The sequence below is a fragment of the Gardnerella phocaeensis genome (assembly GCF_048545075.1).
Taxonomy (GTDB): Bacteria; Actinomycetota; Actinomycetes; order Actinomycetales; family Bifidobacteriaceae; genus Bifidobacterium; species Bifidobacterium vaginale_J.
In genome coordinates this window covers 1-57,671 of the sequence record NZ_JBKQXS010000003.1, presented here as the reverse complement: position 1 = coordinate 57,671, position 57,671 = coordinate 1, and the positions used below count along the sequence as shown (strand labels likewise).

Genomic DNA, 57,671 nt, shown 5'->3' with positions numbered 1-57,671 from the left:
CAAAATCGATACCTGATTTTGTTATAATTTTGCACCCTTACAATACCGCTTTTCGCAGGTCTTGCCTTAACAAAACGTAGGCATAACGAGTAGATTAGTTAAGTTTTGCATTTAACTTTGTTATTGTCTAATGCGTCTTGTGAAAATCAAACGAACATGACATAAAGAATCATGATTCGCATAAAAAACGTGGTTCTCGTGAAAACCACGAGAACCACGAAAACCATTAGCGCAATTATTTAGCACGATTTTGCAGCAAACCGACTAAATTGCCAGATACTGCAGATAAAAGCACTAATTAAAGGTTTTTATAATATCAAACAATGACCAGTTAATAGGTTCTTCAACCTTATAGTAAACATTGCTGTCATCCGGAGCTGGCGCGAAAGGCACTGGCTTGTTCTTTTTCGTCGGAACAAACGGGCTAGTCGGATAATCGGGTCCACCCTCACTATCATCAGGAATAGCTACTTGTGTTTTATCGTACAGCTTTGAATCCCTTCGCATAATGAATGGTCGGCTAAAATCAGGCTTATTTTTGCCTTTGCCTTTAAAGTATCCGCTTTTTTCAAGTTCATCAAATTTTGTATTTACAGGAACAAGCACAAAGAAATCATGCATTTTGTAGGTTAATCCTGTATTAGCATCTTTGTCAGAACCTTTATATACTCCTTGATCATCAAATTTTTCAGGATTACTCTCAATGTCTATTTCTTTACCATGTTCACAAATTCGTGAACCTGATGTTGGTGGGAATATATCGTTTCCGCAAGATGGCAAATCTAATCCTTTGTAGAATTCTACTGCGCCAGTATCGCCGGAAAGCAAATGATTTTTCATCATGTCATTCATAGGTAATTTTTTATCGTATAAAATAAATCCCGATATATCTTGCGAATAGTTATTCATACTAAGATCATTTTCATCACTTATCATCATAGGTGACGTTCCATCATGCATTAAATCGCCAATGCGTGTTCCTAATACAACTGTAGATTCACCTTCAACAAACGATGGTGCTTCATTGAAGTACAGACAATCGCCGCCTTTCTTGCACCAAACTCCTGCAATTGGTGAAAGGCCTTTTGTTACGCGAACATCGATTTTTTTATCGACTTCATTTAGTTTATATGGTTTAGTTAATACTTCTTTTGTTTTACTTGCATCAACACCGTAATACACTGTAATGTCGCCAGTGTTCATGGCATACAAGTCGCCTAAATTAGGGTAGGAGCCTGTAATCTTGCCAACGAAATCTTTCGAAGAGAATCTTGGTTCTAATTTATAGTTAGTTATGCCAGCTTTCTTAAGCATATTCTTTGCAGTATTCGTATCTTTTCCTAATATGTCTGCAGGCACAACTTTCCCATAGTCTTCACTAGCAATAGGGGTAGCAACAGCAATATGCATATTGTCACCTTCGTAAGCAGGAACAAAAGCATGTCCAGGAGTTGGGTAAGTTGCTACAACAGTACCAGGCTTTGAAGTTGCAGGAACTTTATGAACCTCTACTTTTAAGCCCATTTCTTTTACTTCGTCAGTAATTTCGTTTACAGTCTTTCCCATAACGTTTTTTGGCATACCTGGACCAAGAGATTCCACAACTGTTATTTTTGTGGAATTTTTAACCTTACTACCTGGCTTAATGCCCTTTAATGAAACAAAGGAACCTTTTTTGCGTTTATTAAGTTCCCTAACAATTTGTACTTTAAAACCTTTTGATCGTAAATTCGTTGCAGCAGCTTGAGCATTTGTATCTTTAATTGCTGGAACTGTAACCATACCTGAATTTGGCTGTACTTGCGTTATGTAATAAATTGTTCCAGCGGTCGCAACTATAGCTAGAACGATTATTGCGCAAATAATTGAAATGAATGCACCTTTTTTCTTATGATTTTTATTACTTTCATTAGTTTCTTCTTGCAACTCTTGCACGTGTGTCTGTTGCTCTACTTGATTTATTTCTTGTTCGTTAGCTTGCTCATTGACTTGTTCTTTAGCTTGCTCCTCAGATTGCTTTGTGTAATTTTCGTTAGGAGTACCGCATTGTTCGCAAAACTTTGCGTCGTCTAACATGCTACTGCCACAATTAGTGCAAAATAACATATTTTCCCTTTCTCTTTAAAAACTTATCTAGTTTTTAATAGCTTTAGTTTTATATTATCTATTTTCTTATCAATTACTAATTGTTAGTAATTTTCTAGAAATTGTTTGTAATCCTATCCAATATGTGCAATTGGTGAAACGAGTTCAGTTCCAGAAGCGTCCCTACGCATATCTGGCTTAGGTAACTCAACATTGCTTCCACCTTCCGTAACTGCTTGCAATGGATAGTATCCAACATACGCGTGTATCAACGTATCTTGACCTTTAAGGAATCTTTGCGAGCGCACACCGCCAGTTGCGCGACCTTTTGTTGGGTACATGTCAAATGGAGTAATCTTTGCAGAACCGTTTTCGGTTCCAGGAAGAGCTTCACTGTCTCCAGCAACGGTGAATACTACTGTTCCAGAAGCGGAGAATAATCCATTTTCACCTTCTTCATAATGCCACTCTATTGATTTTTCTGGCACCACTGCGAAGGTTGCAACTTTAGCGCCTTCTGATAAACGAATGCCTGCCATTCCGCCTGCTGTGCGCCCTTGAGGTCTAACTTGTTTAGCGTCAAAAGTAAGTAATGATGAATCATTACTAATGAACACAAGTCTGTCATTGTCTTTTGCTGGAGCTGCAGCAATAACGGTGTCGTCATCTTTCAAATCAATTATGCTCCATGAATCCATGGTAGTTGGAGCTTCAAAATTCCATCTTTTAACTACACCGTTTCGTGTTCCGATTGCAAGTGGAGTAGCGTCTTGTGAGGCATTAAATGCTATTGCTGAAACTACATGTTCTCCTCTTACTGGATCAGTGCTTTGTGTGGAAGTTAGCAGTTCTTGTGCTTTTACTCCGTGGCTCAGTAGTGCAGGTTTTCCTTCTTCGTAGTTAAGTTGTGGCAAATCTGCAACATGAGCTAGAACTAGTCGACCAGATGAAGTAACAAGAGCATAAGTTGAACGCGTTGTTGTTTCAAACATTGTTTTACAAGGAGTGTTAAATACGTTGTTATTGTGTGAATTCCAATGTTCTAACACTTCAGTGCTTGTTCTAGCAATTAGCCCGGAAGTGCTTAATGCTACTGCGCAAGGTTCGTCACTTAATTGCATTGCAACAGAAGATGCGTCAGCTTCTCCGGTTTTACGAGCTGCATTAGCTGCTGCAGCCAGATCTGCTTGAGTTGAAGTAATTTTATTTGCTGATTGCACAGCTTTAATCGCAATATCCTCACTGTTTTTATTTATGCTGGAGGCTACTGGAGTAAAACTACCATCTTCATTTTCGTCAAGCAAAATTGTTCTGCGCGGAGTATCCCATTGTTTAACTGCAGAATCCATATCTGCTATTACTACGTGGTCAAGCTTCGCTTCAGAACTTAATATTTGATTCAGTTCTTCAATTTTTTTGAGCAAATCGTCGCGTTCAGCTTCGAGCTCTATTCGGCTCATTTTAGTAAGTCTGCGAAGACGCAAGTCAAGAATGTACTGTGCTTGAATTTCGTCAAGATCAAATACTTTAATTAACTTAGTTTTTGCACTATCTGCATCCTCAGATGAACGAATAACCTGAATTACTTCATCAATATCAAGAAGTGCAAGAAGCAAGCCGTCAACCAAATGTAAGCGTTCTTGAGCTTTTTTGCGCCTAAATTCACTGCGTCTGCGTACTACTGTTCTGCGGTGAGAAATCCAAACGTCTAATAGCTCTCTCAAGCCCATTGTGTGAGGTCTGCCGTCAACAAGTGCAACATTGTTAATAGTAAAGCTCTCTTGCAAAGGAGTGTGCTTAAAAAGTTGAGCAAGCACAGCGTTAGGATCAAAGCCTGTCTTAATCTCAATAACAATGCGAGTTCCGTTATGTCGATCTGTTAAATCAATAGCACCTGAAATACCGTCTAATTTTCTTGATTTAACTCCTTGAGAAATTCTTTCCAAAACGCGCTCTGGGCCAACCATAAACGGAAGTTCTGTAACAATAATAGCTTTTTTGCGAGCAGTAATATTTTCTATATGTGTTGTAGATCTTGTAGTGAATGCTCCGCGACCTGTTGCGTAAGCTTCGCGAATGCCACTTCGACCAATGATAATTCCTCCGCTAGGCCAGTCAGGTCCTGGAACTAGTTTCATAAGATCATCTAGGGTTGCGTCAGGATGTTTCATAACATATTTTGCTGCAGCAACTACTTCGCCTAGATTATGCGTCGCCATATTTGTTGCCATGCCTACAGCAATTCCAGAAGCGCCATTTACTAAAAGATTTGGAATAGCTGCAGGAAGCACAGTAGGTTCTTTTAGTTTATTGTCGTAATTTGGCACGAAATCAACTGTGTCTTCGTTGATATCCGCGTTCATACCTAGTGATGCAGGAGCTAAACGCGCTTCGGTGTATCGAGAAGCTGCTGGACCGTCGTCAAGAGAGCCAAAATTACCGTGTCCGTCAACAAGTGGCAAGCGTAGTGAAAATGGTTGAGCTAGGCGAACCATTGCCTCATAGATTGCAGAATCACCGTGAGGATGAAGTTTACCCATTACTTCACCAACAACGCGCGCTGATTTCATATAAGCATGATCAGGACTCAAATTCATATTGCCCATTTGATACACAATGCGTCGCTGCACTGGTTTCATTCCGTCTCGTGCGTCCGGTAAAGCTCGAGCATAAATAACTGAATAAGCATATTCCAAGAAGGATTTGCTCATTTCTTCATTCAATGGTGTTTCAACAATATGCTCTTTAACTTTTCTTGGGTCGAAAGCTTGCTGTGTTGAGTGATGGCGTGAGGGCATATTTAGAACTCCTTGAATGACATTACGGCTATCAATCTTAGCAATTTATATGCACAAACAGCATGTTTTTGCTGAATTTTTCAGCAATTTGACTAGTTATTTATATAAATATTTGTTATTCGCGTTTTGTTCAATGCAATATAAGTGGTTCAATAGTAAGTATGAGTGCTGAAATACCGTCTGAAAATGATCTTTTACAATTCGTTGGAAATGTTAAGTACGGTGATTTTTCTAATTTCGCAGTTAATGAAGATTTTTCTTACGATTTTAATGAAAAAAATCTTGGGGGAGCGTTACATATATCTTCGGTTCTTCCAGCTTTAAGTGATGCAATAGATGCTCCTGTTAAAACAGCTATTCATAACGATCCACACGCTTTGCGAGAAAGTCTTGGTTTCCCTAAATCTAATTCTGCAATTGTAGTGCTAATAGATGGTTTAGGATACTGGAATATTCTTATGCGCAAAGGTCACGCTCCTTATTTACGATCCTTGCTTAACGAATCAATAAATCAACGACCAATTAGCACGTGCGTTCCAAGCACAACTGTTGCTGCAATGGCTACTTTTGGAACAGGCACATGTCCTGGTCTTACTTGCATGACTGGTTACACGCAAAAAAATTCTCAAAATGGTAAACTTGCGCAGCTTATCCAATTTAATGATGCACCTGATCCGCTAGTTTTGCAGCAAGAGCCAACTATATTTGAAAGTTTAGTTTCTAATGGAGTCCGTGCAGATAGCGTGGGATTAGCAAAGTTTGAAAATACACCTCTTACAAAAGCTGCTTTTCGTGGAGCAAATTATATTACTGCTGGAACTCCTAGAGCTCGCATTCTTAAGGCTGCTAATAGCAGTAAAACTCCAGGTTTAACTTATATGTATTTACGTGACGCTGATAAAACCGGTCATAATTATGGTTGGGATTCTCAGCAGTGGGTTTCTGTTTTTGAGCAAATTGACGAACAGTTGCGTCTTTTGCGAGCAAATTGTGCTCCTGGAACATTAATCGTTATTACTGCAGATCATGGGATGATTAAATCTGATCCAAGTAAGCGAGTTGATATTGCTAAGCATGATGAGCTGATGAAAGGCGTATCGATGGTTGGCGGTGAACCTCGTTCTGTAATGTTGTATGCTAACAGTGACGCAAATCCTGAAGATATTATTTACCGTTGGCGCGAATATTTTGGAACTAATGCAATTGTACGCAGTAAAAAACAAGCTATTGACGATGGTATTTTTGGTTTAGTAAACAACAGGGCAGAGGCTGTTATTGGTGATGTTATTGTGCAAGCTTGTGGAGCTTACACAATTGTTGATTCTCGCATTCAATCCGATAAAGCTATGAGTTTACCTAGCGTGCATGGATCGATGACTCACATGGAAATGGATATTCCGTGCCTCATAGATTTAGTGTAAGCGAGTTTTTGCTTCTAATATTGAAAAATATTTTTATAAATCGCAACTTAGCAAATAAAAATGTGTGGCACTTAAAATTTTACTAAAAGTGCCACACGTATTGTCAATAAGCGAAAAATTTATTTTTTAAACTTCTTATTTAGCTTTCGCCAAATAATATTTCATCCCAGCTTGGTACCGCTGCTCTTCCAGCTTTACGTTTATTGTGCTCAGAAGATGATTTTTCTTGACTATTAGTATTAATTTCTTGATTATTTTTAGCAGAATTTTGATTACTTTCAGAAGTATTTTCTTGCAAAGTTTTGCTAGCAATATCTGCTTTTTCAGCATTTTGAACTTTAGCAGCCAATGATTTTTGTGCTTTTTTAGACTCATTGGCGATTTTGCTATTCGTTTCGTTTCTATTATTAGATTCAACATCCGGTTGCATTAACGATGGCTGTTGAGGGTTATCTTCTTTAAATTGCGTATTTGTTTTAGTAGAACGCTCAGAATAGCCTTTTTCTAATACTTGCTGTATGTCAGAACTATTGTCCTGAATTTCGAGCGAAGATTGGACTTGCGCATCTGCAAGTTTGTCACTGTTTCTAAGTTCCCATTGAGAAACAGCTCGTTCAATTCTGGCAGAACGAATAGAATTTCCAGGAAGCTCTTCAGTGTTGAACGGGAAATTAATGCTCACAGTATCTCTATAAGCTCCACCATATGGAGACTGTTTAGAAGTATCAGCTGCATTGACATCTTCGCCAAGCAACAATCTAGACGAAGGGTTCGCGCACGTAACAGAGTTGTCATGCATGTTCCATGTCCACTCAGCTTTAATAGTGCGAGTAGCAGTTTTGAAAGTAGCACTAATTCGCCATGGCTCTAATCCTCGGCGTGTTGCTTTCCATTGCACTGTTTCCATGCCAATATGTGCTTTAGCTAACGTTCTCTCAATTAAATCTGCAATAGTGCGCATATTGCTTTGTTTAGGAGCAGGTACTAGAAGGAACTGCTCAATTGCATACTGCTTTTCTGTTTCAACGCCTGCAGAAAAACGCCTAACTTGTGTTTCGCTGACGTTGTATCTTTGCGCTACGTGTGAAGGTGTAACTCCTGCGCGAATCAATGCCTGAATTTGCGAAATAGGCAATGTTGCATTAGATTGCATAGAATTTGTGCCAGCATCTGCTGAGTTATGTTCATCGCTGTTTTTACTCGTAATTTTGTGTGAATCAGCGATGGCGCGTTCCAGCGTGTCGTCCACTTGAATACGTAACGGCGTGTTTTCACAAATGAAAATCAAATTGCCGTCTGCGTCAACATGGTCGAAACTCGCCTCTTTTGGCGGATTTTCAAGCATTATGCACCACTTTCTTCGCTTTTAACAATACTATTTATATACTTTAGTCCATACACTGCATTCTTTACCATTTTATTTAGAATAAAAAATGTGTAATATACGGGGTAGCATTCGTGTATGCTATGCGCGTAAGTAGCTTTAAAGACGAAAGGACCATAATGGCACAGGATTATGATTCTCCTCGTAGCAAAGATGAGGACGAAGAGTCGTTGGAAGCTTTGAGTAAAGGTTCTCAAAATTCAAGCAGCGACATTGACGATGATGAAAATGCTATTGCTGAAGACTACGAGTTACCAGGTGCTGATTTAAGTAACGAAGATGCATCTGTAACTGTTATCCCTATGCAAGGCGATGAATTTATTTGTTCTGAATGCTTCTTAGTTAAGCATCGCAGCCAGTTAGCTGAAACTAATGCTGATGGTCAGCCTGTTTGCAAGGAGTGCGCAGCTTAAATGGCATACGACGAGACCTATACTGGCCCCGAACAGGTTGAGGTATTAATTAAGTATCTCGATGATGAAACATCTACATTACAGCCGCTTTGCTACGCGCATGCAGGTGATGCAGGTGCCGATTTAAGAACTACCCAAGATTTTACTTTGCGTCCTTTCCAGAGAGCGCTTGTTCCTACTGGAGTTGCTATAGCTTTACCTGCAGGTTATGTTGCTTTAGTGCATCCTCGTTCTGGTTTAGCAGCAAAGCAGGGTGTGACTGTGCTAAATGCACCTGGAACAGTTGATGCCGGGTATCGTGGTGAAATTAAGGTTCCTCTTATTAATTTAGATCCTGAGAACACAGTGCAATTCCATAAAGGTGATCGTATCGCTCAAATGGTTGTACAACGTTATGTAGAAGCACAATTTATTCCCGCATCTAAATTACCTGAATCTGATCGCTCTGATAAAGGTTTTGGCTCCACTGGCGTACAATAATCTTTTTATAAATATCCGACCGGTTTTTAAAACTGAGTCGGATTTATTGTATGTATTTTTTGTTTTTGTAGTGTATTGAGCGAATTGCAGGTAGGATAGTAAAAGTACCAGGAGGTGCCAAATGGGTGAACTTCAAGAGGATGTAAAAGGATCCAATAGGCTCGGATGTGAAATCAGCGAAGATTCTCGAAATCCATTATTGCCAATATTGAGCATGTGCCAATGGCATCATCCTAATGAGGATATGAGCATTCTTCATAGAGCTTATGATCGTGCTGTAAAGCAGCATACAGGTCAAAGACGCAAATCTGGTGAGCCATACATTATTCATCCTCTTGCTGTAGCTCAAATTCTTGCAGATCTTGGAATGGGACCAATTGTTGTTGCTTCAGGATTATTACACGACACTGTAGAAGATACTGATTACACGCTAGAAGAATGTCGAGCTGAATTTGGCGATACTGTAGCAGGTCTTGTAGATGGTGTTACAAAAATATCCAACATGGAATATGGCGAAAGCGCTCAAGCAGAAACTATTCGTAAAATGGTTGTTGCAATGAGCCGCGATGTGCGAGTGCTTGTAGTAAAGCTTGCGGATCGTTTGCATAATGCTCGCACTTGGAGGTATGTTAAGCCATCAAGTTCACATAAAAAAGCAAGAGAAACTCTTGACGTATATGCGCCTCTTGCTAACCGTTTAGGCATGAATGCAATTAAAACTGAACTTGAAGAGCTGAGTTTTAAAGTACTGTATCCAAAAATTTATAATGAAATTGTTGTTTTAGTTGCTCGTAGAGCAGGTCAGCGCGAAGTTTATTTACGACAAATTCTTGAAGAAATTAATGCAGATCTTGCAGAACAACACGTTAAAGCATCAGTAAAAGGTCGACCAAAAGATTATTTCTCTATTTACCAAAAGATGATCGTTCGAGGTCATGATTTTGCTAATATTTACGATTTAGTTGGCGTGAGAATAATAGTCGATTCTATTCGTGACTGTTACGCAGCATTAGGTGCAGTGCATGCTCGATGGAGCCCTGTTCCAGGACGTTTTAAGGATTACATTGCAACTCCAAAGTTGAATATGTACCAAAGCTTACACACTACAGTTGTAGGTCCTGGTGGAAAGCCAGTAGAAATTCAAATACGTACATGGGATATGCATAGGCGTGCTGAATTCGGTATCGCAGCTCATTGGAAGTACAAAGCTAATGGTCAAGCTGGTCGTGCTTTAAGTAAGCCTGATAATGATGATTTAAAACGCGAAAATAGCATTGATGACAAAAAAGAGCTTAGCGAAGCAGATAATCTTAAGTGGATTCAACAGCTTGCTGATTGGACTAGTGAGACCCCAGATTCAGATGAATTCTTAGGTTCATTAAAGCAAGATCTTGGTGCTTCTGAAGTTTATGTTTTTACTCCAAAGGGGAGTATTGTTGCGCTTCCGCAAGATGCAACTCCTGTTGATTTCGCATATTCTGTGCATACTGAAGTTGGTCATCGCATGATGGGCGCTCGTGTAAATGGACGTTTAGTTCCTCTTGATACGAAGCTTTCAAACGGTGACACTGTAGAGGTGCTTACTTCAAAGTCGGATACAGCTGGACCATCTCGCGATTGGCTGAGTTTTGTAAAATCTCCTCGTGCTAGAAATAAAATACGCCAATGGTTTAGCAAGGAACGCCGCTCTGAGGCGATTGAAGAGGGCAAGGACGAGCTAACTCGCGCTATGCGTAAACGTAACTTGCCTTTAACTACTTTGATGACTCAGCAGGCATTAATTGGCGTTGCCGATGAATTGAATTTGCCTACTAACGTTGAGTCTTTGTATGCAGCTATTGGCGAAGGTCAAGTTTCTACACAGAATGTTATTTCGCGCTTAGTAAAAGATGCTGGTGCTGATGAAGTTGCAGAAGAAGTAGAACAAGAAGCATTGCCTTTACGCCATGTTGAGCGCAGCCATAAATCTAACGGCGCTTTGGGAGTATCAGTTAAGGGCGTTGGAGACGTTTGGGTAAAGCTTGCAAAATGTTGCATGCCAGTTCCAGGAGATACGATTATTGGTTTTATAACACGAAACCAAGGTGTATCTGTGCATAGGACTGACTGCCAGAACATGCTCGATTTGCAAAAAACTCAATCAGAGCGCGTTATTCCTGTTCAATGGACTAGCGATAAAGGCTTGTTCTTGGTTAAAGTTCAAGTTGAAGCATTGGATCGACAGCATCTTCTTTCGGATGTTACTCGCGTTCTTTCAGATCATGGAGTAAATATTCTTTCCGGAACTATTGCTACAGGCGATGACCGTGTTGCAACAAGTCAATTTACCTTTGAAATGGCAGATCCTCAGCACTTAGCAACTCTACTTGCTGCTATCCGTAAGATTGAAGGCGTTTTTGACGTTTACCGCATTACGGGAGCAAAAGATAGCGCAGAGCCGCGTTTGAGAAAAATGGAACGAGGAGATTTATAAAAGATGGGCACTCCAGCTTTGGAGTGCCCATCTTTGTTTTTGCGCAAATAGTATTTGTTTAATTTAATAAATACGAAAAACGCTTAATTTCAGGCGGTAACAGCCTTCTTCAACAAGGAGCCAGCAGAAATACGTACACCGTAAGAAGCTGGAATCTTGATGGTTTCACCGGTACGCGGGTTGCGGCCAGTGCGCTCAGCACGCTTTACGCGTTCTGCGGAGAACAGACCAGTAAGCTTCAAACCTTCACCGGACTGTAAAGCCTCAACGAACACATCCTGGAATGCGTTGACGGCGGCTTCGGCCTGTGCCTTGGTCAGGTTGGACTTCTGTGCGATCTTAGAAACGAGATCAGACTTGTTGTATGCCATGCAGCATCCTTTGTGTCAGGGGACCTTCTCTTCAAAGGTCACGTTCATACTAGATATTAGTACATTTTCCCTACAAATGTAGCCATTTTTGCATTTTTTTCTTAATATTTTTCATTATTTTTTGCTATTTTTTATTTAAAACGCACTTGCATCAAAACAGATACAATATTTGCTAATAAAAATACACAAATGTTTGTAAATCTCACTTATATAAGCTCATTATTGCTGAGCCACTTCATTGCAAACGCACCTAACGGAATTCTCAACCAGTAGAACATAAGCCTATAAAGAAGAGTGGCAGACAAAGCAACTGTTGGAGGAACGCCTACAGATGTAAATGCGAAAGTAAGAGAAGCTTCAACAGCACCCAAGCCGCCTGGTGTAGGTATTGCAGATCCAGCAGCATTAGCAAGTAAGAACAGTAAGATTGTTTCCCAAGGATTTGCGTAATATCCAAATGCAAGCAAAGAAATCCAATAACCCAATCCAATGCATGAAACAAGCACAATAGCACCAAAAGAGCCTGCAATAAGTTGCATAGGATGTGAAATAAGTTCCTTAATTTGATGGCCGTAATCAGATAATATTGGCAAATAATGTTTACGAATTACTTTACGAGCGGACGGAATAACCATTAAAACACAAACTATAAGTGTGATTATTCCAATGAAAGTAATGAGCATGTGAGTAGGAATCATTCCAGAAAGCACATTTTTACCAGTGAAAACGCCTATAGAAAGTAATACTAAAGTTGTCATTAATGCTTGAATAAGCCATACTGCACTAGTAATTGCTGTAGCTTGAGCTGAAGTGTACCCGTTTTTCTTTAATAATTGCATATTTACAAATGCAGGACCAACTCCAGCAGGCATAGAAACTGCTGTGAAACCAGAAGCTGCTTGAGATGCAAACAAAACATGTGCAGAAGGTTTTTGATCATCCATGAATGAGCCGAGCGTAATTGCAGATCCAACCCAAGCAAACATGCTGCAAGCAAAGCACATAAATACCATTACATTATCTGCGTGACGCAAGGCAGCAAATACTTCCTGAGGATGCCACTGTGTAGCAATAACAGCAACAGCAACAATCGAGAGAACCAAGCTAACAAAGAAACGTATATTGAAGCGCGCTAAACGCACAGTATCATAATCTTCTTCATCTGTGTGTAAAGCAACTGTTTGAGTTAGCTTATTGCAAAGATTTTGGAAAACTTTTTTATTCCACGATGGCAAAGATCTCGTAGAAGCAGGAATAGCTGCTTTTTGCATAAAAGGCAATAGTGCAGATAACTTTTCTGCACCCCATGTGTTAATAGCAGCTTTAAGAGCAGTGTCAATATCTGTGCAAGATGCAATAAGCGTTAAAAGCTGAACTTTATCAAGTGCAATATTTGTATCATCACTGGCAACATCGCCATTTTGCCAACCTGCAATAACTGGGGTTCCGTCTTCAAGCCTAGCAATAGTTTCAGGAGTGATGCGTCTATGCGTAATACCACGAGTATTAGCAGCATCTACATAACGCATTAATTTTGCTGCATCATCAATAGTTAAAGTATTCAAATTGCAAGGCAGTAGAGCGTTAGAAGCATGAAAAACCATTATTGAAGATTTATCACTGTCGCTTACTCCATAAACATTCGCTGTTGGCAAATGCATATTTCGCAAAACAAGAAGCATAGAAAGATGGTGATGAACAGAATGCCTAGCAGAACGATCTCTACGAGTCGGTATATCTACTAAACGCACCCACTGCCATAACTGATTTAAATAACCTGGTAAATGAACTTGATTATCTAATACTGAAATTACGTAACGTATGCCGTGAATATCTGTTGCATCATACAATCTTGAATTTTCAATTAAATCATCATCAAGACTCGAACGAAGTACTCCAGTATGATCAGCTTGCTGAGTTCTGCGAGTTAATTGAGTAAGATTATCTATGCCAATATTTTTTAAAGCAAGAACAATATCGTCACCCCAAGCACCCTTACTGCGCGTGCCTTTTGCGAAGCGAATAAGCGTACCAATTGCTCTTCCTAAGCAGTATGATACAAGAACAGCAGAGTAGGAGTCCCAAGATGAAAATAGAAGTATTGCTGTAACAATGAATAAAGCATTCCAGCCCCACATTACATGCTTATATTCGCGTCTAGGACCACTAACTGTAAGAAAAGCAACCAGAACAGCATACATGTCTGGAAGCAAATCAGCCCAAGTGTTATTAGACCGCATTTGTAAAGATTCAATCAAAGCTATATTGTGTGTAGAAAATATCGCAATAGATAACAGCCACACTGAACCATAACTTATAAACAGCGTAATAACAGAAATAGCGGTATCAATCCAACGCCTGTCAGAAACCATGTGTGCAATAACTTCTGCAACAACAATAAGAGTCAGACCTTGCTGTATCAGAACAAATGAAAGATTATTAAAAGATAATCCTATAATTTGAGTAGCATTTCGTGCATCAATCTTCATAGCATCAGCTGTTGCTGATAAACACATTGACGACAATAAAGTAAAAACGCCAATTACAACTGATGATATTGCATACAGCAAATCAGCCCAACTACGTACTAAGCTAGGCTGAGTATCTTCAATAACAAGATTTGGATTTATGCTAGATTGCATCGCTTTACCGTCTACTTAATCAATAAAGTCCACCAATCGTGAAGCAAATCCAGTGTAAGATTCTGGTGTCATTGCTTGCAAGCGAGCTGCAGTATTGGCATCAAAGCTACGAGATTTAATGAATTCTTCTACGTCACTTTGTGAAATATGGTGACCGCGCATTAATTCTTTTACTTGCTCATATGGTCGTTCCATACCAGGTACACCAGCAATTTCTTCAGCGCGCATTGCTGTTTGAATTGGCTCACCAAGAACTTCCCAATTTTCGTCTAATTCTTTTGCCATAAATTCTTTATTAGGATGAATAGAATTCAAACCACCTAAAAGATTATTCAAAGCAAGAAGAGCATAACCGAAAGCTGAGCCAACATTCCTTTGAGTAGTAGAATCTGTAAGATCACGCTGCCAACGGCTTTCAGTAAGAGTTGCACACAATGTGTCAAACAGTGAGCAAGAAATCTCAAGATTAGCTTCAGCGTTCTCAAAACGAATAGGATTAACCTTATGAGGCATAGTAGAAGATCCTGTAGCTCCCTTTACAGGAACTTGCACAAAAATGCCCCTAGAAATATACATCCACACGTCAACTGCAAGATTATGCAAAATATGGTTTATGTGACTTACAGTGCTATAAAGTTCAGCCTGCCAATCATGGCTTTCAATTTGAGTTGTTAATGGATTCCATTGAAGACCCATTCTATTTTCAACAAACTCTTGAGATACGCTAATCCAATCAACTTCTGGGAAAGCAGCTAAATGAGCTCCAAAAGTTCCTGTAGCGCCATTCAACTTTCCTAAATACTCTTGATTATCAAGATGACGAAGTTGACGACGTAAACGATAAGCAAACACTGCCAATTCCTTACCCAAAGTAGTTGGAGTAGCAGGCTGGCCATGAGTTAACGAAAGCATAGATAAATCTCTATATTCGTTAGCATTCTTAACTAAATAATCAACTATCGCTTCTAAATTCGGACGATAAACGTTTAAAACAGCTTGTTTTACGCAACGAGCAATAGAAAGATTATTAATATCTTCACTCGTGCATGAAAAATGTACTAGAGTTTTTAAATTTGAAAGTTCAGTAGCATGACCAAGCTTATTCTCTGCTTCGTCTAACGCATCGTCAATGTAGTATTCAACAGCTTTAACATCGTGATGAGTAATAGCCTCATGCGCAGCATGACGAGCGATTCCTTCAGCATCAAAATTTTCAGGAATAGAACGCAAATATGAGCATTCTTCATCAGTTAAAGGATTAACACCCTTAACAATTGGCTGGAATTGATTAGCTTCATAACCATTTGCGAGAAGAATCATCCACTCAACTTCTACACGCATGCGCTCGCGATTTAACGCAGGTTCGCTTAAATATTCAACGAGTGCGGATGTTTGATTATGATAACGCCCATCGAGAGGAGTCAGAGCTATTGCAGGAGAAATATCGGTAAGCTTCATAGTTTTAAGGTTACATCATGCTGCGAATTAGCTTAATTTTACTCAATAAGAATTAATTATTTTATTTTTTCATTACTCCTTGCCACAATGTAGTACTTTGCAATTTGCCATTAATAATATTGTTAAAATGCTGATCTTGCTCGCGCACACTTTTAGATCCGAGTTGAAGAGCATCTTCATAAGCTGCAGTATGGTAATGCAAATCATGAGTTAAAGTTCCTTCTTCTGGAACGTCATTAACAAATATTCCGTCATTTTCGAATTTTTTAGTCGAATATTGTTTGCCAGAAAAACGCGTGACTCCAGGAGGTAAAGAACGCTTAGATTCTTTAACATGAATTGCATGACCATGAATAGTCACCCAATTTTTTCCGCGAGGATTCTCTTTGCCGTCTAAAGAAGGCACAATCTCATCGTCCATCTCAATACTAGTAACCCAAGTTTTCTTAGGAATTGGATGATTTGCAATAGGAGATCCAGCAGTAACAACATGCTGTATGTTGTATTGCTTAGCGTAATCGCTTGCAATGCTTGCAGCAACAATACCTCCTTGAGAATGACCTACTAAAGCAACAGGTTCGTTAGGTTTAATGCCAGAACGTTTCATAGCTTCTACGACCATTCGAGTGCTATCAGCTTCTTTTCTAACTAAAGAACTATGACTCATTACTTCTGCGTTTTGTTCCCAACCAAAAGGAGAGTGTGCTTTACCGTCAGTTCCTGGAATTATCACTAACCATGACGAACTGCCATCGTTACGCTTAAACTGTTGAATTGCAATAGTAGCAGCATCTGGATTAACAAGTGGGGGCCTAACACCCAAATTTCCGCTTCCGAGTTCTGTTAAATTTTCTAAAGTTTCAAGCAAATTGCGTCCAGGTCTAGCAAGAACAGATCCAGGTTTTCTCCACGTCTCATTTACTTTAGTGAGAAGTAAATTATTACCTTGCTTTATGTTATTAATAGGCGCGCTTAGATAGCTAATAGCACTAGAGATAAATGGGACAGCTTCTAATAAATATTTTTTAGCATTATATAAAAAGTTTAATGAGGTTTCACGCTCTCCCTTACTTATACGGTCTTTAGCATTTCCAGCAATAAATATTTGCGATCCTGTAATAGGATTTAAAATAAAGTACTGCGACAAGCCACGAATAATTCCTTGTTGCAAACTATTAGTTGCATAGGACCATCTAGCAAGATTTTGGAAACCTGAATGATTTTTATTATCTTGATTAACGGCGAGACCTGCAGACAATAAAACAGGTAAAGCAAGAATAGGGCATGCAAGAACTGATAAAGAAATTTTGTTGTCTAAATCGTTTTTTGCACTAAATTCTGCATCTTCATACAAATTATTTGCTCTTGCAATAAGAAAAGCAAGATTTTCTAAATTTTGAGACATTAAATAACACTTATTAGCATATTCATTGCACATGCTTTCAGTTAAAAATGATTGCGAAGAATCATTAATATATGTTTCTGATTCTTTTTGCAAACTATAATTTTGACTGGCAATAACCATCGCTGCATTAAGCCATAAATTTTTTAGCGTAAGCAATTCTTTAGCAGTATCGTTTAGTTTTCTGGAAAAACTAATATACGCTTCTCTATCAGAAACGCTGAGCTTCATTCCGCCTACAACAGAGGACTTAACTTTCCAAGACATATTATATTCCTCCGCGAATGTTATATAACGCATACGCTTGTGCGGAAATATCTTTCATACTATGACGAAAATGTTCGGCTGCAAGCCCTTGCCAATCTTCTAATTCAGTCGCTGCAGATTCGGCCATAACGCAGCGAGCGCACTCTTGAGTGCGCTGTATAAGCCATTGCCATTCGTAATATGTGTGCATAATCGTTATTACACACGTTTATTAATGAAAAGTCACTAAAAAATATTCAATGTGGTTAAAAGGTTATTTAATGCTTATTGCTTCGCTTATAGATAATCGTTGAAGATTTAATTACCAAGGCCTATTGCTGCTTTCATCAGTTTTAGTACGTTTTTCTGTCTTTTCTGAACCTTGCTGGTCTTCTTGGTCCTGTGAATATTTAGAATCCACATGATCGTTCTGTTTTAGCAAGTTTTCAACTTTATTGCGCTGAGTATTGTCCAACTGAGGCTTAGACGAATCTGACTGCTTTTTATCTTTAGAAGAATTGTTAGAATTATCGTTTTTAAAATGATTGTTATGCTTTTTCGGTTTCTGCTGCTTATTAGTATTGTTTTGATTCTGCTTTAATTTTTCTGTTAACTTTCGTGATAATTCAGCATTTTTGTCAATACTATTTCGAAGTTGAGGAAGCAGTATCATTTCTTGAGATTTAGCATCATCAAATTGCGCATCAGTTTGCTGTTGCTGAGTTAAAAGCACATTCTTGTCGCTATCTATACTCTTGGAAGATTTTATGTTGGAAATAAGGCTATCAGTAGCAGCATTATATGCGTATTGTGCTCTCCAATTTACGATAGCAAAATACGTTACGAATATCGCAATAATCAAGAACAAGAATGTAACAATGCGAATAATTGTGCGACTAGACATGTGCTTCATACTAATTTCCTTGAAGTTATAAACCACGACATTAATTCCCAAATTAAAAGTATCGACGCAAATATTGCAAACGGCCAAATAATTGGTTCAGGTCTCAAACGAGGTTTTGCTGTCTCGTTCATTCTCCATTGGTGTGAAAGAATTGGTTTTGCTTCGTCACCAAATGTTACGTTTAAAGATGAGTGCATATACTTGCCGCTAAGCTCATCGGCAATATTTCGCAAATTCTTTTCATCAAGCTTTGAAATTCCAGGATTTCCTGTAGCAGGATCAATAACCCATTGATTAGAGGTATTGTCTTCGCTGTAGTCGTCAAGTTGCAGCTGTGTTTTTTCCAAAGGTATTTTTGCTCCTTTAGATGAGCCTATTCCAATAACAAATGCGTTAGTAATATAAGCTCTGAGCGATGAAAATGTGCGGCGCTTTCGTTGAGTTGTTTCCTCACCATCGCTTAAAACATACAAAACTGTTGTATCATCTGGATGAGCATCATGTATAGCTTTTGCAGTAAGCAAAGTTTGATCTATAGGAGCGTCAAGACTAGTTCCAGTAGCTACGCTAGTTGGCTCAGTTCGTAGAGTATTTATCCAATTGTCAACTGCTCTAGCATCAGGCGTTAATGGAACATCGACAGACGTAGAAGCACCAAAAGAAATAGCAGCAAAACTTGAGTTAGCATAGGATTTTGTTATTTGACGAATAATATTCCTTGCTGCATCAATACGCTCAATCTTACTATTTTTTGCATAATCAGCGTCTTTTGCTCTCATTGAACCTGTTATATCTAGAGCAATAATCACATTTGTTGCATTTACTGCCCTTTGTAAAGTTGAACGCATAATACTTGGAGATAGCACGCAAATTATTAGCATTATGCATATGCCAATACGTCTTAATCTCATGCAAAAAGTTTCATCACTTGATTCAGGTTTCCTACGTATAGGCACAATTTCAAAAAACATTGCTGCCAACAAAACTAATATTGCAATAATCGCAATAATCCAGCCATATGATGGAGAAAAAACCAACTGACCTGCTTGAGAAGTGTCAGAAGCTTCAGTTTTAGCGTGTGCAAACAGTAGGGTAGTAGCAGAAAATAGTGTTGTTGTCATCGCTTCATCCTCTTTGCAATAGCTAGCCAAATCACAACGCTAAACACAGTAAGCAAAACCCAAAGACCAGGATCGTCGCTAAATGCAGACTGAGCAGCGCCTTGAGGAATTGCAGTATGCCTTTTTTCAATTTCTTTTACTAAATTAATAACAGAATCAGAATTGCGTTGAGAAAGGAAAATTCCGCCATGAGATTCAATAAGCTGCTTCATTTCTAACGTAGCATCATCATTCTCATTCTGTTTTGCGCCAGAATATAACCCGTCGACAGTAATTTTAGCTTGTTTTGTTAAATCTAAAGCTTGCTTTAATGAGTAAGTTTGTTTTCCAGAGACAACATTATCTGTAGCAAGAACAATGGAAGAACTTCTATTAAAACGGCTTTGTATTTTATGGTTATTATGGGCAGAACCATAAATAAAACCTGGAAGCATTGCTGCGCAACTAACTAAACCGTCTCCAATAAGAGATGTTGCGTTTTTGCGATTTTGAGTTCCTTCAAGCCAGTCAGAAATTTCCTGATATTGGCGTTGTTGTAAACGATTAATACGACTTTGCGATTGAACTCCGCCAAGTAAATTTGCAGCATATTGCAATTGTTTTTTAGCTAGTCGATAATCGTCAGTAAGTGGAAAAACTGTTCTAGATGTGGAGTTAAAAATGCTCAATCCAATGCGTTCACCCTGAAAATGCTCAATAAAATTAAGATACGCTTGAATTACTTCGCGATCATATGGTAAAGCAGAACCTGAAACGTCTAAGCATAAAACAATGTCTCTAGAACTGACTTGCTCGTTCGCATTAAACACTCGGGCTGGCCTAGAAGCAACAGCAAGAGCACTGCACAAAGATAGTACCAATGCAGCCGTGGCAAACCTTCTAAACATTCGCCACATATACCATGAATGACTAGTAGTAGTTCCTTGTAAATCATTGTCAAAAGTAAAAGTATAGAATTTTCGAGTAATATTACTAGCTTGACTCTTATACTTCTTTTTTAAAATATTGCTACGAATGGAATCTAAAATTAGTAAGATAGCAAAAATTGCTACAGAAATAACAACGCCTGCAACAAAAAGCAAAGGCCATTGCCATCTCCATGGCCATATGTATTCCCAAACATTATTACTCATCAACGTTTGTCCTTCGTTTGCCAGCCTTCAAGCAATACTAAAACCCATTCAGCAGCCTGCTCAACAGTAGTATTTCGCGCTTGCTCGTTTGCTTTGCGATCAGCAAATTCTGGAGGATACAAAGCAGATATTGTTTGGCGTAACATATCAGCACCTTTTTTATTGCGCCATTTCAAACGCAAAGAAGTCAATTCTCCCAAAGTGTGAGTTTGAATATCTTCACCGCTAATCTTCGAAACATAAGATCTAGCAATAGACGCCAATTTTGCACAAGCCTGATCTTTAGTAAGTTCATTGTTATGATACTTCTCAACAATCTCATCAATATCTTTGCGCCAAGCTTGTTTGTTTACATTATGAACATGAACTGCTTCTGTAGAATTGCTACTTTCAGATAATTTCTTTGGCTTTTTAAAAGAAAAATATAAAACTGCACAAGCAATAAAGATAACAACAATCGATGCAGAAAGTAGTATTAAAAAAAGCGTTTCATCATGTAAAGGCTTTTGAATATCTTCCAGGCTCATTCTATTCAACCTCCTTGCTAAATGAGTCAGCAAGATAATTTGTACGGCTCACTTTTTGTGCAGAAATATGGAAAACTTCTTCACTTGAAGAACCATGAATTATTGAAGATTGAACACCAAGCAGCATATCGTATAAAGCGTTTATTCTAATATTTCTACGAGCTTCGACTTCATTTTTATTTGATTCTTTTTTCAAAAACGCTGGTACTTTACGTAAAGTAATTCCATCAAATATTTGCAAATCAATTGCAGAATCAAAAGGATTAATAGGAGAAATAACAATAACAACAAGCTTATGGTTTTGCGTAATTTTGCGCAAAGATTCAGCGTTATGAGCTTGTAATGCATACTCGTCAGTTATTAAAACTACCAGACCATTATTGTCAATATTTTTTAGTAGCGAAGTAAGCAACGCATCAATATCTCTAGTATTTTTACGAGTATTAAGCAACGTATAATCTAGATTTCGCTCAAAATCAGAAAAGTTGCTAGCAGCATGAACATTGATAACATTTTTTCCATCTGCACACAACAAAGAAACAGCATCATGACGTTTTAAACTCAAAGACGCAAAAAAGCATGCAGAATTAGACGCAACTTCATACAGTGATTCTCCAGAAACACAAGCTCCATTCATATTTATGCTTGTATCTAAAGCAATCCAAGTATGAGAAGACGAAGTACGCTCTCTAGAAGACACCATAGGCTGTCCAGTTCGAGCGCTCGCAGACCAATTCATCATGCGAGCTTCATCTCCTGGCTGCCATGCGTGTATGTCAATAACATCACCTGTGCCAAAACGCCTGTGCGAAGGATGATCACCCTCTAATAAGCCTAAAGCTTTACGCGCAATAGGCAAATCAATTCGCTGATCCAAAAGCTCAATTTTGCGACGTACGGCTTTAGCAGGTTCAGATAATACTAACCGCTTCGTACGAATCATGGCACAGGAACCGTCTTAACTAATGCGTCAATTACTTGATCTGTAGTAATAGAATCAGCTAAAGCTTCAAAAGTTAAAAGTATACGATGCCTTAACACTTCATGCGCAAACAATTTAATATCTTCTGGTATCACATAATCACGTCCAGAAAGTAAAGCGTGAGCTTGAGCAATACGGATAAGTGCAATTGATGCACGCGGGCTAGCTCCCATACGAACCAATGAATTAATTGTAGGAAGTGGATGCGTACCTTCACCGCGAGAAGTTGCAACAAGATCAACTACATATTTCATAACTGCTTCAGAAACGTGTATGCGACGCGCTGCAGTACGCATAAAAACAACATCTTGCAAACTTATGCGTTGAGTAGTTAGCTTTGAAGGATCAACGACATCCGATCCGCGTTGAGTAAGTAATTGCAGCATACGAACTTCCTCTTCAGGATTAGGGTAAGTCATAACTGCTTTTACCATAAAACGATCCATTTGTGCTTCTGGAAGATTAAATGTTCCTTCTTCTTCAATTGGATTTTGCGTAGCAATAACCATAAATGGTTGAGGCAGAGGGATTCTTTCGCCTCCAATAGTTGTTGCTCCTTCTGCCATAGCTTCAAGCATTGCAGATTGAGTTTTTGCATTTGAGCGATTAATCTCATCCAACAAAATAACATTTGCATGAATAGGACCAATTTGCGTAGTAAAACGTTGGGAAGCAAAATCAAAAACTTGAGTACCAACTAAATCTGCTGGCATTAAATCAGGAGTGCATTGCACACGACGGAAACTACCTGACATAGCTGTTGCAAGAGTTTGAGCAGCAGTAGTTTTTGCGAGACCTGGTACTGATTCAATAAGAATGTGTCCGCCTGCAATAAGAGTAAGAATAAGAGATTCTCGTAAAGCGTCTTGTCCGACTAAAGTTTGTGCAAAACGTGCGCGCAAAATATTTGCAATTTGCTGACAACGACGTATGTCATCACTCGAAATAACTGCATTAACTTGCGCACTTGCATTAGAAACAGCAGACGGTTGAGGTACAGCTGATCCAATGCCAAGCTTAGAAGCAATTGAAGTTTTATCGGTTAACGGTTTCTTCTGTGGTTGCGGTGGAAATAATGCCATAAGTGCTATTTTAGCTGATATGCAGTACTGACACGTTCAAAAATGGCATTTTTATTATCTTTATAAGATAATTTGCAGTATTTGGACAGTTAAATTTCTTGAGAATCTAGAGACCAATTAATTGGAGAAACTCCCATATTAACTAAGGCTTGATTAGCTCTTGAAAATGGATGCGATCCAAAGAATCCTCGCATTGCAGAAAGAGGGCTTGGGTGCGCTGAAGTAATAAGAGTTGCATTCGTTAGCAAAGGAGCCAAACTTTGCGCATTACGTCCCCATAAAATGGCTACAAGCGGCAACGGATTACCATTGCAATCAGTTCTATTGTTTAATGCTCGAATAGCTGCATCGGTTACAGGCTCCCAACCTTTTCCTTGATGACTATTTGCTTTTCCAGCCTCAACAGTTAAACATCTGTTAAGAAGCATTACACCTTGCTTGGTCCAGGGCGTCAGATCTCCACTCTTTGGAGTTTCTACGCCTAAATCGTTTACTAATTCTTTATAAATATTTATGAGACTTTTTGGCAGTGGGCGCACTTTTGCAGCTGTACAAAAACTTAAGCCCACTGGATGACCAGGCGTTGGATATGGATCCTGTCCAACAATTAAAACTTTAATGCTTTTTAGCGGAATAGAAAAAGCACGCAAAATGTTGTGACTAGCAGGAAGAATATGGTGTCCGCTTTCTATTTGCTCTCTCAAAAACACTCCCATTGCGCGTATTTGCGGCTCAACTGGCTTTAATGCTTCAGCCCAATCAGGATCCATTAGCTCATTTAAAGGTTTAATATTTTGAGGATTCATATTGCTACTGTATGTCAAGGCATAGTATAAAAGTGAATTAATCAAATTTTCTAAATTTGTGCTTTGTGCCAAGCATTAGATAGTATAGATTCATTATTGTTTAAATGATTTTTTATAAGGAGTGCAATTATGGCGCGAGATAATCAGAACGTGTCGTATACGCCTGATGCTTTTGATGAGCCACCAGAGGGACCAGTTGGAGTTCATCGTGGAAATCCTGCGTGGTATGCCGTAATACTTCCTTATTTTGTTACATTAATTGTTGCGGCGGTAGTTGGCATTTTAGTTTGGGCTATTGCTTCTGGAGAAATCTCGCATCTTCCGTTGCCTTGGAATCATCAGCAGCAATCATCTCAATCAGCATCTTCTACTAAGACTTCTGAAAACAAAAAATCTGCTAAAAGCGACGAAGATAAATCTTCTGAAGACGAAGATGATGATGACAACGACAATAAGTCTGAAGAAAATAAATCAGATAAGAAAGATGCTGATGACTCTAAAGATAATTCAGCAAATGATTCTAAAGCACAAACTTCACTAGACAAATCAGTTGCAGTGAAAGTTATTAACGCAACCAAGATAAGCGGTCATGCTGCTGCTGGCGCAGATAAGTTGAAGCAAGCAGGGTACGCAAATGTTACAGCTGGAAATCCAACTGGTAACGTCCCAAGCGAATCTGTTGTTTGGTATAAAGACGATTCCCAAAAGGCTGCAGCTGAAGATATTGCAAAGACTTTAGGCATTAGCGCTGTCGAAAACGAAAAAGAAATCGTTTCTCCGATTGTAGTTGTGCTTTGCAAGTGATATTTTTCGCATAAAAATAACCGGTTAGAATTATTTCTAACCGGTTTTTGTGTATAAACGCCAAAAAAGTTGGCACTCGGGTACATAGAGTGCTAATCTTCAAATTAGCACTCAAGCCTTGAGAGTGATAATAAGCAGCTGACGGCTTATTACTCAAGATTGCAGTGAAAAGTCCATAAATAACGTATGTGGAGGAATAATGGCAAAGATTATTGCCTATGAAGAGGACGCCCGTCAGGGTATGCTCGCAGGTCTTGATAAGCTTGCAGACACTGTTAAGGTTACACTTGGTCCAAAGGGTCGAAACGTTGTGCTTGACAAAGCCTACGGCGCTCCAACCATTACTAATGATGGTGTTTCTATTGCTAAGGAAATTGATCTTGAAGATCCATACGAGCGTATTGGCGCCGAACTTGTTAAAGAAGTAGCTAAGAAGACTGATGACGTTGCAGGCGACGGCACTACAACTGCTACTGTTTTGGCACAGTCTTTGGTGCATGAAGGTTTGAAGAACGTTGTTGCAGGAAGCAACCCAATCGCTCTTCGTCGCGGCATTGAAAAGGCTGCTGAAGCAATTGTCAAGGAATTGCTTGCTTCTGCAAAGGATGTTGAGACCAAGGAACAGATTGCTGCTACTGCTACGATTTCTGCAGCTGATCCTGAAGTTGGCGAAAAGATTGCTGAAGCTTTGGATAAGGTTGGCCAGGACGGTGTTGTTACTGTTGAAGACAACAACAAGTTCGGTCTTGATTTGGACTTCACTGAAGGCATGCGTTTTGATAAGGGCTATATTTCCCCTTACTTCGTCACTAATGCTGACGATCAAACTGCTGTTCTTGAAGATCCATACATTTTGCTCACTTCTGGCAAGGTTTCCAGCCAGCAGGACATTGTTCATATTGCTGAGCTTGTTATGAAGTCTGGTAAGCCATTGCTTATTATTGCTGAAGATGTTGATGGTGAAGCATTGCCAACGCTTGTGTTGAACAAGATTCGTGGCACTTTCAACACTGTAGCTGTAAAGGCTCCAGGATTCGGCGATCGTCGTAAGGCTATGCTCCAAGATATGGCTATTTTGACCGGTGCACAGGTTGTTTCTGACGATCTTGGTTTGAAGCTTGATTCAATCGATGCTTCTGTTTTCGGTCATGCAGCTAAGGTGATTGTTTCTAAGGATGAAACAACTATCGTTTCCGGTGCTGGCTCAAAGGAAGATGTTGATGCTCGCGTAGCTCAGATTCGCGCCGAAATTGAGAACACTGATTCTGATTACGATCGCGAAAAGTTGCAAGAGCGTCTTGCTAAGCTCGCTGGTGGCGTTGCTGTTATTAAGGTTGGCGCTGCTACTGAAGTTGAAGCTAAGGAACGCAAGCATCGCATTGAAGATGCAGTTCGTAACGCTAAGGCTGCTATCGAAGAAGGTTTGCTTCCAGGCGGTGGCGTAGCTTTGGTTCAAGCTGCTGCGAAGATTGAAAAGACACCAGCTATCACAGAGCTTAAGGGTGAAGAAGCTACAGGTGCTGCAATTGTGTTCCGCGCTGTAGAAGCTCCAATCAAGCAGATTGCTCAAAACTCTGGTGTTTCTGGAGACGTTGTTCTCAACAAGGTACGCGAACTTCCAGAAGGCGAAGGCTTCAATGCTGCAACCAACACTTATGAAGATTTGATGGCTGCAGGCGTTACTGACCCAGTTAAGGTAACTCGTTCTGCTCTACAGAATGCAGCTTCTATTGCTGGCTTGTTCTTAACTACTGAAGCTGTTGTTGCCAACAAGCCTGAAAAGGCAGCTGCTGCACCACAAGCTGGTGCAGAAATGGGCTACTAAATAAAAAATAAAAGTAGCTTAAAAATCTAAAACTAAATAGTTTAAGTAAATGGCGACATGCTCAAATAAAGCGTGTCGCCATTTACTTTTTCTCATATTAATCAGCCCATTCCAAATAGCGAAGCAGCTTGTGTTTCAGCATCAAGATACACTCCTGATGCATGTTGCATAGCTTGCTGAATTGCTTCTAGTGATTGTTCCATTTGTTGTTGCGCCGCTCGCCATTGCTGAGCGGTCGACGCAAATTGTGTAGCCGCAGATCCAGTCCACACGCTCTGCAATTGCTGTAAATTGGCATACATCCCGTTGACTGCATCTCTAATTGCACTAACCGAGGTTCCAACGGCTGCCGCAGCCTGCTGAATTTGCTCTGAATCAACTCGAAATTGTGCCATATTTCCCCTCCATTTGTTTTGCGTCTAAATAAACGCTTTTTATAAATTATTTTTGCGAAACATTTCAAATAAATTAAGCAAAGATTTTTATAATGCTACTTTTACTTGTGTGATGTCACGCTATTATGAATATATGCCATCAAAAAAGTACGAAAAAGATTTATGCACCAATGTGGTTAAAAGCTTAGCTTGCACGCGCGTTGCAAATTTTAACTACCAGCATTCTCACTCAAAACTATTTTTAGCTAAACGCGTATTGCTTTTATTAATGGCATTTTTATTTAGTTTTTCTTTTATTCTTCCAACTCTTCCAATAGATTCGCTCATATTTTCACCTTTAAATAAAGCAAATACAATTAATGCATATGCTGAAAGTAATGAGCAAAATTCTGGAATAGTTGCAACAGACTCAATAACAGACACAGAAAATTTGCTTGGAGATTCTGTCAGCAAAGTTGCTGACATGATTGATACAACAAAAAAGCGTACAGGAGTAAATGTTAGGCTCTTATATTTGTCTACTTTTGGGAATACAAAAGATCCATCAAAATGGGCTAGTGATTTGTTAATTAGTACGCTTCCAGCTAAAAATACTGTGCTGCTTGCAGTAGCAACTCATGATGGAAGATTAGTTGTAGCTGTTTCGCCTAATTCCGATGAATGGCTCAAAAATAAAAATACTGTAGACTCGTTATCCGATGCAGCTTATAAGCCTTTAGTGAGCACAACTGGAACGCATTGGGATCAATCTGCATTAATGATGATGAAACAAATAATGCGCGCAAAACGTACTTCAACAACTTCTTCTGCAAGTCTTATCTCTACAATTATTATGCTAGTAATCTTGTTGGCATTATTCTCGATAGTTGCAATTGTTCTGTTTAGAAAGAATCGTATACAACGTCAAATACTTGCTGGTGTTAGAAAAGCTCGTAGAAGGCATGCTCGTCACAGATAAAAAAATATTCTATAACTTGTTTTATTTTCAGCAATTATTCAGGAAACATTCAGCTTGATAAGTGATGCTAATCAATATGAGTAAGAACGTTGAAGCATCTATTGTTGTGGTCGATGACGAGCCATCAATCCGTGAACTTTTGGTAGCATCTTTGCATTTTGCTGGGTTTGAAGTAGAAACTGCTGCATCCGGCTCAGAAGCTGTTGAAGTAATTGAGCGAGTAAATCCAAATCTTATCGTTATGGATGTTATGCTCCCAGATATTGATGGTTTTACTGTTACGAGGCGTATTCGTCAAAATGGAATTAAAGTTCCTGTATTGTTCCTAACTGCAAGAGACGATACGCAAGATAAAATTATGGGTCTAACCGTAGGCGGAGACGACTACGTTACAAAGCCATTCAGTTTGGAAGAAGTAGTGGCAAGAATACGAGCAATTCTTCGCAGAACACAAGAACCTGATGAAGAAACTCATATTATAAAAGTTGCTGATCTTGAGATTAACGAAGATTCTCATGACGTAACTCGATGCGGTGTGCCAATCGAACTTAGCCCAACTGAATACAAGCTACTTCATTATCTTATGGACAATGAAGGTCGAGTTCTGTCAAAGAGCCAGATTTTGAATCACGTATGGCAGTACGACTGGGGCGGAGACGCAGCAATCGTTGAATCTTATATTTCTTATTTAAGAAAGAAGATTGATGGCATTGAAATTACTGACGATTCAGGAAAGCCACAAAAAGTAGTTCCTCTTATTGAAACTAAGCGTGGAATCGGTTATATGATTCGAGAACCTAAGGCAGGTCAAGCCTAATCATGCAATCTAGTAATAATAACAACGATAATACTGAATCAACTATTAGTAGCAGTACGAATAATAGCTCTATTAATAGCTCTAGAGATGATTCAGATGTTAGCACTGCTGAAAAAAGTGTTGCGATAACACAAAGCAAAAGCGACAAAAAAGACAAAAAAGACAAAAAGCCTCGTAAAACCTGCTGGTTGCGTCGTCGCATAAATGCAATACCACTGAGTACGCGTTTAGTCGCATGCACTCTTGCTATTTTAACTGTAGCCGCTTTTTGCATATCGCTTTCAATTCAGCAGCTCGTAGGAAATTATTTGCTAGAAAAAACTGATGCGCAATTAGCTGGTCAAGCGCAATTTGTTTATGACAATGTTGATTCATTGCGCATGAAGAACTCAAATCAATCTTCAATAGGTCCAAATAATTACTTTTTGCAAGTTAGGGATACGCATAATAAAGTTATTTCCACTCCATTAATACCAAAAATTAAAGGATCGCTTGTTTCGGTTCCTAAACTTCCACCAGACGGTTTTGATAGTAAAAAAATTGTTACACGCAAACCTTATACAGCACCTGCAATCGTTAAAGGAAACGCAAATAAAGTAGATGCAATCACTAAAAAAGCTGCAAAATCGCCGTGGAGAGTTTTAGTATTAACGTGGGGTAGAGGCAACGACTATAACTCAGAGTTAAAATTTAGCGGTTATGTCTATATTGCTTTATCTCTTAGCGATCAAATTGACACAGTTAGCACACTTACTCGTTACTGCATAATGGTGAGTATTGCAGTTATTTTGTTTGGAGCAGTATTTGCAGCAATTATTATTCAATCAGCTTTAAGACCGTTAAAAAGAATTGAAAAAACAGCTTCAAAAATTGCTTCTGGAGATTTAAGCAAACGAGTTCCATCTGCTCCTGAAAATACTGAGGTTGGATCTTTAGCAGCTTCTCTTAACTCTATGCTTGCTCGTATTGAAAGAGGATTTAATGAGCAAGAAGATATGACAGAAAAAATGAAGCGATTCGTCTCGGATGCAAGTCATGAATTACGCACTCCATTGGCTGCAATTCATGGATATGCTGAATTGTACACAATGTGGCGCAAAATGCCAGGGGAGCAGGAGAGAGCAGATGACTCTATTGCTCACATTAAAGCTTCTAGTGAAAGAATGACTGAGCTAGTAGAAGATTTGCTTTCTTTGGCGCGTTTTGATGAAGGTCGTGGAATTAATATTTCGCAGCAAGTCAGCTTGTCTCCAATACTTTCTGACGCAGCTAATGATTTACATGCTCTTGATCCTGCTAGATCCGTTCAGCAAGGCTATTTGACTATTTCGGATGAGTGGAAGCTTATGAATTGCACAAATTGCAATTTTGAGCGTAAGCTCCAATTCCATGCTGGAAAACTTCCAAGTGTTATGTTACTTGGCGATGGTGCTAGATTACGACAAGTAATGACAAATATTGTAGGAAATATCCATAGATACACTCCCGTTGATTCTCCTGTAGAAATTGCTGTAGGAGTTATGAAAGCATCTATAACTCCAGACGAATTATCTAAATTACCTTCCGTAAGAGAATCATTGAAGGAGTTTTTGGAAGCAGCGGAAGTTAGCCAATCTACTGATACGGGTCATAAGTATGCCGTAATTCGAGTTGTTGACCATGGTCCTGGAGTTCCAGAAGAATCTTTGTCTAGAATTTTCGAGCGTTTCTATATTGCTGACCCATCAAGAGCTAGAGAAAAAGGTGGAACTGGCTTAGGTATGGCAATTGCGCAATCTGTAGTAAAAGCACATCATGGTTTTATTTGCGCAACTATATCTTCTCCATCAGAAGCATCGACCAATTCTAAAACTAATCTTGATGACACTATGGACGGGTCTGAGCCGATAGATGTTAAACCTCATGGCTTAACTCTTACTGTAGTGCTGCCAGTTAATGAGATTGAAGATCCTTCTAAACTTGTTAGCGATTAAAATATTGGCATTAGTAACACTTGCGTAGGTTAAAAAAATTTTATTGCCCGCGTGTATGCGCTACAATGTAATAAGGAAACAAGTAATAATAATATTTGGTACACTATCTATAGACCTATCGCATATGCTGATGCTTTATGCCTTGTGCACTTCAGCATGCGAAATGAGAATTATTTGGAGTGAGGTGTGTTATGCCCAATGGGCGCGTGCGTTGGTACGATACGCAGAAGGGGTACGGCTTTATTGTTGGAGACGATGGTAAGGATGTTTTCTTGCCAGCAGCAGCATTGCCAGTTACTGTAAAGACTTTGCATAAGGGTACGAGAGTTGAGTTTTCTGTAATTGAAGGTCGCAAAGGACCACAGGCGATGGGTTTGAATGTTATTGCAACAGCGCCTTCGCTTGTCAAGGCTACTCGTCCTAAAGCCGAAGATATGGCAGCTATTGTAGAAGATCTTATTAAACTTCTTGATTCTGCTGGTAATGGTTTGCGTCGACGTCATTATCCATCAACTGCCGAAAGCAAAAAACTTGCTACATTGTTGCGTGCAGTGGCAGATAATTTTGACGTTCAGGAATAGTGTCTGGAATATTATTTATGACTGATGAAGTGATGGATCCACAAGAACTAGCTAGAAGTATAGCTGTGGAAACTTCAGAACGTACTGATGCAGTAGGTGATTTTGTATCTTCTACAGAGCTTGGTGACGGAGTTACAGACTTTCGTTTCGTAAGCAATTTAGTTGGGTATGAAGGCTGGCAGTGGTCAGTTACGTTGTATCATGATGAGGAAACGCAACGTTGGACTGTGAATGAATCAACGCTTGTTCCTACTGAAGATTCTTTGCTTCCACCACCATGGATTCCATGGAAAGACCGCTTGAAACCAAGTGATCTTTCTGTAATGGATTCTATTGGCACATCTGAAGACGATTCTCGACTAGAAGATGGCTTCCGTCAAGTAAATAATATTGATGATAATAATTCTGAAAAGAATATAGAATCAGCAAATTCAGATGATAATTCTGAGTCTAAAACTGAGGATGACGCTAAAGCTAATACTAGCGAAGAAGATGCAGACACAAACGCAAACGCAAACGCAGAAAAAGATATTAATCAAAATCAAGAATCTTGCGATGCAAATAATGATTTTGACGAAGATCTTGAAGAAGCTGTTTCAACGCTAAGACTGTCTCGCAGACGAGTAATGACTGCGGAAGCAATTTCGCAAACAGCTAAACGCTGGTACGCAGGTCAACATGGTCCAAAGTCGTTGTCTACAAAAATTGCCGATGGCAAAGCATGTTCATCATGCGGATTCCTCATTCCTCTAGCTGGAAGTTTAGGCTCTATGTTTGGCGTATGCGCAAACATGTGGAGCCCAGACGATGGGCGAGTTGTCTCGCTTGATCATGCTTGTGGTGAGCATTCTGACATTGAACCACCTGAGCCATCGCAGCTTTGGATTCAATCTGAGCCTGCATACGACGATTATCATATTGACATTTTGCAACAAGCTCCGCGAGATGAGCGAGCAGACGTTGAGCTTATTGAGGAAGCAATTGAAGACAGTAAGATGCATCGTCGTAAGCGCAGAAAACTAGATTCAAAATTGCGCAACAAAAAAGAAGCCTCAACAGATAAAGATGAACAAAATAATTTATCTGAACCTGATTTAATTGACAATTCAACTATTGACGAAAAATCATATGAAAATAATGATGACAAAAATCGTGAAATTGAAGTTGAAAATCAAACTGAAAAAATTGAAGAGACTGTAGCTAATGAATCTGAAAAATCTGAAAAATCCCAAAACGATACAGATTATCCTGATTCTTCAGAAGTAAACTTACTAAACGAAAATTCTGTTACAGAAGAAATACCGTTAACAGAAAAAGTTGAAGAGCCACAAGAATCTGAAGACACTTCAAAAACTACAGCATCCGCATCAATGCGATTATATAAAAGAAAATCTCGCAGACAGCATAAGTAATTATGCAGAAACGAAAACATGAATATTTAGGTTCATCATGCATGACTATTGTGATGCTATGGAATGCTGTACGAATGAGTAATATATACGACGCTTCGCGTCATGGCGACTCGTTACCATGGAATGAAAGAAAAGAACGGAAGGCAGTTATGTTTGAACGGTTCACTGATCGCGCACGACGCGTGATTGTGCTAGCTCAGGAAGAGGCTCGCTCACTTCAGCACAATTATATTGGTACTGAGCATATTTTGCTCGGGCTTATTCGCGAAGGTGAGGGTATTGCCGCGAAAGCGTTAAGCTCAAAAGGCGTAGACCTAGAAGGCACTCGCAAACAGGTTGAAGAAATGATCGGCAAAGGCACTGTTTCGCCTGCTGGTCATATTCCTTTTACGCCTCACGCTAAGCAAGTGCTCGAACTGAGTTTGCGCGAAGCTCTTCAGCTTGGCCACAGTTATATTGGTACTGAGCATATTTTGCTCGGGCTTATTCGCGAAGGCGAAGGAGTGGGCACGCAAGTACTTATAAAGATGGAAGTTGATCTTGGAGACTTGCGAAGCACTACTGTTGATTTAATTCGTGGAGATAATGCTCCTAATGGTAGCGAGAAGGGCGAGTTAGCTAATGCTGGAAGTGTGCAAGATAAGCGAAATCAATCCGGCTCTGCTCTTCTTGATCAATTTGGACGCAATTTAACATTTGAAGCTCAAGAAGGAAAGCTCGATCCTGTTATAGGTCGTTCTGAAGAAATTGAACGCGTTATGGTTGTCCTTAGCCGACGCACGAAGAATAATCCTGTGCTTATTGGAGAGCCTGGAGTTGGTAAGACTGCAGTTGTAGAAGGTCTCGCACAGAAAATCGTTGAAGGCGATGTGCCTGAAACGTTGAAAAATAAGCAAGTTTATTCTCTAGACTTAGGTTCAATGATTGCAGGATCTCGCTATCGTGGCGATTTCGAAGAGCGCTTGAAGAAAGTGCTTAAAGAAATTAAAACACGCGGCGATATTGTGCTTTTTATTGATGAAATTCACACTATTGTTGGAGCAGGTTCTGCTGATGGAGCTCTTGGCGCATCCGATATGCTTAAGCCAATGCTTGCGCGTGGAGAGCTACAAACAATTGGTGCTACTACTACTGACGAGTATCGCAAGTATATTGAAAAAGATGCTGCTTTGGAGCGTCGTTTCCAGCCGATTCAGGTTCCAGAACCTACAATTGCTGAAACTATCGAGATTCTTAAAGGATTGCGTTCTCGCTACGAAAATCACCATCATGTAACTATTACCGATGGGGCTTTACAGTCTTCTGCTGAGCTTTCTGATCGTTACATTCAAGATCGTCACCTTCCAGATAAGGCTATTGATCTTATTGATGAAGCTGGTGCGCGCTTGCGTATTAAGCGTTTGACTCAGCCACCTGAGCTCAAAGAATTAAACCATAAGATTGCTAAGATTTCCGAAAAGAAAGATGAAGCAATCAAGCAGCAAGATTTTGAAGAAGCTGCCAATCTTCGCGACGATCAAGAAAAGCTTGAGAATGAAGCTGCAGAGAAGGAAAAGGCTTGGCGTGAAGGCGAGTCCAACGTCAAGATGGTTGTTGACGAAGACATGATCGCTTCCGTTGTTTCAAGCACTACAGGCATTCCTGTAGTAAAGCTTACTCAAGCGGAATCGCAGAAGCTTCTTCAAATGGAATCTGAACTTCACAAGCGTATTGTTGGTCAAGATGAAGCTGTGTCTGCTTTAGCTCGCTCGATTCGTCGTGCTCGAGTTGGTTTGAAGGATCCTAAACGTCCTTCTGGCTCGTTTATTTTTGCTGGTCCTACTGGAGTTGGTAAAACTGAGCTTGCCAAGGCACTCGCAAACTTCTTGTTTGATGACGATAATGCCTTAATTAGAGTTGACATGTCAGAGTTTGCAGAAAAGTATGCTGCATCTAGGCTTTTCGGTGCTCCTCCTGGATATGTTGGATATGAAGAAGGTGGCGAGCTTACTGAAAAAGTTCGCAGGAAGCCATTCTCCGTTGTGCTTTTCGACGAGATTGAAAAAGCTCACCCAGATATTTTCAACACGCTTTTGCAAGTGCTTGATGACGGTCACTTAACAGACGGTCAGGGTAGAAAAGTGGACTTTAAGAATACGATTATTATTCTTACCACCAATCTTGGTACTCGCGATATTGCGAAGGCTGCAAACACTGGCTTTACGCTTGGAAATAACGCTGATTCCACGTATCAGCGCATGAAAGATCAGGTTAATTCTGAGCTTAAGCGTCATTTCCGTCCAGAGTTCTTAAACCGTTTGGACGACACTATTGTGTTCCGTCAGCTTACGGAGCCAGAAGTTCGTCAAATTGTTGATATGGACGTGAAGTTGCTGAACGACAGGCTGTTTGACCGTCACATGTCTCTAGAAATTACGGATGCCGCTAAGAATTTGCTTGCACAGAAAGGCTTCGATCCTTTGCTTGGTGCGCGCCCGTTGCGTCGCGTAATCCAGCGAGATATTGAGGATACTATTTCTGAAAAGATTTTGCTTGGTGAACTTTCTGACGGCGAACACATTAAGGTGGATGCTGAAGGCGAAGGATTGCTTGGTGAGTTCACAATTAAAGGCGAAAAGTTTGAGACAATAGACACAACTGCTGTTGTTGCTACTGAAGATAGCAAGTCTGAAGATAGCGAAAAAGAAAGTAGCGCAGCTAAAGAAGATAGCAACAAAAAGTAAGTAAAGCTACGCAATAACTAACTGAATACATTAAAAGCCCGGCGAGTAAATCTCGTCGGGCTTTTTCTATTGGTTTTTCTACTGTATTTTTCTACTGTATTTTTATATCTCAATTTTAGTCATATCTAACTCGTCGCGAGCTCCTCGTGAGCTTTGCGCAAATCTTAAGGCATGTATGTTGGATCATACAAGTCTGCTAAGGATTGTCCTAGGTGATTCTCGCTTTTGCCCTTAATTTAGCGTTGTTCAACGAAGGTTATCGTTAAAAGTTTTAGCGCGCTGCGACTTTAAGCTGGGTTCCTATAGTACTTGAGTGTAATTATTGACGACTAGTAAAATACATATTATATAAATAACACTTAGGAGGGCATGAATATGAAAAAAGTAATTTGTAAATTCTCATCCTCTGCTTTAATTATGATGCTATTGCTGAGTTTTTGCGTTTCATTAGCAGGTTGTGGTAGTTCATCTAAAGTTGCAGGAACTTGGTATGAATATAATCCAGATCACGACTATGCACATCCTGAGCGTATTTTAAAAATAAAAGATGACGGTACATACATATATACGAACAATGATGGCACATTTTCTGGAACTTGGAAGCTCAATGATTCTGTAATTACATTTACTGAGGATTCTTCTAAATTTACTTCTTCTGGTGTTTTCTCAAATACACACGAAAACAAAAGAGGGAACTTCATAACAGTATGCATAATTCCAGGTAAAGGGGATACTGTCGGCGAATACGTTTTTGAACGACAATGATTTTATCCTTCGTATTTTTATTCTCCTATAGAATATATAATTCTTACAAATATTGAGCAATTTGCAGATTTTCCATGCTTTTTCCATGCTTTTTCCATGGTGGGTGAAACTATATGCGTACTCAGCAGTAGCGCACTGCATTAGTACGCTATGTTATATTATGTTTGAGTTTCTGATGTAAATCCGCCCACTAGTTTTGTCATAGTTATGCCTGCTTACGTTCTTCAAATAAGTGAATCTGAGGGTATCGCAGAATCAATCGTAGTAGGGCAGATTGGTTGTATGCCAGAATTTAAGACTATCGGAAGATTGCTGGATAATAGTGTCTATAGTTGTGTGCTCTAGTTGCTTATGTTTTGGGGAACAAATCGGTGTAAAAATCGTAAAAAAGTTCCCTACATTATTTGATTATTGGGGAACAAAACAGTATATTATTTAAGTAAATGTTCCCCAATTTATGGGAGAAAGGAGTGTGAAAATGTCTGCAAAATATGATGATGTGCAAGAATTGCTTAGAAAAAAGGCTGATATTAATGCTCGCTTGAGTTTGCTTGCGTATGATGGTACTCCTGAAATCAAAAATCGTGGAGATGGTAAATATTTATACACCAGAAAGCGTGTTTCGGGAAAGTTGACGTCTACGTATGTTGGTGTGTATTCGGATGATTTATATAATCTTCTTCTTCGCAATGCAAGTGAATCTAGGCAATTGCGTAAGGAACTTCGCGTTGTAGTAAGGCAGCTCGCGAATGCTGGATATTCTAATAGTGAGTTATCTGCTGATTTGGTGAACAATATTGCCTTTGCAAGGGCTAACTTAAAGTCAAATATTTACGATCAGGCGGTTTTGGAAGGCGTTGCTACTACTTTTCCTCAAACTGAAGAGATTATAGATAACGGGAAAGTGTTTGGTGTTTCTGCGAGTGACGTTCAAAAAATCTTGAATTTGAAGCATGCTTGGGAGTTTATTTTAGACGAGGATGTAGTGTTAAGCAGGTCTGATTATTACATGCTAAGTCATATAGCGAAGCTTGTTAATGAGGGGTTTTTCTTAGACGGTGGACGCATACGGGGTGTTCCTGTTGCGATTGGTGGCTCTACTTATATTCCGCCTATTCCTAATGAAATAGATGTTAAAGAAAAAATAAGGAATATTGTTGAATGTGAGGAAGTTAGTGAGAATATTGAAGATAAAGAAGTTAGTGAGAATATTGAAGATAAAGTCGGAGGGAAAGAGCCTATTGATATTGCGATTGAATTATGCGTTTATTGCATGAAGTCGCAGATATTTTTAGATGGGAATAAGAGAGCTTCTGTGATTTTTGCGAATCATTATTTGATTTCTCATGGCAATGGCTTGTTGGTTATTCCAGAAAATAAGGTTCCTGAGTTTAAGAAGTTGCTTGTTGGGTATTATGAAGGTGAAGATTTGCAGGTGATTGCTTCGTTTATGAGGGAATATTGTTGGAAGCATTAAAGCATTAAGACAATATCAGAAGGCAGATTCTTCAAATTCCCGTAATGGCATCTAAGGATAAGCAGTACCAGAACGCTATGAAGAATTCTGATGAGCAGGAAGCGCGGACTGAAAGTGAGTGCGCACTTCAACAGGTTATTTTCTCATATCATGTCCGACAATATGGAGCTGTTTAAGCAATTCCAAGACAATGTGTCGTTCAAAAAATGACTCTCGGATCTGGTCTTTAATCTGACTTACAGTAAAGAAGGAAATCCGTATATTTTGCCTGATTGTGAAGAAGATGGTATGAGGGACTAATTATGTCACGAGGTAAAAGTCTAAATTTATACCTAATTGGCGGCACTCCAAGTGGTCTTATCAAGTGCACCCTAGCTAACTGGACAGGACTTGCATACAAGATTCCACGCACTCTTCTTGCTCAAGCCAAGCACATTGACTTTCTCAACCAGACAGGTGTTTATTTTCTGTTTGGTGAGGATGAACAAACCGGTAATCCACAGTGTTACGTAGGTCAAGCTGGTGTTCGCAAGAATGGAAAGGGCATTCATTGTCGTCTCGATGAGCATAACCGGCCAAAAGAAGGATGGTGGACAGCAGCTATTGCATTCACCACATCAAATAACAGCTTCGGCCCTACAGAGATTAGCTACCTAGAAAACCGCTTCTATAACATGGCGGCAGAAGTTGGACGCTACGAAACAAAAAATGGCAACGATCCTAATCCTGGCAACATAACCGAGGAAAAAGAAAGCGAACTTGAAGAATACATCGACTACGCCAAAATTGTTATGGGAGCACTTGGCTATAAGCTCTTTGAGTCACTTAGAGAAATGACTCAGGCGCAAGAATCGGAGCCAGAGTCCGCAAGCAATGAACCCGTTCTCTATCTCAGGTACGGTCAAGCACAAGCTACCGGTCAGCGCACAGCTGAGGGTTTTGTTGTATTTGCAGGCAGTCGTATTTCACCTCAATTGACGAAGAGTGCAGGCAAGGCGGTAGAAAAACATCGAGAGCGTTATGCCGAGAAAATTGATCAGCATGGAACCTTGCTTGCTGATTTGCTCTTCTCCAGCCCCTCGGCATCAGCGTCCTTTGTAGGCGGAGCAAGCCTGAATGGAAATGCACTCTGGAAAACGGAGGATGGAACGTCGCTTGGCCAACTGTGAGGCTAGTAAATCTCGTAACGCACAGCCCTGAACAATTTAACGAACAGCTATACAATTTAACGCAGGCCTCTAAGGGGTACGAACTTACCTGCTCTATGCTCAATCAAGCAGCCTAAAATGCACCTTTGTGAACATTGACTCTGAAAAAGCGAACATTGAAAATAAAAAAGCGAACATTGAAGAGGATTTTACAGCAAAGACCGCTTCGCATGTTCACAAATCACAACGCCTATTATAGAAAAGAGGAGGATGCGCAAATGGATAAACAAGAAGTAATCGAAATACCTGCAGACGAAATTGAGACAATTGACATAGAAGATTATAGAGGAGAAATTGCTGAGCACTTCCATCAGATGCCTGATGTTGCTAGACCATTGATGAGTGAGGCAAAACAGACTTTTCATAGAATTGAGCAGATGCTGTATTCAGCGCCAGCTTTCATAAATGCTGTAAAAGCTGCAATTCCAGATGTTACACTTCAAGCTGTTCTTACGGATGACCAGAAGAGTCAGCTTGCAAAAGGCGCGCTTAAATTGATGACAAAGAAAGATGGTTATCTTATAGCAAACCTTGTGAATCCGGAAACTAATAAAATTGTATCCACTATTCCATTGAAAAGCGTTCAGATGGCACCTGAAATGACACAAGCGATGACTAGCTTTTCAACACAGATGCAAATGGCACAAATCGCAGAGCAGATACAAGTAGTGCAGATTGCTGTAGAAGAAGTAAGACGAGGCCAAGAATATGACCGTTTAGCAATAGCATATAGCTGTCAGCAAAAATTATTACAAGCAATGGCAATTAAGAATCCTGAACTACGTTCTATGGCTTTAATGCAGCTTGCAGCTTCTGCTGAGGATAGCAGAAATCTATTGATGTTGAGCCAGAAGTCAAATGTTAAGTTTATTTCAGAACAGCCAGAAGATTTACTTGGTAAGATATTTAATGGGGATTCACCTGAAAAGATTAATTTGAGAATGAACGAAATTAGAGAGAGCTTATGTGCGGTAAATATGGTTTCTTTTACCGAGGCTATGGCTTATCAAGAAATGAATGAAGATGAAGCTGCTCACCAAAGTTTGACTTATTTTGCTGACTTCGTAAATGATACATATCTTGCCGTTCCGGGATTAGTTGAACGACTTGATTTAATAGACCCATCTTCTAAGAATTACTGGTCACAGACACTACCAAATATAAAAGAAAAGATTAATGCGCTTCCGTGCGCTGGGAATCCGATTCTAATAGGAGGTTCTGATGATGAAGAATAAAACGGATGAAGTGAAATATTGTAAAAGTAAGAATTGTAAAAAAGTCTTTCCGGTAGGATACAAACATAAATATTGCGAGGCATGCAGAAATAAACATGCAGAAACCACAAAGAAAACCTTAAAAGCAGTTTTCGGAACAGCTATTTCTGGCGCAGTACTTGCATTAACTGCTGGAATGATTAAGCCAAAGAACAAATAAAGGCCTATAGTCCGAAAATCAATCATTCCACGCAATCATATATAAAATAAAGAGTTGGACTGATTCCAATACGGTATCTTACACCCAACCTCAAGCAAACATTTGGAAATGCAAGTACCATCGTCAAGATATGAATGTAGATATTCAATTAACGGTTTTAGCGTTCGACTTGTATGTAGACAAGAGCCAGTTCAAAGACAGTCGATATGAAAACTAAATAATAACTAAGCCAAAGGCGACCAACCGTAAAAGTTGGTTGCCTTAGTTTGAAGAAAGAGATGTGAGGAAAATGCATTATAAAACTGGATTGGTATGCGACAAAGAGTTCTTCAATGGGATTGATTCTCAAAACTATTTTGCTTCATTTTACAGCAAAATGAAAACAGAAGTAGAGCAAATGAGTGATGAGGAAATTGTCTCTTATAATTTTGAAGAGTGGGCAGATTATCTTGCAACAAAGTATTCTGTTGCGCCCATTTCGATTTTTGAAACAAATATTGAGAAAACGCTTTCTGAAACAAAAGTCAAAAAGGCGAATACTTTCCGAAGGTATCCTGGTGAAAGAGACTTTTTTGAGATAGACGGAGTTCAAGTGAGATTCAAAATCCCGTTTGACGGAGATCCAAGCCTGTTCAAGTTACGACCCAGTAGACGTATTCTATCAAGATTTGCAACGCAAAGTTTTGTAAGTCCTCATGATGAGGACCGCGGAAGTTTCACTCTGGATTTTGAATATACAAAGCAGGAGCTTCAAGACAAGGGTGATGCAATGGCTGAGTATGTGCAAAAACAGTTCGAAAACGAATTTAGTAGCTATAAGACAATGATTGACAATGTGAACGCCGAGGTTACTTCGTTCAATAGCGGACTTACAGTTTATGCCATGAGTTTGTTGGAGAAACGAAAAAAGAAAGCAGACTCTTTCTCCGCTATTAGCAACGCATTACAGATTCCATTGACTGCGAGCAAAAACGCGCCTAATACCAAGCCAATCCAGTTGAAACGGATAGTCCGTCAATCACCTGCGAAACCAACAGTTAAAACTGCAATTCCTGAACCGTGCATCAGTGATGGCGATTATGAAAATATCAATAATATCATTTTGATGTGTGGAACAACTATGGAAAAAACAGCGAGAACATATTTTGCCAATACCGAAGAAGAACTCAGAGACCATCTATTAGCAACATTGAATACGCATTATGAATCAGCAACGGGAGAAACCTTCCGAAAGATTGGAAAAACTGATATTCATATTGAGTTTGAAAACAAGGCTGCTTTCATCGGAGAATGCAAAATATGGCACGGTGAGCGTTTGTTCCAAGGAGCAATCCAACAAGTTATTAACTATTCAACATGGCGAGATATAAAAGTATCAGTGATTATTTTCAACAAAGAAAATCAATCATTCCCCGCAATCATATCTAAAATAAAGAATTGGGCTGATTCCAATACGGTATCTTACACCCAGCCTCAAGCAAACATTTGGAAATGCAAGTACCATCGTCAAGATATGAATGTAGATATTCAATTAACGGTTTTAGCGTTCGACTTGTATGTAGACAAGAGCCAGTTCAAAGACAGTCGATATGAAAACTAAATAATAACTAAGCCAAAGGCGATCAACCGTAAAAGTTGGTCGCTTTTGTTTTGCCCATTATCAGAAAGGAGAAGTTGCCCATGAGTAAAGAATTGGAAAAGCTTGGTAATTCGTAGCCGGAAGTCAACGTTGTGTATGTATCGTGTTGCAATATGCGACACAGTATTTTATGATGTGTGTATGGAGGTTGATTGATATGGCAGTTACTAAAACAGCGAATGTGAATGTGAGAATACAAGAAAATATTAAGCAGCAGGCGGAGCAGATTTTGGAAACTATTGGAATTCCTAGGGCTACTGCTATTAACATGTTTTATCGTCAAATCATTCTTAATAAGGGTATTCCGTTTTCGCTTACTATTCCGAAGTCGCTTCCGGCACAAGATGATATGGATGAGAAAACGTTTAACGCGTTGATGGCTAAAGGTTATGATCAGGCGGCTTAAAGTGATAGTTATCCGATAGATGATGTTTTTGAAGAGCTTGAACGTTGATTAGCAGCCGTGGTGTGAGCTTGGTTTTAGAAGAATACGCGTAAAAAATTATTACGTTTATTTTTGTGTTGATGATAGTAGAAAAGAAGTTCAAATACTCGCGGTTATCTACGTGAGAAAAGATCAGGCTAAGCAACTGGAACAATTGTAATGTAACGCGCTATTAAGCCAATCTTAAACTTTTTAACGATAGCTTTTTCTATCGTTAAAAGGTGCACCCACTTTGCCCACATATCTGTTTATGTATGGAAATAAAATCTTGTGGATTATCGTATGATTTTGAGTTACAATCACTTTATAGTCTGCATATCTGCATTCTTGTCCATAATTTACATCCCGTCAGTTTTATTAAACTCAAAGATGATTTGTACTCCGAGATGAATAAATATTTGGCGGATGATAGTGAAGCATGATAGTGAAGAGCAGAGTGAAGATTGAACATGAGAATCGTAGCCGCAATTAGGTAAAGATTAAGTTGTAGAGGAGGCGTAAATGAAGCATATTAAGCATTATGCTTTTTTGACTGTGGTAGTTTGCCTTATGTCACTTATTTCAGGTTGTAAGAATCAGAGTAATTTTAGCGATAATAATAGAGAAGTAAAGACAGAAAATCAAAAGTCTGCAAGGAATGAAAAGCACTCAGAAAATAATGAAGATGTTGACTGGAAAGAGGTAAGTAAAAAAGGTGTTGATGAAACTCTGCTCATAAAAAACATAGATGAAAAGGTTCTCACATATGTGGCTAAACAGCTACAAAATCTATGCGACGAGATTGGTGAAAAGGGGGTCAAAGATAAATACTATCGGCTGACAGGATGGTATAACGATGTAGTATATTCTAAGCAATACAAGAGTGTTGTGTCGTTGGGTAAAAAAGCAATGAAACCATTGTTCCTAATAATATATAAAAGCAAAGAGACTGGAATGTATGAATGGGTTTGTAGTAAAGCGTTAGATGAAATATCTGGTTTTGATTTCTCGGGATTAAACAATGGTGCAGGATGGAGTAATTCTAGAGAATTTTTAAAGGCATTTACCGATAAAATTATTGAACAAAAGAATTAGCAACTCTCTGTTTGGACTTAGGACAATTTTTAGATATTTTGTATAATCAAAGCACGATATTCCGTAATTGCATTTTCCGTGGAGAGATGATGAGTGAGACGAATGTAAGACCTGTGCTTTTCAAGCATGCTTTTTGGGATAATGTGATTATAGAAACTGTTGCTGGCATTTGCACTCTTATTATTTCGCTTCTTGTACAGCAGTTAGTAGGGCACCGCGTACTAGGTTGGGAAACGGTGGTCATACTCGCGTTGAGTGTTGTGGTGTTTTCGCTGCTAAGTGCAGCGTATCTGCAGTGGTATAGGCATCGTAGGCCGGATGACGGGTATTTGCTTATTGGAATCATCGATTTTGTGCTCAGACTGCTGGTGACTTCTGGTATTGCTTTATTGCTTGTTTCAAATACTACACTGCTAAGCATTATTATTGGCGCAGCGGTTACTAGTGTGTTGATGTTTGTTTTTGAAAAGCCTTGGCAGCCAGGTATGACGGATGCGCAATTACAGGAAGCTTCAAAGAAATCGGTTGAGCTTGGCGTTCAAATGCTTGAAGAAGAACGCGTAAAGCGCGCCGAGGTGAGAAACACGATTGCATTACAGCATGCTAGCGCAGGTAAAACAGACACTTCTAGAGGTGTATCTTTAACATTTTCCTCGTTAATTGTTGCGAATATGCTGATGGAAGCAGGATGCGATGTTGTCACATTTTTGTTTGCATTGATGCTGCAATGGTGAATGCTTGGTACTATCTTCGGCTGGCGAACGCTGCTTGTCATGTTCTTGGGCAATATGCTATTTTCTTGCGTGGCGGCTGCGGTTATGGTTCTGATGGGAGCATTGAAAGCTGATCAACAGAAATGCCTAACAAAAAGTTTGCCTTTCTTGGTTATTGTTGTACTGCTTAGACTACTGATCTTTGGTGTTCTCGCTTGGCTGCTTACACCGAGCTTGGTATGGGTAAGCGTAGTCGTTGGCATTGTTCTTACAGATATTGTTCTCGTTATCAAGTAGCACCCATGGAGAAGAACCGCAGTAGCCGCATAAGATTTTGTAAGACTGTTTTCTTCTCTTTTGAGCAAAGGGTTCTACGTAACCCGTTATATCTTTCCTTTTTCCTTGCTATTAGTATTTATAGTTTTTGTTTAAAAAACTTAACAGCCATTTCATAAACAAATGTAACAGTTTTTTACGTGTTATATCTTGGCAATGTTGTATTAAAAAGAGCCGTATGTTTCGCATATCTCCATCGTGTTTTCTTTGCACTGGTTTTACCATTCTTAACCATCTTGTTGCTACATACACTACCAATGGGATTATTGCAAGAGTTCATCATTTAATTACAACAGTAGATTAGGTTAGTTTCATTAGAGTATTCTAATTGTAGTCTATTTGCATAATTTAGTATTTGGGGGAATAACCCTATTTCTATTTGTTACAAGTAAAACTTAGAACACCTTATACATTTTATATGTTATCAAAAATAACAACAACAATTGTATGGCAAAAAATTATTGGATAGAATGAGTATTAAAACTATTTGGTGTTCGACTCCGTGGAGTGAGTGAGGAGGATATTCTCATGTACAAGGTTCTTATGTTCGTGCTGAAGTTGGTTATGTTTACAGCTGTGAATTTTATGGTCCTTTACTTGTCGATGGTGGTATTCGGCCATGATTTTGGTGTGATGTTCAAAACGTATGGGGATGCGCTCGGTCCGTTTACGTTCGTGCTTGCTTTGATGACAACGATGTCGTTGCCTAATGAAGGAACTATTTTTGAGGATAAGCGGCAAAAAGTGTGCTAAAAAACCGAGTTTTCGTTGAAATACCAAGGAAAACTCTCTGTTGTTATGCTAAAAAAGCTTAACATTTAGTATTACTTGACATTTTTATAAACATGTACTCGCGTATTCAGGCGTATACAACCGTTTTAGACGTACTGTATTTCCATCGTTAACATCATATGTATAAAACTCTTTAACACTCATGATTTTCAGAGTGTTCAATGTTGATCGTTATGATGACAGGGACGTGGCAATCACAAACCTGATTGAAAGTTATGATCGTCTGATGGAATTTGGAAAGAAGCATCTGAATGATGTTTTTACATTGGATGGCGTCCAGCGGATAAGCGCCAGAGATAAAATCCTGCGTGAGATTATCTCCAATTTGTTGATGCACCGTGATTTTTCCAGTGGATATGTATCGAAGCTTGTCATTGAACGGGATAAGATTACAACAGAGAATGCGAACCTTGCGCATGGACACGGCAACCTGAATCTGAAAACATTCAAGCCATTTGCAAAGAATCCGCCGATAGCAAAAGTGTTCCGAGAAATCGGACTTGCTGATGAGCTTGGAAGCGGTATGCGCAACAGCTATAAATACACGAAGATGTATTCTGGTGGAGAGCCTGTCTTTACAGAGGCAGATGTTTTTACGACAGTGATTCCTCTTTCTGAGACGGCAACTGCCACGGTCGGACCAACCGAAGAACTTGATCCAAGGGAACAAGTTAGGGAGCAAGTTACAATACAAGCTCTCCTTCAATTTTGTATCGTTCCTCGTAGTCGGAAAGAAATGCAAGAATTTATGGGGCTGACCGGTAGAGGAAACTTTTCGCAAAAATTACAAGGCCTCTTATGAAACATCAAATAAAAAGGAAAGGTCGTGAATAAATGAGCAGAATACTATGCCCGGAATGCGGGACAAAAATATCAGATAAAGCTACGAATTGCCCGCATTGTGGATTTCAAAGTGCCGATCCAAAGAGGCCAATCAGTGAGCAGGACAAATACGAGATGGTTCCGATCTTCGAATATGATATTGAAGAGTGGCAGCCGAATCGAGGAGAACTAAGCATTATCTCATATGAAGATAATAGAAGTCTTATTCAGTATTTTGGTAAGTGGGAAAATATCAAGATTAAGCTTCCTGCAATTGCAGAAGTAATAGGAGCTATGGCAAACAAGAATCGCATCATGGTTGCTAAGATGGATTCCTATGTGAAGGATTTAATAGATAAGGGAATCTATCGATTCACCATTGATAAACAGGGAGAAATACTACCAACAATTCGTGACGCAGATGGATTTGTTAAACAGGTTAGACTTGAGGACATGGCCTTGACGCCTAATCTCATACAGTCCTTAAACAATTTATCGACGCACGCGGTAATGGCTCAGATTCTTGATGAAATAGAATATGTCGGTTATGCAATAAGAGAAATCCATGTAGAGCTTCAGAATGATCGTCTTGCTATGGCAGAAGGAGCAAGGGATAAACTAATGCAGGCAAGGCTGATTCAGGATGCAAAGCTGAGAGAAGCGGCTATGCTGGATGTTATACATAGTGCGACAGATGCAAAGCGAGTATTGATGCGGAACTTTTCTCAGAATATGTATCATATTACCGAACATTCCCAGAAGTCTGATTTTCAAATGATGATTGAATTCAAAGGAGAAAAAGACGTCAGCAGGAAGGCAATTGACTCATTTAAGGCACTTGTTTACATTACTAACTCTGTGCAGACTGAGTGTGAAGGATACGCAATGTTGGGAGAATACGAACCGTGCAAGGAATGCTTAGAGGAATTCAAATCCTTCATAGTGGAAAATAAACTTAATGAGCGAGATACATTATTGTTGCTCAATGAGAATTCTTCTCAGAAGCGGATCGAAGTAGTTGATCAGTTTACCGATATTGCAGCGAGGATTACAGACTTTGATCCGAAGACACAAATTGAGTATTCAGTACATAATCTGTTGACAGTAGAAACAGAACATACCGGAGGTGATTATGATGAGCAATAATAAAGGTCCAGAAATTCGTTACTGCAAGAAGTGCGAATGCGAACTTGTAAGCACGAATAAGTACAAGTTATGTGATAATTGCAGACGCGAAAGGAATGCAAATATTAGAAAGGACGTATTAGGTGCGGTGAGCATGGTTGGCAGTATCGCACTTATTGTTACCAATATTGTTACCAAGAGAAAGGATGGTGGCGGAGGAAATAACGCCTGAGCAGAGTTGAGGCGATGGGATTTCAGACATATTCCCTCAGAGCGAAGTCTTGAGGCGGTTGGTAAATCTGTGCGTTTGCATATTATTGGGCAGGAACATGGTCTTTGACCTGTTTCCGAGAACGGACAAGGGCAAAATCGGTGTGTTTTCCTCAAAAAATGCGCTTTGACCAATTCCCGCGAACGAACGTGAATTTGGAGATGAAGCAGTCGAGCCACGTCGAGAGAGTTGTGTTACTTCACTTTGATCGAGCTTGAAATTGCGTAGCTCAGTTTATAATGAATATTTAGTTTAGATTGAGTTTGTATCCGTATTTGAAAGTGACTTAAAGGGGAGATTAACAATGGTGTTACCGAAATACAATGAACTAATGAAGCCTTTATTGTTGGTAATAAATGATGGTGAAGTTCATGCGTTTAACGAAGTTATTGCAACTTTAGCTCAGAAGTTGAATCTTTCAGAGGAAGACTTAAAAGAAAAACTTCCAAGTGGTAATCAAAGTGTGTTTAAAAATAGGGTTGGTTGGGCAAAAACTTATCTTAAGAAAGCTGGGCTTGTTGACAGTCCAGCACGTGCAACTATTGTTATTACAGATGCCGGAAAGAAAGTTGTTGAAGAAAATCCAGAAGTTATTGATTCAAAATATTTAGAGCAATTTTCTTCGTTTGTTGAGTTTTATCATTCTGAAAATACTGATAGCTCTTTGTCTGCTAATTTGAATAAGGATGATTTAACTCCAGATGATCAACTTGAATCAGCATATAAGCAGATTAACGCGACTCTTGCGTCTGATTTGTTGAATGAAGTATTGAAGATTTCGCCATATACTTTTGAAAAACTTGTTGTTGATCTTCTTTCCAGTATGGGTTATGGGGATATTGCTTATGGTAGTCATGCTACTGTCGCTTCTGGTGATGATGGAATTGATGGTGTAATAATGGAGGATCAGCTTGGGTTCTCACTGATTTATATACAGGCTAAGAAATGGGCTTTAGATAAAGTTGTTGGTCAGCCTGATATTCAGAGTTTTGTTGGTGCAATTGCTGGTAAGCAAGGACATGGTCTTTTTGTTACAACTTCTAGGTTTTCGCAGAAAGCTAAAGATTACGCTGACAATCATCATATTATTTTGGTTGATGGTGTGAAACTTGCAAATCTTATGATTAAGCATAATTTTTGTGTTTCAACAAGAAAAACGTTTGAGATTAAAACGATTGATACTGATGCTTTGCTTGAATATCAAGATGAATAGTTTTGCATTTAAGTTTTGTGCTTTGATTTTGTTGATTTTGGGGTTGTTAGCTGGATTCATCGCGATTTTTGAGTGTGATTTAATCTTTTAATCTTGCATATGAGCGTAATTTTCTAATGCTAATGTTAATGCAATGACATTGCAATGCCAATGCAATGTTGTATATTCATCGTAAGAAATAAGGGGTGATTGTATGGCGAAAACAGCTAACTTGTATACTCGTATTGATCCAGAGTTAAAAGAACAGGCAGAATATATATTGAATTCTTTGGGTCTTCCTCCTTCGAGTGCTATTACCATGTTTTATAAGCAGGTTGTTTTACAGAAGGGGCTTCCTTTTGATGTGAAATTGGGTTATAGAGAGCCGCGTGATGTGAGTTCTATGACTCAAGGTTAGTTGAATAATGAGTTGGAAAAGGGTTATAAGTCGGTTTTATCCGGTGATGCGAAGCCTGCTAGTAAGGTTTTTGAATCTTTGCATAAAGCATAGGGTTCATGGCGTGTGATATTTTTCTTATTTTTTATTTTGTTTTTGAAGAAAAGCATGAAGTTGTGGTTTCTCGTGTGCTTTATGGGAAAAGAGATATTGAGAAAGTTATAAATGGCAATTAAACCCTTTTTTGCGATATTTTTCTATCGTTAAAAAGTGAATCCAATATCTAGTTTCTTAACTCTTTTATGCAATGAAACTTTTCCCTCTGAACTCTGAAACTGTTGCTTTCTGTGTTATATGTTTCGCAAGCATCACGCTACTTGAGCCTTTTGTTAACACGTTAAAAATTGCAATGGGGTAGTACAATTGTCGTATGGGTTTGCATCCTATTCATCCAGAGTTTCAGAATATTCAGTACTTGGGTATTTATAATCCTCGCATGAATAAGGTCTATCGTATTGCTGTTGAAAACATATCCGAGGATGTTATACGCGAAGTTGAGAAAGATGTGATTGGATATTAGGATTAGGCGGTTTTATGTACTTTAGGCTGTTTTTCGTACTTGTGAAGACTATCGCTAAAAAGTTTAGCGCGCTGCAGCTTTAGGCTTGTCGGTTCAAAAAGTATCATGTAGCAATCGTCAAACACCGTTACTTTCTCAGTCCGTTGACTGAGTTTTTAACGGTGTTTGGACTGTGGATTGCAATACAGAATATCCAGGCGTAACTTTATACACTTTTTTGCTTACCTACACACACAAACATTTTTCCACGCAATTGTGGATAAAAGTTGCCAGAAGATTCACAATTCAACTGCGTTTTGTTTCAGAAGAATGAATATGCTAGAGGGCTACACAAAACTGGTAACCCTCTGCTAACAGCAATCAACACTTCCTATAGTGAAGTGAGCTTGTCGTGCGTATAAGTATATAAAAATTTTGATGTTTTTACAAATTTTATGACTATGTTGTTGCAGCCATAATTTTTAAATATAATAAAAATATATTTATCTGATTATTTTTCTCATACTGAGTAGGGATATGTGATATTTATATGTAATTTATAGGGGGAAGAATAAGAATTATAAGCAGATCATATCTATACAAGATAACTGTATGTAAAATATAATTTAAGAAGAGAGTCGTTGCGGCAGTAATTTGGTTACTAGGTTTAAAAGAAAAGCATCTGATTATATGAATATATCAACAAAATTATTTGCTTCATTTGACTAAAAAATTGAAGACTGATTGAAATGGTGGCTAATTTTAAGGAAATGAGTAAATGAGTAAATCAATTCTTGATTATACTTTTGAGCAAAATGTTGATGAACAAACATTCTCTGAGAAATATCCTAAGGTTTTCTCTGCTTTATTGTTAGATCATACAACAAAACGCAATATTTGCTGGGCAACGAATGATTATAAAAATTATGGTAATACTCATCAAGCGCATTCCGAAATAACCATTGCTTCAATTACTGGTAAATATGCAGGGTTGATTGCACCTAGAACATCAAAATCTCGTGAGTTGCAAACATCTAGAACTAAAAATAAGGCTGAGGTATTTACTCCATCTTGGATTTGCAATGAACAAAATAATTTGGTTGATGAAGCATGGTTTGGTAGATCTAATGTTTTTAATCGTACTAATGACAAAAGTTGGATTTCTACCACAGAAAAAATTGAGTTTTCAGATAATCGCTCAAAAAATTGGATGGCATATGTAGATGAATGTCGAATGGAAATAACGTGTGGAGAAGCTCCATATTTAGTTAGCAGATATGATGCAACAACTGGCGAAATAATTCCACTTAAGCAACGTATCGGACTTTTGGATCGTAAGCTTAGAGTAGTTAAAGAGAATACTAGTAATGAAATAGATTGGCTCAAGTGGTCTAAACGTGCATTTGAATCTATATATGGTTTTGAATATCAAGGAGATAGTCTGCTTCTAGCAAGAGAAAACCTTCTTGCAACATATGTTGATTATATGCGTGATTCACTTAATAGAAAACCTACAGAGTCAGAGCTTTTAAGCATAGCAATTATTATTTCTTGGAACATCTGGCAAATGGATGGACTTACAGGGTATCCGCCTTATTGTATTGAGATACCAGCAACCATACAACCAACTTTATTTGATTTTGAAGAAACTGGAAAAAATATAGATTCTCAAACTTCAACATCATGCCAAATAAAAGATTGGCGCACTAATAAAACCAACACATTTAATGACTTACTTTTACAGGAGAAAAACAATGAAGCAAGTAGACAATCTTGAATTGCTAGATAATATTATTTTTGGAAGAGTTACACCTCACATTTATGCTTTTCAAACAGGCACAATACCAGACTATCTAAAAGTCGGGATACTTATCGGCCAGTCAGTGTTCGTTTAAAGGAATGGGAACAAAAGTTCCCTGACTTAATAAAAAAATATGAGCATAAAGCAACAGTTTCTGATAATGTATATTTTCGTGATTATGCTGTGCATGATTATTTAGAAAATTCGCTTGGCAAAAAACGCCTTGAACCAGAAGATTTATCTACAAATAATGTTTACTATAGTAGGGAATTTTTTAAAGATGTTAATACTTCTGAACTAGATGAAGCTATTAACGATATATGCGAGCAATATAAATTAAAAAACTCTACATATGCCTACTATGATTCCAATAAACGATTGGCTGTTACAGTACACTATGAGCGTGGATCAAAGTGGACACTACGCCCGAATCAACAAGAAGCGGTTGATAATTTTATAAAAGCAGTGAACTTGGGGCGCACAAATCTTTTAATGTATGCTGTTATGCGATTTGGCAAATCATTCACATCACTTGCATGCGCCAAAGCCATAAATGCAAAGACTGTGCTTATTGTTTCTGCTAAAGCAGACGTTCGTGAAGAATGGAAGAAGAACGTAGAACAACCCGGCAATTTTGAAGGCTATAACTTTTTAAGTTCAAAAGAATTATTAGAGAACGATAACGCAATTTCAGATATTCATGCCAAAGATGAAACGGCAGTCATTTTCCTAACATTACAAGACTTGCAAGGCACTGAGATTAAGGCAAAACATGCACAAGTCTTTGAAAATAAAATTGACTTATTAATTGTTGATGAAACACATTTTGGCGCTCGCGCTCAAAGTTATGGCGAAATTTTGCGCAATGTGCAAACAGACGAGAAAAAAGACCTAAAAGACAATATTAAGTTTCTTGATAAGCAGGAAGATGACCAAATAGATCTGGAAGATGCCAATAAGCAAATCAAGGAATTAAAGGCTAAAGTTCGATTACATCTCTCTGGAACGCCTTATCGAATTTTAATGGGTTCAGAATTTGAGCCAGAAGATATTATTTCTTTTGTTCAATTTACAGATATCGCTCACGAACAGAAAGCTTGGAATGCTGAAAACTTAGATAAGGATGATGTTGAGGAATGGGACAACCCTTATTTTGGTTTTCCTCAAATGATTCGTTTTGCTTTTCACCCAAGTAAGCGAGCTATAGAAAAAATGAATGAGCTGAAAAAGCATGGTGTAAGTCTTGCTTTATCTGCTCTTTTCAAGCCGCAATCCATTAGAAAAGACACAAAAACAAATGCGCATCAAAAATTTGTAAATGAAGATGAAGTTTTTGACCTTCTAAAAATTATCGATGGTACTTCTAGTGACTCAAAACTTTTAGGATTTTTAGACTACGATAAAATTAAGCAAGGTCAAATGTGCAGGCATATTGTAATGGTTTTGCCATATTGTGCTTCCTGCGATGCAATGGAAAAGCTAATTTCAGATCATGCTTTAGAATTTAAGAATCTCGGCGAGTATGAGATTTTAAATATTTCAGGCGTAGAATCACAACACTACTTCCACGCGCCAACAGATATTAAAAATCGTATTGCAAAACTTGAATCAGAAGGTAAAAAGACGCTCACTTTAACAGTAAATAGAATGCTTACTGGCTCAACTGTTGAGCAATGGGACACGATGATTTATCTAAAAGATACAGCGAGTCCGCAAGAATACGATCAAGCAATATTTCGCTTACAAAACCAATATGTTCGTGAATTAAGTGACGGCACAAAAGTTATAAAAGAGTGCCTAAAACCGCAAACTCTGCTGGTAGATTTTGACCCACATCGTCTTTTTACTATGCAGGAGCAAAAATCTTTAATTTACAATGCCAACACTGAAAAGAATGGTAATTCATTGCTTGACAAGCGTATTGCTGACGAGCTTCGTATATCGCCAGTTATTACAATGAATCATAATCGCTTAGAACAGGTGCAAGCTACTGATATCCTAAAAGAGGTTAGCCACTACAACAATTCTCGTTCAATTACCGACGAGGTAATGGATTTACCGATAGATCTCTCAATCCTAAATAACGAGCATATGCGGGATGTAATTGAAGCACAAAATCCATTTGGATCTAAGGCAGGCTTAACTCTGGAAGCCCATGCAAGTGAAACAGATGGGCAGGATTTTGATGTCAATGATGACGCAGATGACGCGCTGGATGATTATAATGATGACGCAGAGCCACAGAGACAGTCACCTCTCACAGCTATAACAGATGATAAAGAAATCAAAGACTTAGAAAACAAGATACGCACGTATTATCAGCGCATCCTCTTCTTCTCGTTCCTTTGCCCAGAATCAGTAAGGTCACTGGACGACATTTTAGAAACATTGCATCACGGTAAAAATAATAGAATTGCTCAAAATCTAGGTATCAATACGTATGATATCGAGGTTTTGCGAAATTCACTCAATGCTTTTAAGCTCAGTGCATTAGATTATAAAATCCAAAATATATCTACACTTGCTACTGACGAAAACTTAAAACCCCTTGAGCGTGCTGTAACTTCACTTGCCAAATTTAGCCGTATGTCTTCGTCTGAAATTATTACACCAGCAAAAATTGCTGATGAAATGGTGGCGATGCTTTCTGAAGATCAATTGCGTAACATTATTAAATCAGGTGAAAAATTACTTGATATTGCATCAAAAGCAGGCGAATATACAGTAGCACTCGTAAAGCGTCTACAGGCATTAGGCTTTACGCTTGACGAAATAAGAAACAGCATATATGCCATTCCTACTTCAAGCGTTGCATATGAGTTCACAAGACGTTTCTACGAAATACTTGGACTAAATACTGCTTGTATTGCTAAGGACTTTACAAGCTACGACCTTCTCGATATTAAAAAAGATAACGAGGAGGTGGACTATAATCGAATAACTGAACTTCTCAGTCAGAAGAAAGATTTTGATAAAATTACGCTGGAAGGTAAAATTCAAGGGGGTGAAAAAGTGAAATTCGGAGCAATCGTAGGAAATCCGCCGTATCAGAAGGCATCAATTGGCAAAAATAATAGTGATTCTGCAATATACCCAGAATTCATGGATTTATCTTATTGTCTATCAGAATTTACGGCTTTAATAACTCCAGCTAGATTTTTGTTTAACGCAGGAAAGACAAATTCAAAATGGAACTCATTAAGGCTTAATGATCCGCATTTTAAAGTTGCTAGTTACAACGAAAGTAGTGATGCTGTTTTTGAGTCAAACATTGACATAAAAGGCGGAGTAGCAATTACCATTCGTGATAATAACAAAAAATACAAACCAATAGTATGTTTTACTCCAAATACTAAATTAACTTCAATTAGAGAAAAAGTTTGCAAATGCAATGATTTTTCTAGTATTACAAAGATAATATGTAGTAGAGGTATTTATCGTTATTCTGACATAGCATATCGTGAAAATCCAGATGAACTTTCAAAAACATCGGATTCGCGCATTGCTCCTAGTGCTTTTGAAAGAATGCCATCGTTATTTTTAGAAAAACCTAATGATGCTGAAGATTTCATACAAATTCTTGGCAAAACCGACAACTCTCGCGTTTTCAGATGGATAAAAAGGAAATATGTAAAGTATGTTTCGAATCTAGAACATTATAAAATTTTAATTCCAAAAGCGGATGGAAAGGGTTCATTTGGTGAACGTTTAACTAAACCACAAATAGTAAATCCTAGTGTTGGTTTTACTGAAACTTTTATTTCAATTGGTGAATTTGAAAATAAAACTCTTTCAGAAGCTTGCTTAAAATACATTAAGACTCGTTTTGTAAGAGCACTGCTTGGAATGAAAAAAGTAACACAAAATAATTCGAAAACAATGTGGGAATACGTTCCTTTACAAGATTTCACCTCTTCTTCTGACATCGACTGGTCAAAATCCGTCGATGATATCGATCAGCAACTTTACCGTAAGTATGATCTTAATGATGAAGAAATTGCATTTATAGAAGAAAAAGTACAGCGTATGGAATAGTGCGAGGCATGCAATGGAAAATAAAAGCAAACTAATTCATTTACTTGATGCTCGCGCAGATCGTCTTTTATACACCTATCGTACACAAGAAAAAGCTGCTGATAGATGTGAATCCTGGGAAAGATGGCGCAAAAGATTCTCAATTGTCTTAACTGTAGTAACTACAGGCACACTGATTACAAGTGTTGCTGGTATTATATTAAACGAAATTTGGGGGAATTTTGCAGTAGCACTTATAGCGACTTTAGCAACAGGTGCTTCTTTTTCGGGTGAGTTCTTTGATTTTAAGGCAAAAATAGCAGAACATCAAAAGTCCGCTGTTGAAATTCGCTATCTATTTGAAAGATATGAATCATTAATTTCTGATCTTGAAGTGTCAGCTATTTCAGACGAGAATGCACGTAAAATTCGAGATGAGCTAGAACTTAAAGAACACGACGTACTATCAACAGCACCTAGAACAACATCCAGAGATTACAACAAGGCTAATGCTGCTATAAACGGTAATGAAAAACCTCAGTCATCACAAGAAGAAATTGATAACAGAACCCCAGGAAGAATAGAGTAAGGAAGAAATATCAGTTACATGAGTGCATTAGACGTTTTTGATAAAATCTTCGACAATCTTAAGATTTCTAATGAGGAAGAAATTAGAAACCGTAGAGATGAAATTACAAAAGTCCTTAATAAAGAATTTAGAGATTCAGATTCAGAATCAGACAATCGGTTAATGGTAGGTTCATGGGGACGTTGTACAGCCATTGATGGAGTCTCTGATTTAGATTTTCTTTATATTCTTCCTTCTCATTTATATGATGAATTTCATGTGTCAGGAGGTACATGCAAAGTTCTATCTAAAATAAAACAAGCTATAGTCACCCATTATTCACGAACTGATATTCGAGTAAATCAACTAGTTGTTGTAGTTAATTTCAAAAATTATAAATTTGAAGTGCAACCTGTATTTGAACAAGAGAATGGCTCATTTTTGTATCCAGATACGTATTCCGATTCTTGGAAAACAACAAAACCACGAGATGAGATTAAAACTATATCTGACCTTGATACAGCTTCTAATGGGAATGCTAGAAAAATATGCAAATTATCTCGGGCATGGAACAATAAACACAATGTTACTATGGGTGGTCTTCTCATAGATACTATGGCATGGAGATTTCTCAATGATAACGATGAATATTTTAACGCTACAAATCATCCTGATTATATGATTAGAGATTTCTTTAAATATCTAAGCAATTTACCCAAACAAGAATTCTGGAATGCTCCAGGCAGCAATCAAAGAGTAAAGGTCAAGAAAAATTTTCAAGTAAAAGCTGCAGAAGCTTATAAGCTCTGTTGTGTTGCTATTGATGAAAGCGATGAAGATAAGTCATACAAGAAATGGCGAGAGGTCTTTGGAAGATTTGTTCCATTAAGTGACCATGAACAAGTAGCCAAGGATCTTTTTACATCGTATGATGACACGGAACAGTTCATTGAAAATTTTTATCCGATTGATTTAAAAGATGAACTTAATCTTGAGTGCAAAGTAACACAAGATGGATTTAGACCAGCCAGTTTAAGAGACATGATAAGGAATCATATTTGGCTTAAACCAAACAAAAAACTAGAATTTTATATAACAAATACAAATCTTCCAACACCATATAGTCTCAAATGGAAAGTATGCAACTGCGGAGAAGAAGCTAAAAAACGCAATTGTATAAGAGGTCAAATTATTGGTGGTACAACCTCTAAAACCAGAGAAGAATATACGGTTTTTCGAGGAGAACACTATGTTGAATGCTACGCTATATACTACGGCGTGGTAATAGCAAAAGGTAAAATCTCTGTACCAATCACCACAAACTAGTCTTATGCAACTTAGTAGTTCTAAAATTAAAACTTACTAAAGATTCAATATATTGGGACACTCTAGATGCCGAGCATAAATTAAATGGTTTAGACGTGATTAATACGCTTGTGCCACATTGTATATGATATTTATATGAAAATTTAAACAATGATCTATAAAGGAGAATAAACTTATGAGAAGAAATATGGATTTAGTTCGCGAAATTTTAATTGAAGCTTCTAAAAGTGACAAAGAAGTTAGAGCAAGCGATATTGCTGAGAAAAGTAGTAAATACTCTCTTGAAGAAATTATTTACAACATAAGAATAATGGGTGAAGGTAATTTAATTAATGTATATATCGATGAGCGTGAAGCTGGCGTTGTAGATGCTTACATTATGTACATAACTTGGTCTGTATCTTATACAGATCTGCTGCTGCCGACGATATGCAGTGTTGATGATCACACCGTCCCGCTTTTGCTCTCCAATTTTAACGAATCATTGTCAGCACTTA

The 57,671-nt window shown here is 38.6% G+C and carries 48 protein-coding genes and 2 pseudogenes; 34 read left to right on the top strand and 16 right to left on the bottom strand.

Annotated elements, in window-relative coordinates:
* Nucleotides 1–294: 294 nt before the first annotated feature.
* Nucleotides 295–2,106: a PASTA domain-containing protein gene (locus tag ACJV2T_RS04570; protein WP_419399288.1), complete on the bottom strand. Its 1,812-nt coding sequence runs from the start codon at nt 2,104–2,106 to the stop codon at nt 295–297.
* 113 nt (nt 2,107–2,219) lie between these two features.
* Nucleotides 2,220–4,883, bottom strand: coding sequence for a DNA gyrase/topoisomerase IV subunit A (locus tag ACJV2T_RS04565; RefSeq protein ID WP_415687286.1), 2,664 nt, complete (start codon nt 4,881–4,883; stop codon nt 2,220–2,222).
* 161 nt (nt 4,884–5,044) lie between these two features.
* On the opposite strand from ACJV2T_RS04565, the gene ACJV2T_RS04560 reads away from it, so the two are divergent.
* Nucleotides 5,045–6,304: an alkaline phosphatase family protein gene (locus ACJV2T_RS04560; RefSeq protein WP_419399287.1), complete on the top strand. Its 1,260-nt coding sequence runs from the start codon at nt 5,045–5,047 to the stop codon at nt 6,302–6,304.
* Between the two features lie 139 nt (nt 6,305–6,443).
* Here ACJV2T_RS04560 and sepH read toward each other — a convergent pair whose 3' ends face one another.
* A complete protein-coding gene (sepH, locus tag ACJV2T_RS04555) occupies nt 6,444–7,649 on the bottom strand; it encodes a septation protein SepH (protein WP_419399286.1) in 1,206 nt (401 codons plus the stop codon).
* A 158-nt stretch (nt 7,650–7,807) separates the two neighbouring features.
* On the opposite strand from sepH, the gene ACJV2T_RS04550 reads away from it, so the two are divergent.
* The 3 genes from ACJV2T_RS04550 to ACJV2T_RS04540 all read left to right on the top strand — a co-directional run bounded on the left by ACJV2T_RS04550 (nt 7,808) and on the right by ACJV2T_RS04540 (nt 11,054).
* On the top strand, nt 7,808–8,101 hold the full coding sequence (locus ACJV2T_RS04550) for a DUF4193 domain-containing protein (RefSeq protein ID WP_119526708.1): 294 nt from the start codon (nt 7,808–7,810) through the stop codon (nt 8,099–8,101).
* Entirely contained in the window at nt 8,102–8,581 is a 480-nt protein-coding gene (gene dut / locus ACJV2T_RS04545) for a dUTP diphosphatase (protein ID WP_415683011.1), read from the top strand.
* Between the two features lie 121 nt (nt 8,582–8,702).
* Nucleotides 8,703–11,054: a RelA/SpoT family protein gene (locus ACJV2T_RS04540; RefSeq protein WP_415686876.1), complete on the top strand. Its 2,352-nt coding sequence runs from the start codon at nt 8,703–8,705 to the stop codon at nt 11,052–11,054.
* A gap of 89 nt (nt 11,055–11,143) precedes the next feature.
* Here the strand turns inward: ACJV2T_RS04540 and ACJV2T_RS04535 are convergent, their stop codons facing one another.
* From ACJV2T_RS04535 to ACJV2T_RS04480, 12 genes are all read right to left on the bottom strand, one after another.
* Nucleotides 11,144–11,425: an HU family DNA-binding protein gene (locus ACJV2T_RS04535; protein ID WP_004119480.1), complete on the bottom strand. Its 282-nt coding sequence runs from the start codon at nt 11,423–11,425 to the stop codon at nt 11,144–11,146.
* Between the two features lie 206 nt (nt 11,426–11,631).
* A complete protein-coding gene (locus tag ACJV2T_RS04530) occupies nt 11,632–14,067 on the bottom strand; it encodes a lysylphosphatidylglycerol synthase transmembrane domain-containing protein (protein ID WP_419399285.1) in 2,436 nt (811 codons plus the stop codon).
* 15 nt (nt 14,068–14,082) lie between these two features.
* A complete protein-coding gene (gene purB, locus ACJV2T_RS04525; RefSeq protein ID WP_415689704.1) occupies nt 14,083–15,525 on the bottom strand; it encodes an adenylosuccinate lyase in 1,443 nt (480 codons plus the stop codon).
* Nucleotides 15,526–15,586: 61 nt separating this feature from the next.
* Entirely contained in the window at nt 15,587–17,194 is a 1,608-nt protein-coding gene (locus ACJV2T_RS04520; protein ID WP_415683014.1) for an alpha/beta hydrolase, read from the bottom strand.
* Between the two features lies 1 nt (nt 17,195).
* Complete coding sequence (locus ACJV2T_RS04515; protein ID WP_415683015.1) at nt 17,196–17,384, bottom strand: hypothetical protein; 189 nt, start codon at nt 17,382–17,384, stop codon at nt 17,196–17,198.
* Nucleotides 17,385–17,495: 111 nt separating this feature from the next.
* The gene (locus ACJV2T_RS04510; protein ID WP_419399284.1) at nt 17,496–18,086 is read right to left on the bottom strand and encodes a DUF6466 family protein; all 591 of its coding nucleotides are present in this window, start codon (nt 18,084–18,086) and stop codon (nt 17,496–17,498) included.
* On the bottom strand, nt 18,083–19,198 hold the full coding sequence (locus ACJV2T_RS04505; protein ID WP_415689706.1) for a vWA domain-containing protein: 1,116 nt from the start codon (nt 19,196–19,198) through the stop codon (nt 18,083–18,085). Before ACJV2T_RS04505 ends, ACJV2T_RS04510 begins: the two co-directional genes overlap by 4 nt.
* A complete protein-coding gene (locus ACJV2T_RS04500; RefSeq protein ID WP_419399283.1) occupies nt 19,195–20,331 on the bottom strand; it encodes a vWA domain-containing protein in 1,137 nt (378 codons plus the stop codon). Before ACJV2T_RS04500 ends, ACJV2T_RS04505 begins: the two co-directional genes overlap by 4 nt.
* Nucleotides 20,331–20,858, bottom strand: a complete 528-nt coding sequence (locus ACJV2T_RS04495; RefSeq protein WP_419399282.1) for a hypothetical protein — start codon at nt 20,856–20,858, stop codon at nt 20,331–20,333. Before ACJV2T_RS04495 ends, ACJV2T_RS04500 begins: the two co-directional genes overlap by 1 nt.
* Before the next feature lies 1 nt (nt 20,859).
* Nucleotides 20,860–21,801 (bottom strand): DUF58 domain-containing protein, encoded by a 942-nt coding sequence (locus tag ACJV2T_RS04490; protein WP_415689712.1) that lies wholly within the window; start codon nt 21,799–21,801, stop codon nt 20,860–20,862.
* Entirely contained in the window at nt 21,798–22,922 is a 1,125-nt protein-coding gene (locus ACJV2T_RS04485; RefSeq protein ID WP_419399281.1) for an AAA family ATPase, read from the bottom strand. Before ACJV2T_RS04485 ends, ACJV2T_RS04490 begins: the two co-directional genes overlap by 4 nt.
* An 89-nt stretch (nt 22,923–23,011) precedes the next feature.
* On the bottom strand, nt 23,012–23,728 hold the full coding sequence (locus ACJV2T_RS04480; protein WP_415689714.1) for a uracil-DNA glycosylase: 717 nt from the start codon (nt 23,726–23,728) through the stop codon (nt 23,012–23,014).
* Between the two features lie 129 nt (nt 23,729–23,857).
* Here ACJV2T_RS04480 and ACJV2T_RS04475 point away from each other — a divergent pair, with 129 nt between their 5' ends.
* Together ACJV2T_RS04475 and groL are read left to right on the top strand one after the other, a co-directional pair.
* Nucleotides 23,858–24,532, top strand: a complete 675-nt coding sequence (locus tag ACJV2T_RS04475; protein ID WP_419399280.1) for a LytR C-terminal domain-containing protein — start codon at nt 23,858–23,860, stop codon at nt 24,530–24,532.
* Between the two features lie 199 nt (nt 24,533–24,731).
* Nucleotides 24,732–26,357 carry a chaperonin GroEL gene (gene groL / locus ACJV2T_RS04470; RefSeq protein ID WP_119526684.1) on the top strand — a complete coding sequence of 542 codons (1,626 nt, stop codon included), beginning with the start codon at nt 24,732–24,734 and terminating at the stop codon, nt 26,355–26,357.
* Between the two features lie 101 nt (nt 26,358–26,458).
* Here the strand turns inward: groL and ACJV2T_RS04465 are convergent, their stop codons facing one another.
* The gene (locus ACJV2T_RS04465; RefSeq protein ID WP_391495747.1) at nt 26,459–26,752 is read right to left on the bottom strand and encodes a WXG100 family type VII secretion target; all 294 of its coding nucleotides are present in this window, start codon (nt 26,750–26,752) and stop codon (nt 26,459–26,461) included.
* Nucleotides 26,753–26,804: 52 nt separating this feature from the next.
* On the opposite strand from ACJV2T_RS04465, the gene ACJV2T_RS04460 reads away from it, so the two are divergent.
* From ACJV2T_RS04460 to ACJV2T_RS04325, 28 genes and pseudogenes are all read left to right on the top strand, one after another.
* Nucleotides 26,805–27,710, top strand: coding sequence for a hypothetical protein (locus tag ACJV2T_RS04460; RefSeq protein WP_419399279.1), 906 nt, complete (start codon nt 26,805–26,807; stop codon nt 27,708–27,710).
* 76 nt (nt 27,711–27,786) lie between these two features.
* Nucleotides 27,787–28,527 carry a response regulator transcription factor gene (locus ACJV2T_RS04455; protein WP_391495749.1) on the top strand — a complete coding sequence of 247 codons (741 nt, stop codon included), beginning with the start codon at nt 27,787–27,789 and terminating at the stop codon, nt 28,525–28,527.
* A 2-nt stretch (nt 28,528–28,529) separates the two neighbouring features.
* Entirely contained in the window at nt 28,530–30,500 is a 1,971-nt protein-coding gene (locus tag ACJV2T_RS04450; protein ID WP_419399278.1) for a sensor histidine kinase, read from the top strand.
* A gap of 191 nt (nt 30,501–30,691) precedes the next feature.
* A complete protein-coding gene (locus ACJV2T_RS04445; RefSeq protein WP_004106732.1) occupies nt 30,692–31,081 on the top strand; it encodes a cold-shock protein in 390 nt (129 codons plus the stop codon).
* Nucleotides 31,082–31,098: 17 nt separating this feature from the next.
* Nucleotides 31,099–32,493 (top strand): DUF3027 domain-containing protein, encoded by a 1,395-nt coding sequence (locus tag ACJV2T_RS04440; RefSeq protein ID WP_419399277.1) that lies wholly within the window; start codon nt 31,099–31,101, stop codon nt 32,491–32,493.
* A gap of 149 nt (nt 32,494–32,642) precedes the next feature.
* Nucleotides 32,643–35,216, top strand: coding sequence for an ATP-dependent Clp protease ATP-binding subunit (locus tag ACJV2T_RS04435; RefSeq protein WP_415683026.1), 2,574 nt, complete (start codon nt 32,643–32,645; stop codon nt 35,214–35,216).
* A 375-nt stretch (nt 35,217–35,591) separates the two neighbouring features.
* Entirely contained in the window at nt 35,592–35,981 is a 390-nt protein-coding gene (locus tag ACJV2T_RS04430; protein ID WP_419399276.1) for a hypothetical protein, read from the top strand.
* Between the two features lie 478 nt (nt 35,982–36,459).
* Nucleotides 36,460–37,458 (top strand): DUF6788 family protein, encoded by a 999-nt coding sequence (locus ACJV2T_RS04425; protein ID WP_419399275.1) that lies wholly within the window; start codon nt 36,460–36,462, stop codon nt 37,456–37,458.
* Between the two features lie 302 nt (nt 37,459–37,760).
* Nucleotides 37,761–38,627, top strand: a complete 867-nt coding sequence (locus tag ACJV2T_RS04420; protein WP_016635900.1) for a GIY-YIG nuclease family protein — start codon at nt 37,761–37,763, stop codon at nt 38,625–38,627.
* Between the two features lie 257 nt (nt 38,628–38,884).
* Entirely contained in the window at nt 38,885–39,901 is a 1,017-nt protein-coding gene (locus ACJV2T_RS04415) for a hypothetical protein (protein ID WP_419399274.1), read from the top strand.
* Nucleotides 39,888–40,100, top strand: coding sequence for a hypothetical protein (locus tag ACJV2T_RS04410; protein WP_016635898.1), 213 nt, complete (start codon nt 39,888–39,890; stop codon nt 40,098–40,100). The genes ACJV2T_RS04415 and ACJV2T_RS04410 overlap by 14 nt, the downstream gene beginning before the upstream one ends.
* A gap of 289 nt (nt 40,101–40,389) precedes the next feature.
* Nucleotides 40,390–41,700, top strand: coding sequence for a hypothetical protein (locus ACJV2T_RS04405; protein ID WP_419399273.1), 1,311 nt, complete (start codon nt 40,390–40,392; stop codon nt 41,698–41,700).
* 196 nt (nt 41,701–41,896) lie between these two features.
* Entirely contained in the window at nt 41,897–42,145 is a 249-nt protein-coding gene (locus ACJV2T_RS04400; RefSeq protein ID WP_419399272.1) for a type II toxin-antitoxin system RelB/DinJ family antitoxin, read from the top strand.
* A 540-nt stretch (nt 42,146–42,685) separates the two neighbouring features.
* Entirely contained in the window at nt 42,686–43,258 is a 573-nt protein-coding gene (locus ACJV2T_RS04395) for a hypothetical protein (protein ID WP_419399271.1), read from the top strand.
* Between the two features lie 89 nt (nt 43,259–43,347).
* Nucleotides 43,348–44,268 (top strand): annotated as a pseudogene (locus ACJV2T_RS04390) (hypothetical protein).
* 567 nt (nt 44,269–44,835) lie between these two features.
* On the top strand, nt 44,836–45,060 hold the full coding sequence (locus ACJV2T_RS04385) for a hypothetical protein (RefSeq protein WP_415683029.1): 225 nt from the start codon (nt 44,836–44,838) through the stop codon (nt 45,058–45,060).
* 181 nt (nt 45,061–45,241) lie between these two features.
* Nucleotides 45,242–45,901 (top strand): hypothetical protein, encoded by a 660-nt coding sequence (locus tag ACJV2T_RS04380; RefSeq protein ID WP_472850116.1) that lies wholly within the window; start codon nt 45,242–45,244, stop codon nt 45,899–45,901.
* Nucleotides 45,902–45,933: 32 nt separating this feature from the next.
* Nucleotides 45,934–47,067: a zinc ribbon domain-containing protein gene (locus ACJV2T_RS04375; RefSeq protein ID WP_419399270.1), complete on the top strand. Its 1,134-nt coding sequence runs from the start codon at nt 45,934–45,936 to the stop codon at nt 47,065–47,067.
* Entirely contained in the window at nt 47,057–47,278 is a 222-nt protein-coding gene (locus ACJV2T_RS04370) for a hypothetical protein (protein WP_419399269.1), read from the top strand. The genes ACJV2T_RS04375 and ACJV2T_RS04370 overlap by 11 nt, the downstream gene beginning before the upstream one ends.
* A 343-nt stretch (nt 47,279–47,621) precedes the next feature.
* Entirely contained in the window at nt 47,622–48,530 is a 909-nt protein-coding gene (locus ACJV2T_RS04365; protein ID WP_419399268.1) for a restriction endonuclease, read from the top strand.
* A 193-nt stretch (nt 48,531–48,723) separates the two neighbouring features.
* A pseudogene (locus ACJV2T_RS04360) lies at nt 48,724–49,020 on the top strand (type II toxin-antitoxin system RelB/DinJ family antitoxin).
* Between the two features lie 316 nt (nt 49,021–49,336).
* Entirely contained in the window at nt 49,337–49,486 is a 150-nt protein-coding gene (locus tag ACJV2T_RS04355) for a hypothetical protein (RefSeq protein WP_419399267.1), read from the top strand.
* A 757-nt stretch (nt 49,487–50,243) separates the two neighbouring features.
* Nucleotides 50,244–51,242 (top strand): restriction endonuclease subunit M, encoded by a 999-nt coding sequence (locus ACJV2T_RS04350; RefSeq protein WP_419399266.1) that lies wholly within the window; start codon nt 50,244–50,246, stop codon nt 51,240–51,242.
* Nucleotides 51,220–51,360: a hypothetical protein gene (locus ACJV2T_RS04345; RefSeq protein ID WP_419399265.1), complete on the top strand. Its 141-nt coding sequence runs from the start codon at nt 51,220–51,222 to the stop codon at nt 51,358–51,360. Before ACJV2T_RS04350 ends, ACJV2T_RS04345 begins: the two co-directional genes overlap by 23 nt.
* Before the next feature lie 89 nt (nt 51,361–51,449).
* Nucleotides 51,450–55,301, top strand: coding sequence for a DEAD/DEAH box helicase family protein (locus ACJV2T_RS04340; protein WP_419399264.1), 3,852 nt, complete (start codon nt 51,450–51,452; stop codon nt 55,299–55,301).
* Nucleotides 55,302–55,314: 13 nt separating this feature from the next.
* Entirely contained in the window at nt 55,315–55,869 is a 555-nt protein-coding gene (locus ACJV2T_RS04335) for an SLATT domain-containing protein (RefSeq protein ID WP_419399263.1), read from the top strand.
* Nucleotides 55,870–55,887: 18 nt separating this feature from the next.
* A complete protein-coding gene (locus ACJV2T_RS04330; protein ID WP_419399262.1) occupies nt 55,888–57,174 on the top strand; it encodes a nucleotide-binding domain-containing protein in 1,287 nt (428 codons plus the stop codon).
* A gap of 175 nt (nt 57,175–57,349) precedes the next feature.
* On the top strand, nt 57,350–57,671 hold a 322-nt coding region (locus tag ACJV2T_RS04325), incomplete at its 3' end, for a DUF2513 domain-containing protein (protein WP_419399261.1).

Coding starts and splice junctions, on each gene's coding strand:
- ACJV2T_RS04570 (WP_419399288.1), bottom strand. CDS start 2,106: ATGTTATTTTGCACTAATTGTGGCAGTAGCATGTTAGACGACGCAAAG.
- ACJV2T_RS04565 (WP_415687286.1), bottom strand. CDS start 4,883: ATGCCCTCACGCCATCACTCAACACAGCAAGCTTTCGACCCAAGAAAA.
- ACJV2T_RS04560 (WP_419399287.1), top strand. CDS start 5,045: ATGAGTGCTGAAATACCGTCTGAAAATGATCTTTTACAATTCGTTGGA.
- sepH (WP_419399286.1), bottom strand. CDS start 7,649: ATGCTTGAAAATCCGCCAAAAGAGGCGAGTTTCGACCATGTTGACGCA.
- ACJV2T_RS04550 (WP_119526708.1), top strand. CDS start 7,808: ATGGCACAGGATTATGATTCTCCTCGTAGCAAAGATGAGGACGAAGAG.
- dut (WP_415683011.1), top strand. CDS start 8,102: ATGGCATACGACGAGACCTATACTGGCCCCGAACAGGTTGAGGTATTA.
- ACJV2T_RS04540 (WP_415686876.1), top strand. CDS start 8,703: ATGGGTGAACTTCAAGAGGATGTAAAAGGATCCAATAGGCTCGGATGT.
- ACJV2T_RS04535 (WP_004119480.1), bottom strand. CDS start 11,425: ATGGCATACAACAAGTCTGATCTCGTTTCTAAGATCGCACAGAAGTCC.
- ACJV2T_RS04530 (WP_419399285.1), bottom strand. CDS start 14,067: ATGCAATCTAGCATAAATCCAAATCTTGTTATTGAAGATACTCAGCCT.
- purB (WP_415689704.1), bottom strand. CDS start 15,525: ATGAAGCTTACCGATATTTCTCCTGCAATAGCTCTGACTCCTCTCGAT.
- ACJV2T_RS04520 (WP_415683014.1), bottom strand. CDS start 17,194: ATGTCTTGGAAAGTTAAGTCCTCTGTTGTAGGCGGAATGAAGCTCAGC.
- ACJV2T_RS04515 (WP_415683015.1), bottom strand. CDS start 17,384: ATGCACACATATTACGAATGGCAATGGCTTATACAGCGCACTCAAGAG.
- ACJV2T_RS04510 (WP_419399284.1), bottom strand. CDS start 18,086: ATGAAGCACATGTCTAGTCGCACAATTATTCGCATTGTTACATTCTTG.
- ACJV2T_RS04505 (WP_415689706.1), bottom strand. CDS start 19,198: ATGACAACAACACTATTTTCTGCTACTACCCTACTGTTTGCACACGCT.
- ACJV2T_RS04500 (WP_419399283.1), bottom strand. CDS start 20,331: ATGAGTAATAATGTTTGGGAATACATATGGCCATGGAGATGGCAATGG.
- ACJV2T_RS04495 (WP_419399282.1), bottom strand. CDS start 20,858: ATGAGCCTGGAAGATATTCAAAAGCCTTTACATGATGAAACGCTTTTT.
- ACJV2T_RS04490 (WP_415689712.1), bottom strand. CDS start 21,801: ATGATTCGTACGAAGCGGTTAGTATTATCTGAACCTGCTAAAGCCGTA.
- ACJV2T_RS04485 (WP_419399281.1), bottom strand. CDS start 22,922: ATGGCATTATTTCCACCGCAACCACAGAAGAAACCGTTAACCGATAAA.
- ACJV2T_RS04480 (WP_415689714.1), bottom strand. CDS start 23,728: ATGAATCCTCAAAATATTAAACCTTTAAATGAGCTAATGGATCCTGAT.
- ACJV2T_RS04475 (WP_419399280.1), top strand. CDS start 23,858: ATGGCGCGAGATAATCAGAACGTGTCGTATACGCCTGATGCTTTTGAT.
- groL (WP_119526684.1), top strand. CDS start 24,732: ATGGCAAAGATTATTGCCTATGAAGAGGACGCCCGTCAGGGTATGCTC.
- ACJV2T_RS04465 (WP_391495747.1), bottom strand. CDS start 26,752: ATGGCACAATTTCGAGTTGATTCAGAGCAAATTCAGCAGGCTGCGGCA.
- ACJV2T_RS04455 (WP_391495749.1), top strand. CDS start 27,787: ATGAGTAAGAACGTTGAAGCATCTATTGTTGTGGTCGATGACGAGCCA.
- ACJV2T_RS04450 (WP_419399278.1), top strand. CDS start 28,530: ATGCAATCTAGTAATAATAACAACGATAATACTGAATCAACTATTAGT.
- ACJV2T_RS04445 (WP_004106732.1), top strand. CDS start 30,692: ATGCCCAATGGGCGCGTGCGTTGGTACGATACGCAGAAGGGGTACGGC.
- ACJV2T_RS04440 (WP_419399277.1), top strand. CDS start 31,099: ATGACTGATGAAGTGATGGATCCACAAGAACTAGCTAGAAGTATAGCT.
- ACJV2T_RS04435 (WP_415683026.1), top strand. CDS start 32,643: ATGTTTGAACGGTTCACTGATCGCGCACGACGCGTGATTGTGCTAGCT.
- ACJV2T_RS04430 (WP_419399276.1), top strand. CDS start 35,592: ATGAAAAAAGTAATTTGTAAATTCTCATCCTCTGCTTTAATTATGATG.
- ACJV2T_RS04425 (WP_419399275.1), top strand. CDS start 36,460: ATGTCTGCAAAATATGATGATGTGCAAGAATTGCTTAGAAAAAAGGCT.
- ACJV2T_RS04420 (WP_016635900.1), top strand. CDS start 37,761: ATGTCACGAGGTAAAAGTCTAAATTTATACCTAATTGGCGGCACTCCA.
- ACJV2T_RS04415 (WP_419399274.1), top strand. CDS start 38,885: ATGGATAAACAAGAAGTAATCGAAATACCTGCAGACGAAATTGAGACA.
- ACJV2T_RS04410 (WP_016635898.1), top strand. CDS start 39,888: ATGATGAAGAATAAAACGGATGAAGTGAAATATTGTAAAAGTAAGAAT.
- ACJV2T_RS04405 (WP_419399273.1), top strand. CDS start 40,390: ATGCATTATAAAACTGGATTGGTATGCGACAAAGAGTTCTTCAATGGG.
- ACJV2T_RS04400 (WP_419399272.1), top strand. CDS start 41,897: ATGGCAGTTACTAAAACAGCGAATGTGAATGTGAGAATACAAGAAAAT.
- ACJV2T_RS04395 (WP_419399271.1), top strand. CDS start 42,686: ATGAAGCATATTAAGCATTATGCTTTTTTGACTGTGGTAGTTTGCCTT.
- ACJV2T_RS04385 (WP_415683029.1), top strand. CDS start 44,836: ATGTACAAGGTTCTTATGTTCGTGCTGAAGTTGGTTATGTTTACAGCT.
- ACJV2T_RS04380 (WP_472850116.1), top strand. CDS start 45,242: ATGATTTTCAGAGTGTTCAATGTTGATCGTTATGATGACAGGGACGTG.
- ACJV2T_RS04375 (WP_419399270.1), top strand. CDS start 45,934: ATGAGCAGAATACTATGCCCGGAATGCGGGACAAAAATATCAGATAAA.
- ACJV2T_RS04370 (WP_419399269.1), top strand. CDS start 47,057: ATGAGCAATAATAAAGGTCCAGAAATTCGTTACTGCAAGAAGTGCGAA.
- ACJV2T_RS04365 (WP_419399268.1), top strand. CDS start 47,622: ATGGTGTTACCGAAATACAATGAACTAATGAAGCCTTTATTGTTGGTA.
- ACJV2T_RS04355 (WP_419399267.1), top strand. CDS start 49,337: ATGGGTTTGCATCCTATTCATCCAGAGTTTCAGAATATTCAGTACTTG.
- ACJV2T_RS04350 (WP_419399266.1), top strand. CDS start 50,244: ATGAGTAAATCAATTCTTGATTATACTTTTGAGCAAAATGTTGATGAA.
- ACJV2T_RS04345 (WP_419399265.1), top strand. CDS start 51,220: ATGAAGCAAGTAGACAATCTTGAATTGCTAGATAATATTATTTTTGGA.
- ACJV2T_RS04335 (WP_419399263.1), top strand. CDS start 55,315: ATGGAAAATAAAAGCAAACTAATTCATTTACTTGATGCTCGCGCAGAT.
- ACJV2T_RS04330 (WP_419399262.1), top strand. CDS start 55,888: ATGAGTGCATTAGACGTTTTTGATAAAATCTTCGACAATCTTAAGATT.